Below are 57,671 nucleotides of genomic sequence, written 5' to 3'. Positions count from 1 at the left end.
ATTTGCGGGTGCCGTCGGCGGAAATGTCTTCACTGACCACTTCCGGGGGGCGAATCTCGGCAACGGCCTCGAGCTTTTCGCGCAAGACCTTGCCTACGTTGGTCATGGCCGCAAAGTCGGACACGCCAAAATGGTGAATCCATTTCATCACCTGGCCGGCACGGAAGCGCTTCTCCCCTATCGAGTCGAAGAACTTTTCCATTTCCGGCTGGGTCAGCCCCAACAGGTTGATTTTGCCAGTAGATGTCGTCATGGATTCACCCTCACCCGTAAGCTTTCGCTTAGCGAGTGGTTACCTCGGTAGCAGCGAAGAAGTAAGCGATTTCGCGAGCAGCAGCAGCTTCGGAGTCCGAACCGTGAACGGCGTTGGCGTCGATCGATTCTGCGAAGTCAGCACGGATGGTGCCAGGAGCAGCTTCTTTCGGGTTGGTAGCGCCCATCAGCTCACGGTTCAGAGCGATGGCGTTTTCGCCTTCCAGAACCTGAACAACGACCGGACCGGAAGTCATGAAGGCAACCAGGTCAGCGAAGAAGCCGCGCTCTTTGTGCTCGGCGTAGAAGCCTTCGGCTTCGGCTTTGGACAGTTGCTTGATTTTCGAGGCAACGATTTTCAGGCCAGCTTCTTCGAAGCGGGTAGTGATCTTGCCGATGACGTTCTTGGCAACGGCGTCAGGCTTGATGATCGAGAAAGTACGTTGAACAGCCATGGAAAACTCCAGAATATTGAGTGTTACGAAAAATTAAACCCGCGAATTATACGCGGGTTCCAGGGGATTGCCTAACCTGCAGCGTCACGCTTAGTCGGCTTCTTCGATCCAGGCCGCCTGGATGGCCTCTAGCACTTTCTCACCGCCACGTGACGGATCGTCGCTGAACTCTGGCAGGGCCAGCACCCAGCGGTGCAGATCGACGAAATTCACATATCTAGGATCGACGTCCGGCTTGCTTTCCGCAAGCTGGATGGCGATCTCAAGTACATCAATCCATTTCAGGCTCATCGGGCAAACCTCAGTGCGGCGCTTCGGCAGCGTGGTTGAGCGAATACTTAGGAATCTCGATGGTGAGGTCATCCTCACCGACGATCACCTGGCAGGCCAGGCGCGACTGCGCCTCCAGGCCCCAGGCCTTGTCCAGCATATCCTCTTCCAGCTCGTCGGCTTCCTCGAGCGAGTCGAAGCCTTCGCGCACGATGCAGTGGCAGGTGGTGCAGGCGCACACGCCGCCGCACGCGCTTTCCATCTCGATGTGGTGCTCGTGGGCCAACTCCAGGATGTTGGTTCCTGGCTCTACCTCGACCACCAGCCCGTCCGGGCAGAACTTCTCGTGCGGCAGGAAAATCACCTGGGGCATCGGTTACTCCTCGATCTCATTCAGGTTGCGCCCGGCCAGTGCGGCTTTGACCGTCGAATCAAGGCGGCGGGCGGCAAAGGCATCGGTCACCTGCGACAGACGCTTGGTCTGCTGCTCGATGGCTGCGCCATCGGTGCCGCTGAGCAAATCACGCAATTCTTGCATCTGATACTCGATGGCGACCCGCTCGTCTTCGCTGAGCAGGCGGTCACCGTCGGCATCCAGGGCGCCCTGCACCGCTTCGAGCAGGCGTTCGCCGTCAACCTGATGCTCACGCAGCTGGCGCGCCTGCTTGTCGGAACCGGCGTGCTCGAAGGAATCCTTGAGCATGCGGGCGATCTCGCCGTCGGTCAGGCCGTAGGACGGCTTGACCTGAATGCTGGCCTCCACGCCCGAACCCAGTTCACGGGCAGCAACGCTGAGCAGGCCGTCGGCGTCGACCTGGAAGGTCACGCGTATCTTGGCAGCGCCAGCCACCATGGCCGGAATGCCGCGCAACTCGAAGCGCGCCAGGGAGCGGCAATCGCTGATCAGCTCGCGCTCGCCCTGCAGAACATGGATCATCATGGCCGACTGGCCATCTTTGTACGTGGTGAATTCCTGGGCACGGGCCACCGGAATGGTGGTGTTGCGCGGGATCACCTTCTCCATCAGCCCGCCCATGGTCTCGAGACCCAGGGACAGTGGGATGACATCGAGCAGCAGCAGTTCGCCACCTTCGCGGCGGTTGCCGGCCAGGGTATCAGCCTGAATGGCCGCGCCGATGGCCACTACCTGGTCAGGGTCGATCGAAGTCAGCGGGGTGCGACCAAACAACGCACCGACAGCTTCCCGAACACGCGGAACGCGGGTCGAACCACCGACCATCACCACTGCGCCGACCTCCTCCAGCTCGATGCCACTGTCGCGCACGGCGCGGCGGCAGGCTTTCAGGCTGCGGGCAACCAGGGGCTCGATCATGGCTTCGAAGGCGGCGCGGCTCAGCTCGCCCGCCCAGGCGCCGTGGCTGACACGGACGGTGTCGGCATCGGTCAGGGCTTCCTTGGCTGCGCAGGCAGCCTGCAGCAGCTGACGCTGGGTGGCCGGATCGAGATCGGCGGACAGGCCGGCCTGCGCGATGATCCAGCCAGCAATGGCGTGGTCGAAGTCGTCGCCACCCAGCGCGGTATCGCCACCGGTGGCCAGCACTTCGAACACGCCGGCAGTCAGGCGCAGGATGGAAATATCGAAGGTGCCGCCACCCAGGTCATAGATGGCCACCAGGCCTTCGGCGTTCTGGTCCAGGCCATAGGCCACGGCAGCGGCGGTCGGCTCGTTGAGCAGGCGCAGCACGCTCAGGCCGGCCAGGCGTGCGGCATCCTTGGTAGCCTGGCGCTGGGCGTCGTCGAAATAGGCCGGCACCGTGATCACCGCGCCCACCAACTCGCCACCCAGGGTGGCTTCGGCACGCTCGCGCAGCACCTTGAGGATGTCGGCGGACACTTCCACCGGGCTTTTCGGCCCTTGGACGGTGTCGATGAACGGCATGTGCGACTCACCGCCGATAAAGCGGTACGGCAGTTGCTCACCAAGCTGCTTGACGTCTGCCAGGCCACGGCCCATCAGGCGCTTGACCGACAGCACGGTGTTCAGCGGGTCGCTGGAAGCTGCTTCGCGCGCGGCCAGGCCGACTTCGCTGTGGCCAGCCAGGTATCGCACCGCCGAAGGCAGAATGACGTTGCCCTGCGCATCGGGCAGGGGCTCGCTGCGACCGCTGCGCACGGCAGCGACCAGTGAATTGGTGGTACCCAGGTCGATCCCCACCGCCAGGCGGCGCTGGTGCGGCTGAGGGCTTTGACCGGGTTCGGCGATCTGCAGTAGGGCCATGCTTATCTGAATACCTTAGGCGTCATCACGGGCGACGCCGGGTTAATCGTCGAGGCGCTCTTCCAGTTGGCGCACTTCTTGGGCGAGCTTGTCGAGGAACTGCATGCGGCGCATCAGGCGCTCGGCCTTGTCGCGCTCGGCAGGCAGGTCCCAGCAGGCGGCGAAATCCTCGTTGAGCGTGTCCTGGGCGACCTTCAGGCGCTTCTTGAACACCGCCACGCCATCGAGGTCGGCTTCGTCCTGCAGCTCTTCGAGCTCCTCGCGCCATTGCATCTGCTGCATCAGGAAATCAGGGTCATGGACCGTGACTTCCTGGGGCACTTCGTGGCCACCGATAGCCAGCAGGTAGCGGGCACGGCGCGGCGCACTGCGCAGGGTCTGGTAGGCGTCGTTGAGAGCCGCCGACTTTTCCAGCGCTACCCGCTGCTCGCGCTCGGAGGCGTCGGCAAAGCGGTCCGGATGGACCTCGCGCGCCAGCTCGCGGTAGCGAGTGGCCAGTTTGTCGAGGTCCAGGCGGAAGCTGGGTTGGAGGTCAAACAGAGCGAAATGACAAGGAGTACCCACGGCCAGCCTCAGACGTTGAAGCTTTCGCCGCAGCCACACTCACCGCGCACGTTGGGGTTGTTGAACTTGAAGCCTTCGTTCAACCCTTCCTTGACGAAGTCCAGCTCGGTGCCATCGAGGTAGACCAGGCTCTTGGGATCGATGATCACCTTGACGCCATGGTTCTCGAACACCTGGTCCTCTGCGGCCAGCTCGTCGACGAACTCCAGCACGTAGGCCAGGCCCGAGCAGCCGGTGGTGCGCACGCCCAGGCGAATGCCCTCACCCTTGCCGCGCCCGTCGAGGGAGCGGCGAATGTGGTTGGCGGCGGCTTCTGTCATGCTGATAGCCATCGGAACTCCTTGACTCTTACCTTGCAACGGGCGGCTTAGATCAAGCCTTTCTTCTGCTTGTAGTCGCGAACGGCTGCCTTGATGGCATCTTCGGCGAGTACCGAGCAGTGGATCTTCACTGGCGGCAACGCCAGTTCTTCCGCCAGCTGGGTGTTCTTGATGGTTTCGGCTTCGTCCAGGGTCTTGCCCTTCATCCACTCGGTGGCGAGGGAGCTGGAAGCGATGGCCGAACCGCAGCCGTAAGTCTTGAACTTGGCGTCTTCGATGATGCCTTGCTCGTTGACCTTGATCTGCAGACGCATCACGTCACCGCACGCTGGAGCGCCGACCATGCCGGTACCGACATCCGGGTCCTCGGCGTTCATCTTGCCGACGTTGCGTGGGTTTTCGTAGTGGTCGATGACCTTTTCACTGTATGCCATGGTGCAATTCCTTCCTCATCAGGGAGCCGCTCTTGCCGGCGACTGCTTAGTGGGCGGCCCACTCGATCTTGGAGATGTCAACGCCGTCTTTGTACATGTCCCACAGCGGCGACAGCTCACGCAGTTTGTTGACGGCCATGCAGACTTGCTGCGCGGCGTAGTCGACTTCTTCTTCGGTGGTGAAACGGCCGAAGGAGAAGCGGATCGAGCTGTGCGCCAGCTCGTCGTTGCGGCCCAGAGCGCGCAGTACATACGACGGCTCGAGCGAAGCGGAGGTACAGGCCGAACCGGACGATACGGCGATGTCCTTCAGGGACATCAGCAGCGACTCGCCTTCGACGTAGTTGAAGCTCAGGTTCAGGTTGTGCGGCACGCGGGCAGTCTTGCTGCCGTTGACGTACAGCTCTTCGAGGTCCGAGACCTGCTTGAAGAAGCGGTCGCTCAGGGCCTTGATGCGCACGTTCTCGGCGGCCATTTCCTGCTTGGCGATGGCGAAGGCCTCGCCCATGCCGACGATCTGGTGAGTCGGCAGGGTGCCCGAACGCATGCCGCGCTCATGGCCACCGCCGTGAATGATGGCTTCCAGACGCACGCGCGGCTTGCGGCTGACGTACAGCGCACCGATGCCTTTAGGGCCGTAGACCTTGTGCGCCGAGAACGACATCAGGTCGACCTTCAGCTTCTGCAGGTCGATTTCGACCTTGCCGGCGGACTGGGCGGCATCGACATGGAACAGCACGCCGCGTGAACGGGTCAGCTCACCGATGGCGGCGATGTCGTTGATCGAGCCGACTTCGTTGTTCACATGCATCAGCGAGACCAGGATGGTGTCGTCGCGCAGGGCGGCTTCGACCATGGCCGGGGTGACGATGCCGTCTTCGCCCGGTTCCAGGTAGGTGACTTCGAAACCTTCGCGCTCGAGCTGGCGAGCGGTATCCAGGACCGCCTTGTGCTCGATCTTGGAGGTGATGATGTGCTTGCCCTTGGTCTGATAGAAGTGCGCCACACCTTTCAGGGCGAGGTTGTCGGACTCGGTGGCACCGCTGGTCCAGACGATTTCGCGCGGGTCGGCGTTGATCAGCTCGGCAACCTGGCGGCGGCCGTTCTCGACCGCTTCCTCGGCCTTCCAGCCGAACACGTGGGAACGGGAGGCCGGGTTACCGAAGTTGCCGTCGACCAGCAGGCAGTCGGCCATCTTCTGGGCGACACGTGGGTCGACCGGCGTGGTAGCGGAGTAATCGAGGTAGATCGGCAACTTCATGGGTATCTCCTATCAGGCGGTGGCGTCGCTCGTCACTGTTAAGCGGTCAGTCGACGGCGGACGTCTCAATCTTGTCCAGCAGGGCGGTACGGCCTGCGACACGCCGCAGGTCCTGGCGCTGGGCGACTTCCTGCACCTCACGGCGCATGACAAGGTCAGCCAGGCTGATGCCACTGAGGAATTCGTGAATCTGCTGGCTGAGGTCGCACCACAGGTGGTGGGTCAGGCAGGTGTCACCGGCATGGCAATCCCCGAGGCCCTGGCAACGGGTGGCATCGACCGACTCGTTGACCGCGTCGATGACCTGGGCCACCTGGATGGTTTCCATGCCGCGCGACAGCTGGTAGCCACCGCCCGGACCGCGCACACTGGAAACCAGGCTGCTGCGGCGCAGCTTGGCGAACAGCTGTTCCAGATAAGAGAGGGAAATGCCCTGGCGCTCGGAAATGTCGGCCAAAGACACCGGCCCATGCTGCGCGTGCAATGCCAGGTCGAGCATGGCAGTGACGGCGTATCGGCCTTTGGTAGTCAGTCGCATGGCTAATGGGTACCACGGGAGTTACGGGATGTGTGCGAGTATGCGATTCCCGAGCATTTAAGTCAACTATTAGACCTACTGCTTTAGTCGGGTTTGCATCAGGGAGGCGGGCGCGAGTGTAGCAGCAATGGGGCGCGAGCACACGCCCCATATGTCAGAGTGACTTCACTGCGACGCAATCAATGCGACTGAGTGTCGCGCTGGGCCGCCTGGGTTTCGACCGCGAAGTCATCTTCCGGCAACTTCGGCAGCTCCTTGGCACAATAGTCACTGCCCATCTTGGTCAGCGCTCCACACATACCCTCCAGACGCTCGTCGACCGCCTGCAGATGATCAAGCATCTGGCCGATGGCACGGGCTACCGGGTCCGGCATGTCACCGCTGACGCCGTAGGCATCGAAGCCGATCTTCTCGGCCATGGCCTTGCGCCTGGCCTCGAGTTCGGTGTCCTCGCTGTTCCTGACGATGATCCGCCCCGGGATGCCAACCGCAGTAGCGCCGGCCGGAACCGCCTTGGTCACCACGGCATTGGAGCCGATCTTGGCCCCGGCGCCGACAGTGAACGGGCCAAGCACCTTGGCACCCGCCCCTACCACCACACCGTTTTCCAGGGTCGGGTGGCGCTTGCCTTTGTTCCAGCTGGTGCCGCCCAGGGTCACCCCCTGATAAAGAGTGACATCGTCGCCGATCTCGGCGGTTTCACCGATGACGATACCCATGCCGTGGTCGATGAAGAAGCGCCGACCGATGGTCGCGCCGGGATGGATCTCGATACCGGTCATCCAGCGACCGAAGTTCGACACCAGGCGCGCCAGCCACTTGAAGTCACGCTTCCACAAGGCATTGCCCAGGCGATGCAGCCAGATGGCGTGCATGCCCGGATAGCAGGTCAGCACCTCGAAGGCGTTGCGCGCCGCCGGGTCACGATGGAATACGCTCTGGATATCTTCACGCAGACGTTCGAACATCTGTCAGTCCTTCCGTTTATGCGGCTCACCCCGGGCGACCTTCTGGGTCTCGGTGAGGATGCCGCGCAAAATGCTCATTTCCGAACGATTTACCGAGCTGCGCCCGTACAGCCGGCGCAGGCGCGGCATCAGGTGCTTGGGCTTCTCGGGGTCAAGGAAGCCGATGTCCACCAGGGTTTTCTCCAGGTGTTCGTAGAACAGCTCCATTTCGTCCATGGTCGCCAGCTCGTTGCTGCGCAGCGAGTTGGCGTCGAACTTCTCGACCTTGGTAGGCGCGCCTGCCGCTGCCAGCCAGGCCATGCGCACCTCATAGGAGAGCACCTGGACTGCGGCGGCAAGGTTCAGCGAGCTGAAGTCGGGGTTCGAGGGAATGTGCACGTGGAAGTGACATCGCTGCAGTTCTTCGTTGGTCAGGCCGGCGTGCTCACGCCCGAACACCAGGGCGATCTCTTCACCACCGTTGGCGTGCTCCACGGCCTTGGCCCCGCATTCGCGCGGGTCGATCAATGGCCAGGGGATGCTGCGCTCACGAGCACTGGTGCCCATGACCAGATTGCACCCGACCAGCGCGTCCTCAAGGCTGTCGACCACCTGGGCATTGGCCAGGATATCGTCGGCGCCCGAAGCCCGCGCGGAGGCGTCGCCGGACGGGAACTCTTTTGGCTGCACCAGCACCAGACGCGACAAGCCCATGTTTTTCATGGCACGCGCAGCGCCGCCGATGTTGCCGGGGTGGCTGGTATTGACCAGAACAACACGAATATTTTGCAGCAAGGTGTTGTGCTCTCAGATGCAGGTTTGGGGGAAAACGATCTTACAGAACCGACCAGCGTAACGCCACGAAAGCAAATGTGACACTTCTGCCGCCAAACTTTTCTGCTAGAATGTTCGGCTTTCTTCTTTAACATCTCCAGGTGACCCGCCCATGCAGCCTATGCTGAATATCGCCCTGCGCGCCGCTCGCAGCGCCAGTGAACTGATTTTCCGCTCCATCGAACGCCTGGATAGCATCAAGGTCGACGAGAAAGAGGCCAAGGACTACGTCTCCGAAGTGGATCGTGCCGCCGAGCAGAGCATCGTCAACGCCCTGCGCAAGGCCTACCCGAACCACTCCATTCAAGGTGAAGAAACCGGCCTGCACGCCGGCACCGGCGAAGAAGGCAAGGACTATCTGTGGATCATCGATCCGCTGGACGGCACCACCAACTTCCTGCGTGGCATCCCGCACTTCGCTGTCAGCATCGCCTGCAAATACCGTGGCCGCCTCGAGCATGCCGTGATCGTCGACCCGGTTCGCCAGGAAGAATTCACCGCCAGCCGCGGCCGTGGCGCCCAGCTCAATGGCCGTCGCCTGCGCGTCAGCTCGCGCACCAGCCTGGACGGCGCCCTGCTGGGCACCGGCTTCCCGTTCCGTGACAACCAGATGGCTGACATGGACAACTACCTGGGCATGTTCCGCGCCCTGACTGGCCAGACCGCCGGCATCCGCCGCGCCGGCTCCGCCAGCCTGGACCTCGCCTACGTGGCCGCCGGCCGTTTCGACGCCTTCTGGGAGTCGGGCCTGTCCGAGTGGGACATGGCGGCAGGCGTGCTGCTGATCCAGGAAGCCGGTGGCCTGGTGAGCGACTTCAACGGTGGCCATGACTTCCTCGACAAGGGCCACATCGTTGCAGGCAACATCAAGTGCTTCAAGGCCGTACTGACCGCTATCCAGCCACACCTGCCAGAGAGCATGAAGCGCTAAGCGCGGATTGCAGGCATAAAAAAAGCACCCCTCGGGGTGCTTTTTTGTGCCTGACATTCAGCGCTGAACCCTAAGGCCCTATGCGATCTCTGTGGGAGCGGCCTTGTGTCGCGAAAGGGCTGCAAAGCAGCCCCGGCAATCTCTGCGAGGTCACAGATCCTGGGGGCGCTGCGCACCCCTTTCGCGACGCAAGGCCGCTCCCACAGACAGCAGCAGCCTGCACCTGACTTACTGCCCGGCTTCGCTGAGGATCAGCTTGCCATTCTTGTCCAGCGGAATGGTCGAACCCGGCTCGCGGTCCATCTTCACCTTGCCCACCTGATCACCAATGGAATAGGTCACGTTGTAACCTACCACCTTCTCGCTGATGTCGTTGACCGTGTTGCAGCGGGTTTGCGTGGTGGTGTAGGTGTCACGCTGCTGCATGCCTTCCTGCACCTTGTTACCGGCATAACCACCACCGACCGCACCGGCCACGGTGGCGATCTTCTTGCCGGTGCCGCCGCCAATCTGGTTACCCAGCAGGCCGCCGGCAATGGCACCTACCACGGTACCGGCGATCTGGTGCTGGTCCTTGACCGGCGCCTGACGCGTAACGGCGACATCCTTGCAGACCTCGCGCGGGGTCTTGACCTGTTGCTTGATCGGTTGCACGTCGGTGACCTGAGCGTACTCAGGCCCCTTGTTCACCAAGCTGTAGGTGGCAACAGCACCTCCGGCAGTAACACCGACAGCACCCAGCACAGCGCCTACGAGCATTGATTTGTTCACATGAACCTCCTGTTGTACCTGCAGGACTAACCTGCTTTCTCCCAGCCTTGGAGCGAAAAAAAAGGCGCGAGTTCAACACTCGCGCCTCTTTGGTCGCCGAACGGTGTAGGACTAATCCTTAAGGACGGTCATCCACGCCTTCGTTTTTCGCAGGTGGAATCAGGTCTTCGCTGTTCAGGTTCAGCCAGATCAGTACCACGTTGGCGATGTAGATCGACGAATAGGTACCGGCCATGACACCGATGAACAGTGCCAGCGAGAAGCCGAACAGGTTGTCGCCGCCGAAGAACAGCAGCGCAGCGATCGCCAGCAAGGTCGACACCGAGGTAGCGATGGTGCGCAGCAGGGTCTGGGTGGTCGAGACGTTGATGTTCTCGATCAGCGAGGCCTTGCGCATCACACGGAAGTTCTCACGTACCCGGTCGAAGACGACGATGGTGTCGTTCAGCGAGTAGCCGATGATCGCCAGTACCGCCGCCAGCACCGTGAGGTCGAAGGTGATCTGGAAGAACGACAGGATACCCAGGGTCACCACCACGTCGTGGATCAGCGAGACGATCGCGCCCACAGCGAACTTCCACTGGAAGCGGAAGGCCAGGTAGATGAGGATGCCACCCAGTGCCAGGAGCATGCCGAGGCCGCCCTGGTCGCGCAGCTCTTCACCCACCTGCGGGCCGACGAACTCGACGCGCTTGATAGTGGCCGGGTTGTCGCCACCGACCTTCTGCAGTGCGGCAGCAACCTTGTTGCCCAGCTGCGGGTCATCACCCGGCATGCGCACCAGCAGGTCGGTGGTGGCGCCAAAGCTCTGCACCACGGCCTCGTGGAAGCCGGAGTCGACCAGCTCTGCACGTACCGCCTTGAGGTCGGCCGGGCGCTCGTAGGTCAGCTCGATCAGCGTACCGCCGGTGAAGTCCAGGCCGAAGTTCAGGCCCTTCTGCCACCAGCTGAACAGCGCCAGCACGGTGAGGAGCACGGTGACGGCGAACGCGACATTGCGCACGCCCATGAAGTTGATGGTTTTCATCGCAGCTCCCTCAAACCCACAGCTTCTTGATGTCACGCCCGCCGCAGGTCAGGTTGACCATTGCGCGGGTCACCATGACGGCGGTGAACATCGAGGTGAAAATCCCGAGGGACATGGTGACCGCGAAGCCCTTGACCGGGCCGGTACCCATGGCGAACAGGATGCCGCCGACCAGCAGGCTGGTCAGGTTGGCGTCGATGATCGCGGTATAGGCGCGGTTGAAACCTTCGTGAATGGCGCGCTGCACCGACATACCGGCATTCAGCTCCTCACGGATACGCGAGAAGATCAGTACGTTGGCGTCCACCGCCATACCCATGGTCAACACGATACCGGCGATGCCTGGCAGGGTCAGGGTCGCGCCCAGCAGCGACATCAGCGCCAGCAGCAGGACCATGTTGCCCGCCAGGGCAACGGTGGCGATCACGCCGAAGCCGCGGTAGATGGCGATGATGAACAGCGAGACGAACAGCATGCCCCACAGCGACGCATCGATACCCTTGGTGATGTTGTCGGCACCCAGGCTTGGACCAATGGTACGTTCTTCGGCGAAGTACATCGGCGCAGCCAGACCACCGGCACGCAGCAGCAGGGCCAGTTCCGACGACTCACCCTGGCCGTTCAGGCCGGTGATACGGAACTGGCTACCCAGTGGCGACTGGATGGTCGCCAGGCTGATGATCTTTTTCTCTTCCTGGAAGCTCTGTACGGCAACGTCCTTCTCGACGCCATCGACAGTCTGCTTGACGTAGCGAGTGACCGGCTTCTGCTCGATGAAGATCACCGCCATGCTACGGCCAACGTTGCTGCGGGTGGCGCGGCTCATCAGCTCGCCACCGTGGCCATCCAGGCGAATGTTGACCTGCGGCCGGCCATGCTCGTCGAAGCTGGCCTGGGCATCGGTCACCTGGTCACCCGTGATGATCAGGCCGCGCTCGACAGCAGCGGAACGGTTGCCTTCACGGAACTCGAAGACCTCGGTAGTGGCCTTGGAAGCGCCCGGCTCGGCACCGAAGCGGAACTCCAGGTTGGCGGTTTTACCGAGGATACGCTTGGCTTCGGCGGTGTCCTGCACGCCCGGCAGCTCGACCACGATGCGGTTGGCGCCTTGGCGCTGCACCAGCGGCTCGGCCACGCCCAGCTCGTTCACACGGTTGCGGACGGTGGTCAGGTTCTGCTTGATCGAGTACTCGCGGATCTCGGCGACTTTCGCCTGGGTCAGCGCCAGACGCAGCACGGCGAGCTCGTTGCGCTCGGTGGTGGTCAGGTCGAAGTCATTGAAATTCTTGCGGATCAGGGCGCGTGCCTGCTCGCGGGTAGCATCGTCAGCGAAGCCCAGCATTACGCCGCCATCCTGCTGCGGCAGGCTGCGGTAGCGGATGCGCTCTTTGCGCAGCAAGGTCTTGACCTCGCCTTCGTAGACTTTCATGCGGGCGCTCATCGCCTTGTCCATGTCCACTTCGAGCAGGAAGTGCACACCACCGGACAGGTCCAGGCCCAGCTTCATCGGGCTTGCACCCAGGTTGCGCAGCCATTGCGGGGTAGTCTGGGCCAGGTTCAGGGCCACGACATAATCATCGCCCAGTGCCTTGCGCACGACATCCTTGGCTGGCAGTTGATCTTCCTGGTTGGTCAGGCGAATCAGCCCACTGCCCTTCTCACCCAGGCTCGCGCCCTTGACGGTGATACCGGCATCGACCAGCGCCTTGCTGACGCGATCGAGGTCGGCCTGGTTGACCCGCAGCGCCGAGCTGGCACCGCTGATCTGCACCGCCGGATCATCCGGGTAGAGGTTGGGAGCGGAATAAATGAAACCGATCGCCAGTACCACCAGGATCAGTGCGTATTTCCACAGAGGGTATTTGTTCAGCATCACGCCGCCCGTTCAAGACGCGGGGCGCTTTGCGCGCCCCGACTGGAAAAATGAAACCGGTAACTCAGATAGCCTTGAGCGTACCTTTTGGCAGGGTGGCCGCGATGGCACCCTTCTGGAACTTCAGTTCGACGGTGTCGGAAACTTCCAGGACCACGAAGTCATCGGAAACCTTGACGATCTTGCCGGCGATACCGCCGTTGGTGACAACTTCATCACCTTTCTGCAAGTTGCTCAGCAGGTTCTTCTGCTCTTTGGCGCGCTTGGCCTGCGGGCGCCAGATCATCAAGTAGAAGATGACCAGGAAACCGACCAGGAAAATCCATTCGAAACCGGTGCCGGCTGGGCCAGCGGCGGGTGCTGCAGCGTCCGCGTAAGCGGCGGGGATCAAGAAGCTCATTGGGCACTCCTAATGTAATGTTCTAATAATGGATGCGAACAGTCAGTCCAAAGGCGGCACAGGCAGCCCGCGTTTGGCGTAGAAGGCGTCGACAAAGGCGGCCAATTTACCCTGTTGAATAGCCTCGCGTAAACCGGCCATCAAGCGCTGGTAATGGCGCAAGTTGTGGATGGTATTCAGCATGCTGCTCAGCATTTCGCCACACTTGTCCAGATGATGGAGATAAGCGCGGGAGAAGTTGGTGCAGGTGTAGCAGTCACAGGTCGGATCCAGCGGCGAATCATCATGGCGATGGAACGCGTTGCGGATCTTGATTACCCCTGTATCGACGAACAGATGGCCGTTGCGCGCGTTGCGCGTGGGCATCACGCAGTCGAACATGTCGACGCCGCGGCGCACACCCTCAACCAGATCTTCCGGTTTGCCTACCCCCATAAGGTAACGAGGTTTGTCAGCCGGCATCTGGCCCGGCAGGTAGTCGAGCACCTTGATCATTTCGTGCTTCGGCTCGCCAACCGACAGGCCACCAATGGCCAGGCCGTCGAAGCCGATGTTTTCCAGGGCTTCCAGCGAGCGCATGCGCAGGTCCTGGTACATGCCACCCTGAACGATACCGAACAGTGCCGCCGTGTTGTCGGCGTGGGCATTCTTCGAGCGTTGGGCCCAGCGCAGCGACAGTTCCATGGAGGTGCGCGCCACGTCGTGCTCGGCCGGGTACGGCGTGCACTCGTCGAAGATCATGACGATGTCCGAGCCCAGGTCACGCTGCACCTGCATGGACTCTTCCGGGCCCATGAACACCTTGGAGCCGTCGACGGGCGAGGCGAAGGTCACGCCTTCCTCCTTGATCTTGCGCATGGCGCCCAGGCTGAACACCTGGAAACCACCGGAATCGGTGAGGATAGGGCCTTTCCATTGCATGAAGTCATGCAGGCCGTTGTGCTTCTTGATCACCTCGGTACCCGGGCGCAGCCACAGGTGGAAGGTGTTGCCGAGGATGATTTCGGCGCCGATGGCCTCGATGTCACGCGGCAGCATGCCCTTGACCGTGCCATAGGTGCCCACCGGCATGAACGCCGGGGTCTCGACCGTGCCACGGGGGAAGGTCAGCCGGCCACGACGGGCCTTGCCGTCGGTGGCCAGCAGTTCGAACGACATTCGACAGGTGCGACTCATGCTTGATCCTCTGGGCCGCGTGGCGCCGGATTGCGGGTGATGAACATGGCATCACCGTAACTGAAGAAGCGGTAACCCTGGTCAACCGCCGCCGCGTAGGCAGCCATGGTTTCGGGGTAACCGGCGAAGGCCGAGACCAGCATCAGCAGCGTGGACTCCGGCAGGTGGAAGTTGGTGACCAGGCAATCGACCACATGGAACGGCCGGCCCGGGTAGATGAAGATGTCGGTATCACCGCTGAAGGCCTTGAGCACGCCATCGCGCGCTGCGCTCTCCAGCGAGCGCACGCTGGTGGTACCGACTGCGATCACCCGGCCGCCACGGGCGCGGCAGGCCTCGATGGCGTCGACCACGTCCTGGCTCACTTCGAGCCACTCTTTGTGCATGTGGTGGTCTTCGATCTTGTCGACCCGCACTGGCTGGAAAGTACCAGCACCCACGTGCAAGGTGACGAAGGCACGCTCGACGCCCTTGGCGGCGATCTGCTCCAGCAGCGCCTCGTCGAAGTGCAGGCCGGCAGTCGGCGCGGCCACCGCACCGGCGCGTTCGGCGTACACGGTCTGGTAGCGCTCACGGTCGGCGCCTTCGTCGGGGCGGTCGATATAGGGCGGCAACGGCATGTGCCCGACGCGATCGAGCAGCGGCAGCACCTCTTCGGTGAAGCGCAGTTCGAACAGGGTGTCGTGGCGGGCGACCATCTCGGCCTCGCCACCGCCATCGATGAGGATCACTGCGCCTTCCTTCGGCGCCTTGCTGGCACGTACATGGGCCAGCACGCGGTGGCTGTCGAGTACACGCTCGACCAAGACTTCCAGCTTGCCGCCGGAGGCTTTCTGGCCAAACAACCGCGCCGGAATCACCCGGGTGTTGTTGAACACCATCAGGTCGCCCGGCCGCAGGTAGTCGAGCAGATCGGGGAATTGCTTGTGCGCCAACGCCCCGCTCGGGCCATCGAGGACCAGCAGACGGCTGCCATGGCGCTCGGCCAGAGGGTGGCGGGCGATCAGGGAATCGGGGAGTTCGAAGGAAAAATCGGCGACGCGCATGATGATGTTCGGGTTCGACAGGGCCGGGAAGTTTAGCCCAATGTGTGAAAATTGACCATGAAAGCCGATTGACCGACCACGAGCACCTCTCTATACTGCGCGCCACACGCCCTGATGGCGGAATTGGTAGACGCGGCGGATTCAAAATCCGTTTTCGAAAGGAGTGGGAGTTCGAGTCTCCCTCGGGGCACCAAGATCCGGAAAAAACCGACCTTTTGGTCGGTTTTTTTGTGCCCGGCGTTTCCCCCTGACAGGGCCAGGAGGCAGCGCCCGTCTAGCTCAGCTTCAGTAGTGACGACCAGCATCAATCCATGCCTTCACCTGCTTCATGCCCAACCTGTAACGGGCGCAGTTGTGCAAGGCCAGAATATCCAGTTCGCCGCGTAGCAGTGGTGCAAACTGCCCTTTCTCTTCTTCTGACAGATCCAGCCCAGCCACCACCTGATCCGCAGTCAAGCCCTCGCGCACCACGGCATTGATCGCTTCGTTCAGCAGCTCTCGATAGCGCAGCCGAACAGGGTCCGGCACACCCATGGCTTCGAGTATCACGCCATACTTGCTGATCGAACGGCGATAGACCCAGACAAACAGATCCGCCGCCATGGACATGTCCCGCTGCTCGTAAACCCCCATCATTGCCAGCGCATAATCCTCTGGGTTCACATCCAGGAATGACAAGGGCGAGCAGTTGTAGAGCATCAACGGGATGTTCGCTGCCAACCGGCTTGTGCGTTTGTTTCCATCCTCGAACGGCTGCAGGTAGGCCAGGTTTATCCACAGGAAGAACGCGGCTTCGATCGGATTCTTGATTTGCCTCGCCTTGTCCAATATCTGTTCGAACATTTCCCCCAGCAGGGAGGGCACCTGGGTCGGGAAATAGGTGGTACCACTGATGTTCACTACGGTCTGGCGAACACTGCCCAAGGCAGCACCATCTGCCAGCAGATCCTGCATCAGCAGGGCATGCAGGTTGCTGATAACCGCCGGATTGAGCCCGTATTCAGGCACCGCATCAACCATGAACTCGATGGCAGCCTTGTGGTTGAGCAGCATGACCGCATCCAGATCGCCGCCTGTCACACCACTTTCGAAGAGCCTTTCGGTGTCGAGCAATGTATAGCGGTTGCCTTCCAGGCGCGACGAAGACCAGGAAAGATCTATCAGCAAAGGCTCAAGCACCTTGCGCGCATAAGTGCCCGCCGGCTGCTGCCCTCTCATTCTTCCCTCACGCTCTAGTGCAGCTGCCAGATTCTTGGGCAGCCACGTCGTCTGATTCGGTTGGTAGCTGTCCACCAGATCACGCTGATAGGTGACTACTTCGCGTACTGCCAATGGCCGAAGCAACGATGCACGAAGTACGCGACTTTCCGACGACCAGGGCAATTCGGCGGTGATACTCGGTGCTTGCTCACTGTCGCTGGCAAGAGGAGCAGCAAACTTCAGTCGATATCGCGTGGTACGCCCATCTTTTTCGCGCTCAACCTTGCCTCCCTGCAGCAATACCTCCAGGTGGCGTTTGACAGTTGACCAGCTCGCATCCAGGCGCTCGGCCAGCTCGCGAGAACTGAGTACTTGATTGCCCTGCAAAGCGGCCAGGATCTGGTTTGGCAACGTCATGACATCTCCGGATGTAGCTCAATACAGCTCAATATAGCTCAATATAGCCCAATGCAGCTCAATTCAGCTCAATGCAGCTCAATGCAGCTCAATGCAGCTCAATTAAGCTCAACTCAGCTCATTAAACCTGATAAACCCCGCTTTTTGACGTCACCCCCACAACCACGTGCCCTGCAAGTATCCAACGAATCTATTGGTCGCCAAGACATTGATGGCCATAAGCTGTCATTCGTCGGTTATATGCCAAAAGCATTGATACCGTGATGGCGCTTCGCCATAGTTGCGCGCCCCCTTACCCATTAACACTGCGTGACCCATGAACAAAACCGCGCCCTGTCTGGCAGCAATGATGCTGCTGAGTGGGTGCAATGGAATGCCAACCGCTTACGTTTCAGACCCTGTCTACGACCAGGCTTTTGTCGTCACTTCCGGTGCCCCCCTCCCGATGCTGCTGATGGCCAGCGCCATCCAGTGGAACGAAGACTATGCCGTCACCGCCAAGCACACCCCATTCCTGCGCAACGTGGTGCATGAAGGGCTGGGCGATGTGGTGTTCTTCAAGCACAAGGCCGCCAAGGTGCCGCAGTGGCGCCAGTTCGTGCCCGGCGAGTCGGTGACTGCGGTCGGCTTCAACAGCTTCATGATGCCGGTGCAAGGCAAAGGCCGTACCCTCAACTCGCTGGTACGCCTCGAAGGCACGCCGGGAAGCGTTTTTTACGCAGTGCATGATGGCCCGATCACCAAAGGCATGTCCGGCGGCCCGGTGTTCGCCGATGACGGCAAAGTGGTCGGGATGAACGTTGCCTTTATCGCCAAGGATGGGATCGACGCCCGCAACCGCCCGGACCTGGCCGACAAGGCGAGGGTCAGTGTGTTCATGTCGTACAGCGAAATCGACAAGGAATGGCGGCGCTTCCAGTATCTGGCGCACAAGGGCAAGCCACACAGCGCACCTGCTGCGGTCAAGGGTTATGTAGCGGTTGCTAGCAAGCCCTGATCCACGGTTGCGAACCAACATGATACGGTTGCGGTCGGCCTGATGATGTGGCCGGTACATTCTCGCAAAAGGACCTGCCATGCATCTTGCCCACCGCCCCGTTCAGCCAGCTGACATCCCCGCCATCTGCTGCTTCCCACAAGGCCCGGATGAACTGTTCTACATGTTTCCCAAAGCCACCTACCCGCTCACCCCTGCGCAACTGAGCGACGCCATCGCCCAACGCAGCGGTTCGACCGTGGTCGAAGGCGATGGCCTGGTGCTCGGCTTCGCCAACTTCTACAAGGCCGAGCACGGTGGTATCTGCGCCCTCGGCAACGTGGTGGTCGCCCCCGCCGCTCGGGGCCAGGGTGTGGCGCGTTACCTGGTGCAACGCATGGTCGAGCTGGCCCGCGAGCAGTTCGCGGCGCGGGAGGTCTGGGTGTCGTGCTTCAACCACAACACTGCGGGTTTGCTACTTTATCCACAGCTTGGCTTTGTACCGTTTGGCATTGAGGAGCGGCAGGCTCAGGATGGCAGGCGGGTGGCCTTGGTGCAGATGAAGTTACAGATATTTTGATTATCAGCGTGAGGCAACATGGGGCCGGGCGAAAAGGTCTACTCCAAGGGCACGTATGACCTTCAACACGGTATCAAAGCGAGGCTTTGCTCCTGGGTTGAGCGCTTTGTAGAGGCTCTCTCGCCCCAGCCCGCTTTGTGCCGCAATTTGAGACATGCCCTTAGCACGGGCTATGTGACCAAGCGCACGAATGATCTCAGCGGAATCGCCATCTGACAGCACTTGACTCCGCACTTCGAGCGACAAAATCTCTTGCAACATCCACCGTCGAACCTTCACCCCTCCTCGTCGTCCCATCCTGCATCCCCGGCTTTTCGAGGCACCCCGCGTGAAAGACGTCATCGCCCGCAAGTACCGCCTGATCGTCAAGACCTTCGGCTACATCGGCTGGTCGCTGTTCTGGCTGCTGCTCTGGGACGTGCTGGTCACCATCGACTTCATGCTGTTCTTCAACAGCAAGTTCACCCTGCCGCTGATCCCACTGACCTTGCTGGGTTCGGCGCTGGTGGTGCTGGTGAGCTTTCGCAACAGCAGCGCCTACAACCGCTGGTGGGAAGCGCGGACCTTGTGGGGGGCATTGGTGAACAGTTCGCGCAGCTTCGCCCGGCAGACGCTGACGCTGATCGATGACAGCGAAGAGGGGCCGAACCCGGTCAAGTCGACCTTGCTGCGCCGGCACATCGCCTATGTGAACTGCCTGGCGGCGCACCTGAAGGGTGAGGCCTGCCCGGACGAGCTGATGGCGTTCATCCCGCCGGGGGAGTTCGAGCGGCGTAACCGTTCGAACAACTTCGCCAACGATATTCTCAGCGGCTCGGCGGCGTTGCTGGCACGGGAATACCAGGCCGGGCGGCTGGACAGCATTCGCCTGGCACGGCTGGAGTCGACGCTGGTGGACCTGTCCAACGCCCAGGGTGGCATGGAGCGGATCGCCAATACGCCACTGCCCTACCCCTACGTGTACTTCCCAAGGCTGTTCATCACCCTGTTCTGCCTGATCGTGCCAGTGGGGCTGGTGGAGTCGCTGGGCTGGTTCACACCGCTGGCATCGACAGTGGTCGGGTTCATGCTGCTGGCGATCGAGCGGATCGGGACGGATCTGCAGAGCCCGTTTCGCTTCAGCGAGCATCAGATTCAGATGGACACCATCTGCGAGACCATCGAGCGGAATCTGGAATCGATGCAGCGGGAAGCGCAGTGTGGGGAGTTGGTGCAGTAGGGGCTGCTTTGCAGCCCCGGCTATCGGTCAGGCCCGCACATACCGCTGGCGCAGCAGATCACTGAAGGCATCAACCAACAGCACCAGTACCAGCATCGCCAGGATCACCGTGCTGGCCTGGGCCTCCTGGAACAGGCTCAGGGTGGTATAGAGCATCTGCCCCAGCCCCCCGGCCCCGACAAACCCCAGCACACTGGCCATGCGAATGTTGTTCTCCCAGCGGTACAGGCTGTAAGCGAGCAACTGCGGCCACAGGTTCGGCAAGGTCCCGAAACAGAACGCGGCCACCTGTCCCCCACCCTGCAGGCGAATCGCTGCGGCAGGTTCTGCCGGCGCATTCTCCAGCGCCTCGGCGAACAGGCGCCCCAACACCCCGGACGTGTGCAGCGCCAGGGCCAAGGTTCCAGCATTGGGCCCCAGACCCGCCGCCAGTACCGTCAACGCAGCCCACACCAACTCCGGAATGGCTCGCAAGGCATTGAGCAGCAAGCGCGCCAGCGATTGCAGCGGCCAGCCAAAGCGCCCCGCTGCCGGCAAGGCCAACAGCATGCCAAGGGCCATCGCCAACAACGTACCCAGCCCAGACATGGCCAGGGTCTCCATGGCACCCCGCCCTACCGCCTGTAGATGTTCGCCGGACAAGTCCGGATGCAGGAAGCGGGCTGCATACTCGCCCATCTGCCCCAACCCGCCATCACCCACCAAGGCATGCAGGTCCAGTTGCAGATAACCGAACGACGCCACCACCGCCGCGACGATGGCAACGATCACCAACAGGTTGATCACCCGGTTCATGCCAGCCTCCCGCGCAGGAAGCGGCTGAGCAGGTCAGCCAGCAGCACCAGGCCGAGAAACGCCAGCAGCATGCTCGCCACCTCGCCTCCGGCGAACATGCGCATCGACAGATCGATCTGCTGCCCCAGCCCGCCAGCACCAACAAAGCCCATCACCACCGAGGCACGCACGGCACACTCCCAGCGGTACACGGTATAGGACACCACCTCCGCCGACGCACTGGGCAGGATGCCGTAGAAAAACGCCGTCAACCGGCCACTGCCAGCCTGCAGCAAGGCATGTGCCGGGCGCTGGTCGACCGATTCGAAAATTTCCGCATAGACCTTGCCGAGCATGCCGCTGTAGGTAATCGCGATGGCCAGCACCCCGGCCGTCGGCCCCAGGCCCACGGCCCGCACGAACAGCAACGCCCAGACGATCTCCGGCACGCTACGCAGGAAAATCAGCAAACCGCGCACAGGCAAGCGCAACAGGCGCGACCACGGCCCTGCCCGGCCTCCCCTTGAGGCCGCGCGCAGTGACAGCGCACGGCTGGCCAGCAGGCTGGTCGGGACCGCCAGCAGCAATGCCAAGGCCATGCCGGCTGTCGCCACGGACAAGGTTTGCAAAGTGGAGTCGTACAGCAATTTGAGAAAATCGGCACTGTGGGCCGGCGGCCAGAAAGCGCTGGTGAAACTGGCGATCTGCTGCCGGTTCTCCGCCTGCAGCAAAACGCCAGGGTTCAGTTCGCTCAATTGCAGCCCAGGCCACAGCACGGCCAACGCCAGCAAGGTCAGCAACAGACGCGGCAACGCAGCCGGGTCGCGAGCGTCGGCCTTCAGCATCGTGGAATCTGCACGGTCAGGGTCGGCCCCATGGCTTGCGCTGGCGAGCCCAGTTGCTCGTTGGCGTACAGCGCATCCAGCAATTGCCCGGTCACCGCTTCGACCGGGCAGTCGAACGCCACCTGCCCTTCACGAATACCGATCACCCGCGGAAAGTGTGCCAGCGCCAGGTCTACCGCATGCAGGCTGGCCACCAGGGTCAGGCCATTGGCCACGGCATGGCGATTGAGCAGCGCCAGGCTGTGATCGGCCAGCACCGGGTCCATGGCCGACACCGGCTCGTCGGTCAGCAGCACTTCCGGGCGCTGATACAACGCCCGGGCGATGCCGACCCGTTGCAACTGCCCGCCGGACAATTGCCCGCACTGGACGAACAGCTTGTCGGCCAGGCCCAGCTCGGCCAAGGCCTGGCGCGCCCCCGGCACATCGGTCGGATACACCAGGTTGAGCAGGCCACGCAGCAGGCCCCACTGCCCCAGGCGCCCCGCCAGTACGGCTGTCACCACACGCTGGCGGGGCGGCAGTGGCGGTGCCTGGTGCACCAGGCCAATCCGTGCACGCAGACGCTGCCGCGCCCTGGCAGACAGCGCCCAGGGCTGCTCACCGAACACTTCCAGCTGCCCGCTGCTGGGCTGCACGGCGGTAGCCATCAGGTGCAGCAGGCTGGACTTGCCGGCCCCCGAAGGGCCGATGATTGCCACCCGCTCACCCTTGGCGATGCTCAGGCTGACGGCATCGAGCGCGCGGACCTGGCCATGGCGCAGGCCGGCGCCGTGTACATGAATGGTCACTTGAGCAGGCCGGCCTCACGTGCGGCTTGCTCGGTGCCTGCGTAGTTCTCAGGCTTGGTCTCGATGAAGCGGCTGGCCGCCTGCAGGTCGAGGATCGCCTTGTGCTCCGGGTTGGCCGGGTCGAGGTCGAGGAACGCCTGCTTGATCTTTTCTTTCAGCGCCGGGTCCATGTTGCCGCGCACGGTCCAGTTGTAGTCGTAGTAGGCCGGCGTGGTGGCAAACACCTTGACCTTGCTGGTATCGACCTTGCCGGCATCGACCAGTTTCTGCCAGACGCTGGCGTTGAGCACGCCGCCGTCGACCTTGCCAGCCTGCACCCAGGCCACGGTCGCGTCGTGGGCACCGGAATAGGCCACACGGCTGAAGTAGCTCTCAGGCTTGATGTTGTCTTCCTTGAGCATGAAGTAGCGCGGCATCAGGCTGCCCGAGGTGGACGAGATCGAACCGAAGGCGAACGACTTGCCCTTGAGGTCGGCCAGGCTTTTCACGGCCGGGTTGGCGGTAATGAACTTGGAGGTGAACTGGGCGTCCTGCTCACGCTGCACCAGCGGCGTGGCGGTCGGGTCCTTCAGGTGCACCTGGACGAAGGTGAACCCACCCAGCCAGGCCATGTCCAGACGGTTGCTGGCCAGCGACTCGACCACCGCCGGGTAGTCCGCCACCGGTACGAACTTCACATCCATGCCCAGCTGCTTGGACAGGTACTTGCCCAGTGGCTCGAACTTGCGCAGCAGTTCGGTTGGCGCTTCGTCGGGAATGGCACTGACCCGCAGGGTATCGGCGGCCTGGGCGACTACGGCACAGCAGGACAGCACGAGGCCGGCGGCGAGCGCCAGGGGGCGTTTGAGCATGGGGAGTTCTCCGGTTCAATAGCGGGGAAAGAGCCGGCAACGCGCCGACGTGGGGAATTATAAGAGGCACAGGCGCAAAGGCCAGCTTTGCTACAATCGCGCAACAAATTCCCCTGAGGTGCATATGAGCGAGCCGATTCGCCTGACCCAGTACAGCCACGGTGCCGGCTGTGGCTGCAAGATCTCCCCCAAGGTGCTGGATGTGATCCTCGCCGAAAGCGGCGCCCAGGCCCTGGACCCGAAGCTGTGGGTTGGCAATGCCTCGCGTGATGACGCCGCCGTGTATGCCCTGGACGATGAGCGCGGAGTGGTCTCGACCACCGACTTCTTCATGCCGATCGTCGACGACCCATACGACTTCGGCCGCATCGCCGCGACCAACGCGATCAGCGATATCTACGCCATGGGCGGTGACCCGCTGATGGCCATCGCCATCCTCGGCTGGCCGGTCAATGTACTGCCGCCGGAGGTCGCCCGCGAAGTGATCCGCGGCGGCCGCGCCGTGTGCGCCGAAGCCGGCATCCCGCTGGCCGGCGGCCACTCCATCGACGCGCCGGAGCCGATCTTCGGCCTGGCGGTCACCGGCGTGGTCAGCAAGCGCCACCTCAAGCGCAACGACACCGCCATCGCCGGCTGCCGCCTGTATCTGACCAAGCCACTGGGCATCGGCATCCTCACCACCGCCGAGAAGAAGGCCAAGCTGCGCGAGCAGGACCAGGGCCTGGCGCGCGACTGGATGTGCACGCTGAACACCCCGGGCAGCCGCTTTGGCAAGCTCGATGGGGTCAAGGCGATGACCGACGTCACCGGCTTCGGCCTGCTCGGCCACCTGGTGGAGCTGGCGGAAGGCAGCGGCCTGACGGCGGAGCTGGACTACGCCGCCGTGCCACGCCTGCCAAGCGTCGACCATTACCTGGCCGAGGGCTGCATTCCTGGCGGCACACTGCGCAACTACGACAGCTACGGGCACAAGCTCGGCGCGCTGACCGACGTGCAGAAGCACCTGCTGTGCGACCCGCAGACCAGCGGCGGCCTGCTGGTTGCCGTTACCCCTGAAGGCGAAGCCGAGTTCCTGGCAGTGGCAGGCGAACTGGGGTTGAACCTGTCGCCAATCGGCCTGCTGGTCGAGCGACAGAGCCACGCGGTCGAGGTGAAATGATGCGCCCCGACTGCACCGACTTCCGCCAGCTGTTTCTCGACGACGCGCCGATGATGGACATGCGCGCGCCGATCGAATTCGTCAAAGGTGCCTTCCCCGGCACCGTCAACCTGCCGCTGATGACGGACCAGGAGCGGCAGAAGGTCGGCACCTGCTACAAGCAGCAGGGCCAGGCCGCCGCCATCACCCTCGGCCACCAGCTCGTCAGCGGCGCGACCAAGCGCGAGCGCCTGCATGCCTGGGCCAGCTTTGCCAAGGCCCACCCTGATGGTTACCTGTACTGCGCCCGCGGTGGCCTGCGCTCGCTGATCGTGCAGCAATGGCTGCGCGACGAGGCCGGCATCGACTATCCGCGCATCAAGGGCGGCTACAAGGCCATGCGCACCTTCCTGCTGGAAACCACCCAGCAGGCCGTCGAGCAATGCGATTTCGTGCTGGTAGGCGGCCTCACCGGCACCGGCAAGACCGATGTGCTGCAGCAGCTGAACAACGTGCTCGACCTTGAAGGCCATGCAAACCACCGCGGTTCCAGCTTCGGCAAGCGCGCCACCGCCCAGCCGGCGCAGATCGACTTCGAGAACAAGCTGGCCATCGACGTGCTGAAGAAGCGCGCCCGTGGCATCGAACAGTTCGTGCTCGAAGACGAGGGCCGCATCGTCGGCAGTTGTTCGGTGCCGCTGGAGCTGTACCAGGGCATGCAGCAATACCCGATGGTGTGGCTGGAGGACAGTTTCGAGAATCGCGTGGAGCGCATCCTGCGCGATTACGTGATCAACCTGTGCGCCGAGTTCGTAGCCGTGCATGGCGAGGAAGACGGCCGCCTGAAATTTGCCGGGCGGATGATGCAAAGCATGAGCAACATCCATAAGCGGCTTGGCGGGGAACGCTTCCAGCGATTGTCAGCCATCTTGAGCGAGGCGCTGGACGAGCAGCTGCGCAGTGGCGCGGTGGACCTGCATCGGGGCTGGATCGAAGGGCTGCTCAAGGAATATTACGACCCGATGTACGCCTACCAGCGTGAAGCCAAGGCCGAACGGATCGAGTTTGCCGGGGATGGGGTGGAAGTGCGCGAATACCTCAAGGCCCGTGCCCAGCGTCAACACCGGCAGTGAACCTGACCCTGCGGGAGCGGGCTTGCCCGCGATTGGGCCAGCCCGGGCAACCTCACTGCCCGGGGCTGAGCACCCGCTCCAGCTCCGCCGCCCGCTCGCGGGTCATGTCCAGCACGCACATGCCGCCTTCCAGCTGCGCCATGGTTCCGCCACTGGCTTGCACATGGAACTTGCAGTTGGCGTCTCGATAGGCGATCCACTGGCGCTGCACATCGCGCAGGCTCTTCTGCTGCCCGGCGTCGAGCTTGGTCGCGAGTTGCTTGTAGACCCGGTTCAGGCGCTGGTCCTGCAGTTGGGTTTCCGCCTGAATGCAACTGCTCATGGCCACCGTGCTGGAAGCCTTGTCCATGCATTGGCTGTAGGCCGGCGAGTTGTCGTCGGCCTGCGCCAGCGGCGCCAAACAGGTCATGAGCAGCAGATATCGCGTGTTCATCGCAAATCCCCTCAAAGCGTTTGTACCGGCTCAGGCGGCATCAGCACCTTGCCCGGCTCGAATTGCAGCGCTGGCATCTGGGTGGCCGCATAAGCGGTCACGGCCAGCGCTGCGATCAGGGCGACATCCAGCCAGTTCCACCCGGGCACATCGTCACTGCTGCGCGCCGTGCAGCACTGCCATAGCTGGCCCAGACAAAACACGGTGATCGCTGCCAGCCACAGGTAGAAGCCCGCGCCGAAACCGGTGCGCTGGGTGAATTCATAGCTGATGTTGTCTGGCAGGCGCTCGATGCCAAAGCTGCTGGCCGCCAGGTACAACGCACCCAGCCCAAGCAGCAGCGCCAGCCGACGAAAGCGTCGATGGCAAAGGATGGCCACCGCCAGCAGCGGGTTGGCGAACCACTGGAACATGCCGAAGGGGATGCCCCAGGGGCCATACAGGAACATCTGCAGCGCCGGCATGTGCCGGCCGGCGCTCATATGGGCGCCGTCGAAGGCCAGGCTGAGCAGGTACAGGGCCAGGCTCAGGGCCAGGTAGCAGGCTGGCAACCGGGCGCCCAGGGTCATGCGACTGGTGGTTCCAGCAGCAGGCCGTAGATACCTGAGTCGGTCAGCTCGCCGGCCACGCACCAGCGCGCCCGCAACGTGCCCTCGAGCACGAAGCCCTGGCGTTCGAGGGTGCGGGCCGAGCCCTGGTTACGTGGGTCGATCTCGCCTTCGAGGCGGCGCATGTGCAGGGTATGGGCGATGTAGTCGATGAAGCAGGTCAGCGCTTCGTCCATGTAGCCCCTGCCCTGCACCGCGCTGGCCAGGCAATAGCCGATCTCGCCCCGGCGCGAGACTTCGTCGATGTTGAACAGCTGGACCATGCCAATCAGTTCGCCATTGTCCCGGCGGTACATGCCCAGCTTGAGTTGCTCGCCATTGGTATAGGCTTCGCGGTCGGCGGCCAGCGAGCTTTCGGCTTCGGCCAGGTCCTGCCAGGGGGCATGGTGCCAGTAACGCATGACCTCGGGGTCGGCCATGATCTTCAGCCATTGCTCAGCGTCGGCATGGCGCATCGGCCGCAGCTGCAGGCGCGGGCTGTCGAGGCAGAGGTCAGTCGGGAAACTGCGGGGTGGGGTCACGCCGGATCTCCTGTCCATTGCTGGGGAGATGACAGTTTAACGTTATGTGGGGGGCTGCGGGTGTATGTCTTGGAATGTGTGGTGGGGCGGCGCTCGACCTCAAGAGCGCTGCAACTCTATCGGCGAACCCCCTTCAATCAGACGGCATCCGACAGAGGCCTGAGGATGAATCGCTCCCCCGCCCTGTTGAAGTATTTGGTTTCGGATTCAGAATTTTCTTACAGCTGATAGCACTTTCGCGGGCATGCCCGCTCCCACAGGGAACTGCTCAGTCTTCGATGCCTGCGCCGTATCTATGGGAGCGGGCGTGCCCGCAAAAGGGCCGGCACAGGCTGCCAAAAAGGCTCAGGCCACCTCCGCCCCATCATCCGGCCAATGCGGTTCGTTGGCCCCAGGCGGAGTCAGCGGCGGCAGCCCATAGGCCGCCCGCGCATCGTCACAGCTGGGGTTATGCACCCCACCCTCCCACGACGCTTCGAATTCGCGGCACGGGCTGGAACGGTTGGCGTAGATGGTGCACGCCACCTGTTGGCCAATCTCACCCTGCAGGCTCACGCAGCGGCAAGGCTTGGCGTCGGTGCCGATCATCGCAACACGGGTGGGGTTGATCTGTACCACCAGATCATCCGGCACAACACCGCCGGCAGACTGGCATTCGCCCCAGAAGAAGGACACACGGAAGTACCCGCAGCAGGCGCCGCAGTCAAGGCAAGGGTTATATTCGGACATGATGGCACGGAAGGAAGGTTGTTGTTATCGGGGCTGGGCCCGCGCGCCATTTGTAATCGAAGCCAGGTCGGCTGAGAAGAGGGGCACTGCAAAAATAGTTTGCCGTTGATCCGGCAGGCCCGAGCCCGCCGAAGCGGGCCCGGGTGGCGCGTTACTTCTGGGTCAATCCGTCAGCTCGGAACATCTGGCGGATGCCGCGGATCGCCTGGCGAATGCGGTCCTGGTTCTCGATCAGGGCGAAGCGCACATGGTCGTCACCATAGTCACCAAAACCGATGCCCGGCGACACACAGACCTTGGCTTCAGCCAGCAGCTTCTTGGCGAACTCCAGCGAACCCAGGTGCGCATACTGCTCTGGAATCTTCGCCCACACGTACATCGACGCCTTGGGATTCTCGACCATCCAGCCCAGTTCGTGCAGGCCCTTGACCAGCAGGTTGCGGCGCTGGCGGTATTGCTCGGCGATATCGCGCACACACTGTTGGTCACCTTCCAGGGCGGCGATGGCCGCCACCTGCAGCGGGGTGAAGGTGCCGTAGTCGTGGTAGCTCTTGATTCGCGCCAGGGCGCTGACCAGCTCGGGATTACCGACCATGAAACCGATCCGCCAGCCGGCCATGTTGTAGCTCTTGGACAGCGTGAAGAACTCCACCGCGATGTCCTTGGCGCCCGGCACTTGCATGATCGACGGCGCTTTCCAGCCGTCATAGACGATGTCGGCGTAGGCCAGGTCGTGCACCACCAGCACGTCGTACTGCTTGGCCAGGGCCACCACGCGTTCGAAGAAGTCCAGTTCCACGCACTGGGCAGTGGGGTTGGACGGGAAGCCGAGGATCATCATCTTCGGCTTGGGGATCGACTCGCGAATCGCCCGCTCCAGTTCGTTGAAGAAATCCACTCCCGGCACCAGTGGCACCGAACGCACCTGGGCACCGGCGATCACGGCGCCGTAGATGTGGATCGGGTAGCTCGGGTTAGGCACCAGCACCGTGTCACCATGATCAAGGGTGCCGAGCATCAGGTGCGCCAGGCCCTCTTTCGAGCCGATGGTGACGATGGCTTCGCTTTCCGGATCGATATCGACCTCGTAGCGCTCCTTGTACCAGTTGGAGATAGCCCGGCGCAGGCGTGGAATGCCGCGGGAGGTGGAATAACCATGGGTGTCATCACGCTGGGCGACCTGTACCAGCTTCTCGACGATGTGCGGCGGGGTCGCACCGTCGGGGTTGCCCATGCTCAGGTCGATGATGTCCTCGCCACGGCGGCGGGCGGCCATCTTGAGTTCGGCAGTGATGTTGAAGACGTAAGGGGGGAGACGATCGATGCGCGCGAAACGGCGCGGCGAACCTGGATTGGCCATGGTTTCCTCGGGAGACGTAAGCGCCCGGAACCGTCCGAGCGACGCTGGCCGCTGCGGCGGCCTGGATCAGAAGATAGTGCCGAAACAGGATCGCTGTAAAGGATAAATTCCTCTTTTTTTTGAGATTTTCAGATTTATTGTTTGAAAATTAGAGATTTATGTTTTCAGACCAGACCTCTTCGCGGGCACGCCAGCTCACACAGATACCGCGCTATCCCACGGCATGTGCATAACCCTGTGGGAGCGGGCGTGCCCGCGAAGAAGCCAACACAAAAATCACAGGCATAAAAAAACCCGGCACAGTGGCCGGGTTTTCGGTGAAGCACTCGCCTCGATCAGCGCGCGTAGGTCATCAGCACGTCCGCAGCGGTCTGGCTGTCCAGACCCATCATCACGCTCAATGCAGTAACGGTGAGGATGGAGAAACCGAACACCTTGCGGGCCCACTTGCTGTCGTCCTCGGCCTTGTAGCCACCCCAGGCCATGTACAGCCAGTACAGGCCCATGGCTGCCGCCACGGCCAGGTAGCCGAGGCCGGCGTAACCGCCGAGGGTGAGCATCAAGGTGGCAAGCAGGAAAGCCAGCACGTACAGCACGATCTGCTTCTTCGCCGCGAGGATGCCACGTGCCACCGGCAGGACCGGGATGTTGGCAGCGCTGTAATCCTTGAAGCGGAAGATCGCGATGGCAAAGCTGTGTGGCATCTGCCACAGGCTGAACATCACCAGCAAGGTCACTGCAGCCAGGTCGAAGCTGTTGCTCACGGCGCAGTAGCCGATCACCGGAGGCATGGCACCGGACAGGCTGCCGACCAAGGTGCCGTGCACCGATTTGCGCTTCAGCCAGAGGCTGTAGAAACCAACGTAGACGACGAAGCCGATCAGCGCGCAGAACGCCGACAGCGGGTTGGCCTGCACATACAGCAGGCTGAAGCCCGCCACCCCGAGCAGGGTGGCGTAGACCAGCGCGAGGGTCAGCGACATGCCGCCCTGCACCATGACGCGGTTCTTGGTACGTTCCATCTTATGGTCGATGTCACGATCGATGCAGTTGTTGAACACGCATCCGGACGCAACCACCAGCGAAGTACCGATCACCACCGCCAGGAACAGGGCGAAGTCCACATGGCCCTTCGAGGCAAGGAAGAAACCGCCTGCCACGGAAAGCACGTTACCGAAAATGATCCCCGGTTTGGTGATTTGGATAAAGTGCTTAACGGACATGCAGTCTTACCTCACTTGGCCATCATTTCGAAGTGGATGCTGAACATGATCCACAGCGACAGGCCGACCAGCAGAGCGATTACCAGGGTGGTGAACAGGAACGTCGACACGTTGGAACGTTGCTCTTTCGAGCGGTCCATGTGCAGGAAGTACACCAGGTGTACCACTACCTGAATCACAGCCATGGCCACGATGATCAGAACGGTCAGGTTCTTCGGCAGGCTTGGCGACATGGCCAGGCCAAACGGGATCGCGGTCAGGATGATCGACAGGATGAAGCCGATCATGTACGACTTGACGCTGCCGTGGTTACCTTCGTGATGAGTGTCGTGTGCGTTAGCCATTACAGAACTCCCAGCAGGTAGACGACGGTGAATACGCAGATCCAGACCACGTCCAGGAAGTGCCAGAACAGGCTCAGGCAGCTCATGCGGGTCTTGGCGGTCGGCGTGATGCCGTGCTTGTTGATCTGGTACATCATGATTGCCATCCAGATCAGGCCGGCGGTCACGTGCAGACCGTGGGTGCCTACCAGGGCGAAGAAGCCCGACAGGAAACCACTGCGGGTCGGGCCGAAGCCCTCGCCGATCAGGTGATGGAACTCATAGATTTCCATCGCGATGAAGCCTGCACCGAACAGGAAGGTCACAGCCAACCAGCCCAGTACGCCAGCTTTCTTGCCGTCGAACATCTTCAGCATGGCGAAGCCGAAGGTGATCGAGGACAGCAGCAGGAACAGCGTTTCTACAGCTACGAAGTCGAGCTGGAAGATGTCGTGACCCGACGGGCCGCCGGCAAAACTGCCGGACAGCACCGCGTAGGTGGCGAAGAGCGACGCAAACAGGATGCAGTCGGTCATCAGGTACAGCCAGAAACCGAGGACGGTCATCTGGCCCGAGTCGTGGTGGTGGTCATCGTGAGCATGGTCATGACCATGCGCGCCACCGTGGATTACTTGACTGGACATTGATTACACCCGTTCAAACGATTCGACACGTGCGCCGGCAGGCAGAGCACCTGCTTTGGCCAGCGCTTTGAGACGCTCGCCTTCGATGCGCGCCACTTCTTCGGCCGGAACCATGTAGCCCTGGTCATCACGCGCAGCGTGGCGAACGAAGACCGCGATGGTTGCCAGCAGGCTCGCGCCAACCAGCCACCAGATGTGCCAGATGAAAGCGAAGCCGAAGACAGTCAGGAACAGACCCATGAACAGACCGGTAGCGGTGTTGTTCGGCATGTGGATCGCTTCGTACTTGCCTGGCACCTTGTAGGCGACACCGGCTTCCTTGGCTTCGTTCCAGCAGTCCAGGCCAACTTTCTCTGGCATGTGGGCGAAGTTGTAGAACGGAGGTGGCGACGAAGTCGACCATTCCAGGGTACGGCCGCCCCATGGGTCGCCGGTCACGTCCAGGTTCTGCTCGCGATCGCGGATCGAAACGACGATCTGGATCAGCTGGCAGGCGATACCGAACAGGATCAGCACGGCGCCGACAACGGCTACGTACAGGTAGGGTTCCCACAGTGGGTTGTCGGAGTGGTTCAGACGACGGGTCATGCCCATGAAGCCCAGGGCGTACAGCGGCATGAACGCAACGTAGAAACCGGAGATCCAGAACCAGAATGCAGCCTTGCCCCACTTCTCGTTCAGCTTGAAGCCGAACGCTTTTGGCCACCAGTAGGCGAAGCCGGCGATGTAGCCGAATACCGCACCACCAATGATCACGTTGTGGAAGTGAGCGATAACGAACAGGCTGTTGTGCAGCACGAAGTCAGCACCTGGAACAGCCAGCAGAACGCCAGTCATACCACCGATCGAGAAGGTGATCATGAAGCCCAGGGTCCACAGCATCGGTGCGGTGAAGCGCACACGGCCCTGGTACATGGTGAACAGCCAGTTGAACAGCTTCACACCGGTCGGAATGGAGATCAGCATCGTCGCCAGGCCGAAGAAGGTGTTGACGCTGGCGCCGGCACCCATGGTGAAGAAGTGGTGCAGCCATACAGCGAAGCCCAGCACGGCGATGGCGCCCGATGCGTAGATCATCGAGTGGTGGCCGAACAGACGCTTGCCGGAGAAGGTCGAAGTCACTTCCGAGAACACGCCGAAGGCCGGCAGGATCAGGATGTAAACCTCAGGGTGACCCCACGCCCAGAACAGGTTGACGTACATCATCGGGTTCCCACCAAGCTCGTTGGTGAAGATGTGGAAGTCCAGATAACGGTCAACGGTCAGCAGAGCGAGTGCAGCGGTCAGGATCGGGAACGAAGCCACGATCAGCACGTTGGCCCAGGTGCAGGTCCAGGTGAAGATCGGCATGTCCATCAGCTTCATGCCAGGTGCGCGCATCTTCATCACGGTGACGAGGAAGTTCACGCCGGTCAGTGTCGTACCCAGGCCTGAGAGCTGTAGCGCCCAGATGTAGTAGTCGACACCCACCCCAGGGCTGTACTGAATGCCCGCGAGCGGCGGATAGGCAACCCAGCCGGTCTTGGCGAATTCACCAACGCCCAGCGAGATGTTGACCAGCAGCACGCCTGCCAGCAGCAGGTAGAAGCTCAGGGAGTTCAGGAACGGGAAGGCAACGTCACGTGCACCGATCTGCAGAGGAACCGCCAGGTTCATCAGGCCGGTGAAGAACGGCATCGCCATGAAGATGATCATGATCACACCGTGAGCGGTGAAGATCTGGTCATAGTGTTCAGGCGGCAGGTAGCCTTCGGAGCCACCGGTAGCGGCAGCCAGCTGGGTACGCATCATGATGGCGTCGGCAAAGCCGCGCAGCAGCATGACCATCGCGACGACGATGTACATCACCCCGATTTTCTTGTGGTCGACGGTGGTCAACCACTCGGTCCACAAGTAGGTCCACTTGCGGAAATAGGTGATAGCACCAACGACAGCAATACCCCCGAGCGCGATCATGGCAAGCGTCACCATGACTATCGGCTCGTGGAAGGGTATCGCCTCCAGGGTTAATTTACCGAACATCTCTTACTCCTCTGCACCGGCAGCTGGTTGCATACTCGATTCCACACCCTTGGTTGTGGCCAGATCTTTGCTGCCTGCTTCTTCGTGGCTCGGACGACCGCGGTTCATGCCTTCGTACTTGTCGACGATGATCTGGAACTGGTCAGGCGAGGCCTCGCTGTACAGCGCGACTGGGTTGTTTTCGCTTGGTTTGGCCAAGGCGTCGTATTCGGCCTTGTCCAGCTTCTTCGGCGACTGCTTGACCTCGGCGACCCACTTGTCGAAGTCCTCCTGGGAGGTGGCAGTGGCCTTGAATTTCATGCCGGTGAAGCCAGCGCCGCTGTAGTTGGCACTGATACCGTCGAACTCGCCATTTTCGTTGGCGATCAGGTGCAGCTTGGTGGTCATGCCGGCCATGGCGTAGATCTGGCCGCCCAGGCCCGGGATGAAGAACGAGTTCATCACGGCGTCGGAAGTGACGCGGAAGTTGACCGGGGTGTTAGCCGGGAAGACGATCTTGTTGACCGTGGCGATGCCCTGTTCCGGGTAGATGAACAGCCATTTCCAGTCCAGCGCGACCACATCGATCTGAATCGGCTTCACGTCCGAATCAAGCGGACGGTAAGGGTCCAGCTTGTGGGTCGACTTGTAGGTGACGTAACCCAGGGCGATGATGATGATGATCGGGATGATCCACACCGCAGCTTCGATCTTGGTCGAGTGCGACCAGTCGGGGGTGTAGGTGGCAGCCTTGTTCGAAGCACGGTACTTCCAGGCGAATGCCACGGTCATGATGATGACCGGAATCACCACCAGCAGCATCAGGCCGGTTGCGATCAGGATCAGGTTCTTTTGCTCAATGCCGACCTGACCTTTCGGGTCGAGCAGGGTCCAGTTGCACCCACTGAGTAAAAGCATGCCTAAAAAGGGCAATATGCCAAACAGTCTGGGGTAACGCTTTTTACTCATCTCACGACCTCTAGATCAGCTTGCTTCAATGCAATTTGTGTTTTGGTAGCCAACACTTCGTCCTGCCAAGTGCGGCATTTCGCGCCCGTACTCGCTCCTGCCCGGGTCCGACTGCAGGACCTTGGCGCAAAGCGTGTTAGCGGTGCTTATGGTTTCGTAGGCAACAGGCCTGTACTTCAGACCAAGTCCATTTGGTGCGGGAAAACGCGGAGGGGGGTCCGCCCGGTATCGCCGTTGGGCGAAACTTGACGAAGTCAGCAAAAAGGAGCGCTGGGGCTTCCTTCAATCCTGCGACTCGCAAGCAGTGCCGAACGGAAATTGGGGGCGATTGTAGATAGGTCGCCAACCCTTGACTATGACTTATTGAGCAACAGTCTTTTACAGAATCTGCAACAATCCGCCCCGAAAAATCAACTTCGCGACAGTTTGTCGCACCCCGCTTGATAGCCCTCAAACCCGCGTTTCACAAGGCTTAGAGATTGATCTGGATCAAGCGGGAGAGAACATTTCGCTGTTCTCATCCGGTGCAAAAGACCACACCGAAATCGTGACTTATGTCTAAGACTGGCGCCGGTTGCGGTAGATGCCGAACGGAACCAGGATGGCCGTCAGCACGAATGCCACCAATGCCCACTGCGCCAGCGACAAACCGAGGATCGGCGGGTACGGCGTGCTGCAGAAGCCGTCGACCTGGAATGCCAGCGGCCAGAGCTTGGCCAGGGGCAGGTCGTCGACGATCGGCTGCAGGGTATCGATGCCGCAACTGACCATGGGGTTGGCGAGTATATACACATGGTTGCCAGCCGCAACGATTCCGCCAACGGCACTGAGCACCACCAGGCCCTCGAACAGGGTCAGGCTGCGGCGCCCGGGCATGGCGGCGGCAATGAACGCGAAGATGGCAATAAACAGCAAGGCATAGCGTTGCAGGATGCACAGCGGGCAAGGGGCCTCGCCCAGCACCACCTGCATGTACAGCGCACCGCCGATCAGGGCGAGGCAGATCACCCCCAGCAGTACCAGAAAGCGCCGTTCGCGATTCAGGCGCGATGTTTGTTCGTTCATTGCCGATTCCTTCGATGGATAGGGGGCAGCGTGGTCCGCCCGCCTGGCGCAATTCTACACGCAGGCAGGGCCTTTGGCGTGTCGAGGAGGCGGCAAGACAGCACTGCGCAGGGCTATCCGGAGATGCTCAGACCGGTTGCAGCAAGGTCGGTTCAACGTTGGCCGGTAAAAAAAGCGGCTGCCCGGGTGCCTTGCAGGGGGAAGCCCCTCGACACCCGGGAGTGAAGGATACAGTGATTAAAGGAGGATTAAAGATGAAAGGTGCCCGAGGCACCGTTCATCTTTCCTTATATATAGGCAGGAAGTATTGATCGGCCCTTTCGCGGGCACGCCCGCTCACAAAGTGACTGCGCAGATGCTGAAAGCTGCGAGTAACCTGTGGGAGCGGGCGTGCCCGCGAAGAGGCCGGTACAGTCAGTACATCACTCCAGGGCCGACGCAGGCCCGAAGAACTCGTAGCGGCTTTGCTGCTCCGGTACCCCCAGGCTCTTGAGCTGGCGCCTGACCGCCGCCATGAAGCCCTTGGGCCCGAGGAAATACGCATCCACATCACGCCCGTGCGGCAGCCACTCGGCCAGCAGCTCCTCGCTCAGCAAGCCCACGGCATCGGCGGCAGCGCCGCCTTCCGGTTCGGCATAGCAGTAGAAGCGTTTGAGCTGCGGATGACGCTCGGCCAGGCCGTCGACCCAGTCGCGGAAGGCATGCACGGCACCGTTGCGCACGCAGTGGATGAAATGCACCTCACGCGGTGTCTTCAGCGCCGCCTCAAGCATCGCCAACGTCGGAGTGATGCCCACCCCACCGCTGATCAGCACCAGCGGCCTGGCGCTGGCCGCCAGGGTGAAATCCCCTGCTGGCGGGAACAGCTGCAAGGTGTCGCCCACCGCCAGTACATCATGCAGATGGTTGGAGACCTTGCCGCCTTCCTCGCGCTTGACGCTGATGCGGTATTGCTGGCCGTCGCACAGGGCAGACAACGAATAATTGCGCCGCTGCTCGACACCGTCGATGAACAGTTGCAGGCCAATGTACTGGCCGGGTTCGGCCTTCAGTACCGGCTTGCCATCTACCGGGGCGAAGTAGAACGAGGTGATTTCGCTGCTTTCCTGCTCACGACGGACCAGGCGGAATTCGCGGCTGCCGCGCCAGCCGCCGGCAGCCTCTTCCTTCTGTTTGTAGAGGGTTTCCTCGGCACCCATCAGGATGTCGGCCAGCTGGCCGTAGGCAGCAGCCCAGGCCGCGATGACTTCAGGCGTGGCGATGTCCTTGCCCAGCACTTCTTCGATGGCGCGCAGCAGGCAGCTGCCGACGATCGGGTAGTGCTCCGGCAAAATCTGCAGGGCAACGTGTTTGTTGATGATCTGGCCAACCAGGCCACCGAGCTGCTCCAACTGGTCGATGTGACGGGCATACATCAGCACGCCATTGGCCAGAGCGCGTGGCTGGTCGCCGCTGGCCTGGTGGGCCTGGTTGAACAGCGGGCGCACCTCTGGGTACTCGCTGAGCATCATTTTGTAAAAATGGGTGGTCAGCGCTTCACCACCGGTTTCCAGCAGAGGGACAGTGGCTTTGATGATTGCACGTTGTTCGGCATTGAGCATTTAGACGACTCCTGAGCCTGAGGCTTCACATGGTTGCCTTTGCTGTTACAGCAATCGTGCCAACCTTTTCCGCCAATGAAATCAGGGCACTGGCAGCAATCATGTCAAAATGACCCGGTGTCACGTATAGTCAAATTGACTTACAGGAGTCCATATGACTACCAAGCCTTTGCTCACCACCTTGCTGCCCCTGGTCAGTGACCTGTCCCGCGACTTGCCCGACCAGGAGCGCTACCGCCGCCTGCTGCAGGCCATGCGCGGGCTGTTGCCCTGCGATGCTGCCGCGCTGTTACGCCTGGACGGCGAGTGGCTGGTGCCACTGGCCGTCGATGGACTGTCGCCCGATACCTTGGGCCGACGCTTCAAGGTCAGCGAGCACCCGCGTTTCCAGATCCTGCTCAGCCGACCGGAACCGACACGCTTTGCCAGCGACTCCGAGTTGCCCGACCCTTACGATGGCCTGGTCAACGCACCCCACGCCGACCTTGAAGTGCACGACTGCATGGGCTGCCCGCTGATGGTCGACGAGCGCCCCTGGGGCCTGGTGACCCTCGACGCGCTCACGCCTGGCCAGTTCCAGAGCCTGGAACTCGATGCCCTGCAGGCGTTCGCCAGCCTGGCCGCCGCCACGGTGACCGTGGCCGAACGCATCGAGCACCTGGCCCTGCGCGCCGAAGATGAGCACCATCGCGCCGAGATCTACCGCCAGGCCAGCGGCCAGGACAAGGAACTGATCGGTCAGAGCCCGGCGCACAAGCGCCTGCTGGAAGAAATCCGACTGGTGGGTGGCAGCGAACTGACCGTGCTGATCACCGGCGAAACCGGTGTGGGCAAGGAACTGGTCGCCATGGCCCTGCACCAGGCCAGCAACCGCGCCGACAAACCCTTGGTGAGCCTCAATTGTGCAGCCCTTCCTGACACGCTGGTGGAAAGCGAACTGTTCGGCCATGTGCGCGGTGCCTTCACCGGCGCCCACGGCGAGCGTCGTGGCAAGTTCGAACTGGCCAACGGCGGGACGCTGTTTCTCGATGAAGTGGGTGAGTTGCCGCTGACCGTGCAAGCCAAGCTGCTCCGCGTGCTGCAAAGCGGCCAACTGCAACGCCTGGGCTCGGACCGTGAACACCGCGTAGACGTACGCCTGATCGCTGCGACCAACCGCGACCTGGCCGCGGAGGTGCGCGCAGGCAACTACCGCGCCGACTTCTACCATCGCCTCAGCGTCTACCCGCTTCAGGTGCCGCCACTGCGTGAGCGCGGGCGCGATGTGCTGCTTCTTGCCGGCTACTTCCTCGAACAGAACCGATCACGCCTGGGTTTGAACAGTCTGCGCCTCAGCAGTGAAGCGCAAGCAGCGTTGCTGGCGTATGACTGGCCGGGCAACGTGCGCGAACTCGAACACCTGATCGGCCGCTCGGCCCTGAAGGCCATGGGCCAACACCCGAAGCGCCCGCGCATTCTCACGCTCGAGGCCAGCGACCTCGACCTGCGCAGCGCCCAGCCGGCCACGGCCGGCACCCTTCCCCACGGCACGCCCACTGCCCTGCCCCTCCCCGTCTGGGGCCTGCGCGAAGCTCTCGACGATTACCAGCGCCAGCTCATCGAGGCCTGCCTGCAACGGCATCAGGACAACTGGGCCGCTGCAGCCCGCGAGCTTGGCCTGGACCGTGCCAACCTGAGTCGCCTGGCCCGTCGGCTGGGGCTTCGCTGAGCCAACACACACTAAAGGACTATCCGCAAAGCCATCTGGTGGCAATCCGCTGGGCTGCTATATCTCCCTAATCGCCGGTTACGCGGCCGCTATTCGGCCAGGTTGTGCCAACCAAGGATCGCGAAGACGGTCCTGCGTACCGAAAACCAGCAGGGAGCACTCATGGACAACATCGTCGTCGCCGACAAGCAATCTGCCGTCGCCACCCAGAATGCCTGGGGCAATATCACCCTCAACAGCCCAGGCGTCGTGCAGATGCCCGTTGCTCCCGACCAGGTGGCGACCGTCACCCGGCGTGGCCAGGACCTGATCGTCACGCTCAAGAACGGAGAAAAGGTCACCATTGGCAACTTCTTCGCCGTGGACCAGGCAGGGGTTGGCAGTGACATGGTGTTCGTCGGCGAAGACGGCACCCTGTGGCACGCCAATTATGACGCGACCGCCTTCAGCGGCTTCACGTTCGATGAAGTTAACTCACTCGACGAACTGGTGGCCGGCATCGGCACCGCCGGTAACGAAACCTCGACCTTTGCGATTGCCGGGCTGAGCTTGCTTGGCGTCGGCGGGGTGGCAGCAGCGGCGAATGGTGGCGGCGGCGGCGGTGGCGGCGGTGGCAGCACGCCGGGCGACACTACGGCACCGGCAACCCCCATCGACCTGCTGGTTTCGCCCGATGGCCTGCGCCTGAGCGGGCGTGGTGAAGCGGGCGCCACGGTGAATGTATTCGATGCTGCCGGCAATCTGATTGGCAGCGGCACGGTGAATGCCGATGGCAGTTTCGATATCGCCCTGAACACCCCGCAGGCCAACGGCGAAAATCTGGCTGTCTCGCAGACCGATGCCGCAGGCAACACCTCGCAGGCTGGTACGGTGACAGCCCCGGACACCACCCCGCCTTCCGCACCGACGCAACTGACGATCGACCCGCAAGGCAATACCGTCACCGGCCGCGCCGAGCCAGGTTCGACCGTTCAGGTACGCGGTGCCGACGGCTCTGTGCTGGGAACTGCCGTGGCCGGCGCCGACGGCCAGTTCAGCGTCACCTTGCAACCGCCGCAGACCGATGGCCAGCCTTTGCAAGTCACGGTCACCGACCCTGCCGGCAATGTGTCCAGCGGCACCACCATCACCGCACCGAACGACGGCGTCGGCAACCCGCCCGATACCACGCCGCCAAATGCCCCCACCGACTTGGCCATCGGCCAGGCCGGCCGCCAGCTCTCAGGCCGCGGTGAACCCGGCACCACCGTGCAAGTGCGCGACGCTGCGGGCAATTTGATCGGCAGCGGCGTGGTCGATGCCGCTGGCAACTTCAACGTCACCCTCAGCCCGGTCCAAGCCAATGGTGAAGTGCTGGAGGTTCGCCTGGTTGATGGCGCTGGCAACGTCTCCACATCGCTGCAGCTAACCGCACCCGACATTACGCCTCCGGCCGTTCCGTCCAGTCTTGCCGTCAGCCCCGACGGTACCGTGCTCACCGGCCGTGCCGAACCTGGCAGCACCGTGCGCGTGCTGGCTGCCGATGGCACCACGGTGCTTGGCAGCGTTGTGGTGGCAAGCGACGGTACGTTCAGCGTGACCCTTGACCCGCCTCAGGTCGATGGTGAACAACTTCAGGTCACCGCCACCGATGCGGCAGGCAACGCCTCCCCGCCAGCCAGCGTCACGGCGCCCGACATCGTCGGTGGTGGCGACACCACACCACCCGCGCCGGCCAGCGATGTGATCATCAGCGCCGACGGGCGCATCGTGTCGGGCCGTGGCGAAGTCGGTGCCACCGTCAACGTGCTGAACGACCAGGGTCAACTGATCGGCACCGGCACTGTGCAGCCCGATGGCAGCTTCACCCTGCAACTGGCCTCGCCAGTGGTCGATGGCTCATCGTTGCAGGTCACCCTTACCGATGCCGCTGGCAACGTTTCGACGCCAAGCCCCCTGACTGCCCCGGACCTGTTGTCGCCAGCGCAACCCAGCGGGCTCGGCCTGGTCAACGGCGTAACCCTGACCGGCAGCGCCGAAGCGGGCGCACGGGTAGAGGTTCGCGATGCCAATGGCAACCTGATCGGCAGCGCCATCGTCCAGCCAGACGGCAGTTTCACCCTCACCCTCGCCCCTGCCCAGGCCAATGGTGAGCACCTGGCCATCACCGTCACCGATGCCGCGGGCAACAGCTCCGCGCCGCTTGATTACGCCGCACCTGACATCACCCCACCGGCAATCATCAGTAACGTGATCGTGGGTGCCGGCAGCCTGGTCATCAGTGGCCGCGGCGAACCGGGCGCCACGGTGGAAGTGCGTGATGCCAACGGCGCCGTGATCGGCAGCGGTGTCGTCGCGGCCAACGGCACCTTCCTGGTCGACCTCAACGGCCCGGTCAGTGCCAATGACAGCATCGTGCTGGTGCAGACCGACGCCGCCGGCAACCCTTCGGTCGCGCTCAACGTTATCGTCCCCGCCACTGCAGTGCCGGAGAGCCCTGCCGGGCTGGTACTGGCCGCCGACGGCTCGTCGATCAGCGGCACCGCCCCGGTGGGCAGCCTGGTGGAAGTGCGCGATGCCAATGGCGCGGTGATCGGCAGCGTTCAGGTGGGTAACGATGGCACCTTCACCATCCCCCTCGCCCCGGCCCAAGCCAATGGCGAACTGCTCGACGTGGTGGCCATCGACGCTGACGGCAACAGTTCGTTGCCGAGCCAGATCAACGCCCCGGACATCACCCCGCCCAACCAGGCCAGTGACCTGAACCTGGCGGCCGACGGCATCACCCTCACCGGCCGCGGCGAGGTCGGCGCCACCGTGCAGGTCACCAATGCCCAGGGTACGGTGCTGGGCACCTCAACAGTCGGAGCCAACGGTTACTTCACCGTCACCCTGTCGCCCGCCCAGGTCAACGGCCAGGAGCTCGACGTGGTGCTGCGCGACGCCGCCGGCAACAGCTCCACCGTCTCCCTCACCGCGCCCGACCTGGATGGCCCGCTGCAACCCTCGGCGCTGGCCGTCGACGTCACCGGCCTGCATCTCACCGGTGCCGGCCAAGCGGGTTCGATCGTCACCGTGCGCGCCGCCGACGGTAGCGTGCTGGGCACGGCGGTCGTCGCCGCCAACGGGCAATTCGACGTCACCCTAAACGCACCCCAGCGCAATGGTGAACAACTGAGCGTCGAAGCCACCGACACGCAGGGCAATAGCGCCGGCCCGGTCAGCTTCACCGCTCCCGACACCACGCCACCGCAAGCCGTGAGCAACCCCAGCATCGACGGCACCGGCAGCAGCGTCTCCGGCACTGGCGAGCCCGGCGCCACCGTTACCGTACGCGGCCCGAACGGCACTGTACTGGGCACTGCCCTGGTCAACGGCGACGGCAGTTTCCAGGTTACCCTGAGCCCCACCCAGACCAATGGCCAGGCCCTGACCGTCGAGCAACGCGACCCGACCGGCAACGTCTCGGCCGCCGTCGACCTGACGGCGCCGGACAGCCAGGCGCCGGCCATCACCACAGGCCTTGCGCTGTCGACCGACGGCACGGTGCTCACCGGCAGCGGCGAACCCGGCGCCCAGGTACGGGTGACCGGCGCTGGCGGCGCAGTGCTGGGCACCGCTACGGTCGAAGCCGACGGCAGCTTCCGTGTGGCCATCGACCCACCCCAACTCAATGGCCAGGTGCTGACGGTGATCCAGACCGATGGCGCTGGCAACCCCTCCCCCGCCGACACCTTGACCGCCAGTGACCGCGAAGCGCCTCTGCCCGCCCAAGGCCTCGGCCTCAGCGCCGATGGCATCACCCTCACTGGTCAGGGCGAAGCGGGCGCCACCGTAGAAGTCCGCGACGCCGGTGGGCAGGTGCTCGGTAGCGGCGTGGTCGACAACGACGGTACCTTCAGCGTTACCCTGACACCTGCGCAAACCAGCGGTGAAACCGTGTCGGTGGTGCTCATCGACGCCGCTGGCAACGCCTCGCCGTCGGCGCCGCTCACCGCCGACGACAGCAGCGCCCCCGCAGCCCCGGGCGGGCTGCTGGTCAGCGCCGACGGCAGCCTTGTTCAAGGCACCGGTGAGCCCGGCGCCACCGTTGAAGTGCGCAACACCGCCGGGCAGTTATTGGGCAGCGTGGTGGTATCCGCCAATGGCAGCTTCAGCGTTGCACTGAGCCCATTGCAGCTGGACGGCCAGACCCTCAACGTTACCCAGACCGACCCACAAGGCCATGCCTCCAGCGCCGCACAAGCGACTGCGCCAGACCTCACCCCGCCCGCACAACCCACGGACCTGGCGATCAGCGCCGATGGCCTGGCCCTGACCGGCAATGCGCCCGGCGCGGCTTCGGTCACCGTGATCAGCCCGACCGGCGTCGAAACCACAGTACTGGTCGACGCCGACGGCAGCTTCAGCGTGCCGTTGTTCCCGGCCTTGATCAACGGCGAGACGGTGACCGTGGTGGTCGCCGATGTCGCCGGCAACAGCACGGAGCCGACCAGCGTCACGGCCGCCGACACCTCACCACCGGCTCCCGCCACCGATATCGCGGTCAGCCCGGATGGCAGCATCATCAGCGGCACCGCCGAACCCGGTACCACGGTCATCGTGCGCAACGGCAGCACCGAATTGGGCACCGCCACGGTCAACCCGGATGGCACCTTCCAGGTTCAGGTCAATCCACCGCTGGTTGCCGGCGACAGCGTGCAACTCGTGGTCCACGACGCCGGCAACAATGAAACCTCGATCACCGTCAACGGACCGGACGGCAGCGAAGTCGCAGCGCCCACCAACCTGGCCATCAGCGCCGATGGCTTCCTGCTCACCGGCCAGGGCACGGTCGGCTCGCTGATCACCGTCACCTCCGCCGGCACCACCCTGGGCACCGGCACGGTAGGCAGCGACGGCATCTTCCGCATCTTCTTCGCCAATGCCCAGCTCAATGCCCAGACCCTGCATGTCAGCGCCCGCGCATCGGCCAGCGGCGCCCCATCGTTGCCGGCGACCATCGTCGCAGCCGACACCACCCCGCCCGATGCGCCGACCCAGGTCGCCATCAACCGCAGCGGCACAACCTTGACCGGCCATGGTGAAGTCGGCGCGAGCGTGAGCGTGACCGACGCCAGCGGCACCGTGGTCGGCACCGGCACCGTCGGCAGCAATGGCCTGTTCTATATCAACCTGGTGCCGGCGCAGGTGAACGCGCAAAACCTCACCATCACCCAGGCCGACGCTGCGGGCAACGTGTCGCTAGCCGCCACACAGCAGGCACCTGACCTGCAAGCCCCGGACGTCGCCACCGGCCTCAGCCTGAACAGCGCCGCTACCGTGGTCAGCGGCCAGGGCGAAGCCGGTGCACTGGTGACCGTGCGCGACGCCAGCGGCGCCGTGCTCGCCACCGGTACGGTGAACCAGAGCGGCCAGTTCCAGATCACCCTGCCCAGCGCACAGACCACCGGCAGCGCACTGCAGGTCACCCTCAGCGATGCCGCTGGCAACGTGTCCGGCCCGGCCAGCCTGGCGACCCCTGACCGCACGCCACCGGCGGCCGTTACCAACGCAACGCTCAGCAACGATGGCCGGCAGCTTTCCGGCAGCGGTGAAGTAGGCGCCACGGTACAGGTACGCGATGCCAGCGGTGCCGTGCTTGGCACTGCCATCGTGGGCGCCGACGGGCGCTTCACCGTTAACTTCGCCACCTCGCAGGCCACTGGCCAGGCACTCGGCGTGACCCAGCTGGATGCTGCGGGCAACACTTCGCCAGCGGTCACTGTCGTCACTACCGACCTGAGCGCCCCGGCAGCGTTGACCAACGTGGTGCTCAACAACAACGGCCTGACCCTCACCGGCCTGGGTGAAGCCGGCGCCTCGGTGACCGTGCGTGGCCCGGACGGCACCATCATCGGCACCGGTGTGGTGGCCGCCAACGGCAGCTTCACCCTCACCCTCACCAGCGCGCAGCTCAACGCCGAGCGCCTGAGCGTGACCCAGACCGACGCTGGCAACAACAGCTCTGCCGCCGTGACGGTGACAGCCCCCGACCATACTCCGCCTGCGGCGCCCACCGCCCTGGCCTTGGCTGGCAGCGGCCTGCAACTGAGCGGCAGTGCCGAATCCGGCAGCACGGTCACCGTGCGCGATGCGGCGGGCAATGTGCTGGGCACCACGGTGGCCGCCGCCAACGGCACCTTCCAGGTCACCCTGAGCAGCCCGCAGACCAACGGTCAGGCCCTCCAGGTGACCGCTACCGATGCCGCCGGCAACGTCTCGCCCGTGGCCGCCTACACCGCAGCCGACACAACGCCTCCAGCCGCTGTCGCCCATTTGGCCGTCTCGGCCGATGGTGCCACCCTGACCGGCACCGGCGAGGCCGGCGCCACGGTCACCGTGCGCGCACCGGACGGCACTGCGCTGGGCACGGCCCAGGTCGGCAGCGACGGCCGCTTCTCGGTCACCCTCGCCCCGGCGGCAACGGTGGGTGAGAACCTCGCGGTGGTGCAGGTTGACGCCGCCAACAACACCTCGCCGGTACAAAACGTCACGGCGCCGGGCGACACCGCACCCGATGTTCCCGGCAGCCTGGTGCTCTCCGCGGACGGCCTGGTGGTCACCGGTATCGCCACACCGGGCAGCACGGTCAGCGTGGTGGGCCCCAACGGTGTGCTGCTGGGCAGCGCCCCGGTCAACAACGACGGCACCTTCAGCGTCACCCTCGGCAGCGCCCAGGCCAACGGCGAGATCCTCCAGGTCAGCGCTACCGGCACGGCCGGCAGCACGTCGCTGCCGGCCGAGTTGCAGGCGCCGGACACCACTGCGCCGCAACCGCTGAGCAACCTGGCGCTGTCCAACAACGGCCTGGTGCTCACTGGCCACGGTGAGCCAGGTGCCACCGTGACCGTGCTCGGTATCGGCGGGGTCGGCCTGGGCACTGCCGTAGTGGGCGCCGACGGCAACTTCAGCGTCAACCTCTCCGCCGCCCAGCTCAACGGCGAACAACTCAGCGCCGCGCAGACTGACGTTGCCGGCAACGAGTCCAACAGCGTCAGCCTCACCGCACCGGACATCACTGCGCCGGCGGCGCCGGCCAATCTGGCATTCGCCAGTGGCGGCAGCCTGCTCAATGGTACCGGTGAAGCCAATACCGCAGTGAAAGTCATCGCGGCCGACGGCACTGTGCTGGGCACCGCCACGGTGATGAGCAACGGCAGCTTCCAGGTCACCCTCAACCCGCCGCAGGCCAACGGCCAGGCCGTGCAGGTGGTGCTGACCGACGCCGCCGGCAACCAGTCCAGCGCCAGCCCCATCACCGCACCCGATAGCACACCGCCGACTGCGCCCAGCGAACTGGCCATCTCCAGCGACGGCGTGACCATCACCGGGCGTGGCGAAGCCGGGGCCACGGTGATCGTGACCAACCCGGCCGGCCAGCAGATCGGCACGGCCCTGGTCGACGCCAGCGGCCATTTCACCCTGACCCTCAACCCGGCCCTGGGCAACGCCGAGGTGCTCAGCTTCACCCAGACCGACGGCGCCGGTAACCTGTCGCCGGTCGCCACCTTGCAGACCCCGGACTTCACGCCGCCAGACGTGCTGACCAATGTGGTCATCAATGCCGACGGCAGCGTGGTCATTGGCCGCGGTGAGCCTGGCGCGACGGTCACCGTGAACAACGCAGCCGGCGTGCTGCTCGGCACTACCACGGTGCTCGCCGACGGCAGCTTCCGGGTCGAACTCAGCCCTGCACAGATCAACCAGCAGGTGCTGTCGGTACAGCAGGCCGACCCACCCGGCAACATCAGCGAGCCAGTCACGATCAACGCCCCGGACCTGACGCCGCCAGCCGCGGCGCTCGACCTGCGGCTCAACGCCGCTGGCGACCAGCTCGGCGGTACCGGTGAAGCGGGCAGCACCGTGCGTGTCTATGCCGGCACCACCGAAATCGGCACTGCCACGGTCGGGCCCAACGGCACCTTCGTGGTCAACCTCAGCACGCCCCAGCTCAACGGCCAGACCCTGCAGGTCACCCTGGCAGACGCCAGCGGCAACGTCTCACCGATCAGCACCGTGATTGCGCTCGATAGCACGCCCCCGGCCACCGTGGTGGCGAGCCTCAACGGCAGCGGCACCCAGCTGGTCGGTACCGGTGAGGCCGGGGCACGGGTCAGCGTGATGGACGGCCAGGGCAATATGCTCGGCCAGGGCACCATCGACCCCGACGGCACCTTCGTGCTCAACCTGACGTCAGCGCAAATCAACGGCCAGGTGCTCAGCGTCATTGCCCAGGATGCCACCGGCAATCCTTCCGCACCGCTGCAACTGACCGCACCTGACCTGACCCCACCAGCTCAGCCCGCCAACCTCACCCTGACCGGCAACGGTACGTTGCTCAGCGGCACCGCAGAGGTGGGCAGCGTCATCAGCGTGCGCGATCCGTCCGGCACGGTGGTCGGTACCGTCACCGTGCCGGTTGGCGGCAACTTCACCGTGACCCTGAATTCGGCGCAGAACAACGGCCAGCTGCTGACGGTGATCGCCACTGACAGCGCCGGCAACACGTCGACGCCCGCCCAGTACCAGACCGCCGACACCTCACCGCCTGCGGTCGTGACCAACCTCGCCATCAGCAACAACTACGACATCCTCACCGGGCGTGGCGAAGCCGGCGCCCGCGTGAGCGTCAGCTTTGGTGGCGTGGTCATTGGTACCGGCCTGGTCGACGCCGGCGGCAACTTCTCGATCAACCTGCAACCGGCCCCGGGTTCGGTAGCGTCCCTGGCCGTCACCCAGACCGACGCAGCCAACAACACCTCGGCCGTGGCGACCTTTGTGACCCCGCTGGTGCCGCCACCGGAGCCACCCGTCAGCGCGACACTGGCCGCCGACGGCCTGACCCTCACCGGGACGGCCGCCACCGGCACCTCGATCCGTGTCTACGACGCCGCCGGCAACCTCATCGGCAGCGGTCTGGCCAACATCGGCAACGGTGGTTTCTCCATCACCCTGAGCGCCGCCCAGCTCAACGGGCAGCATTTGTCGGTGACGTCGGTATCGCTGCTGGGGGGTGAGTCGCAACCGGTGTTCGTCACCGCGGCCGACATCACCGCGCCGGCCAACCCGGTGGTCAGCGCGCTGTCGGCCAACGGCCTGGTGCTGACCGGTACCGGTGAAGCCGGCGCCACGGTGACGGTGCGCGATGCTGCCGGCAACGTGCTCGGCAGTGGCCTGGTCAACGGCGCGGGAGCGTTCAGCATCAACCTCAGCAGCGCCCAGCTCAACGGCCAGGTACTGAGCCTGACCCAGGCAGACGCCGCGCTGAACGTCTCCGGCGCTACCAGCTACACCGCGCCGGATACACAGGCGCCGCTGGCACCCACCAACCTGGCGATCAATGGCGCAGGTACCGTGCTCACCGGTAACGGCGAGCCGGGCGCGACCGTCACCGTGCAAGGCCCCAGTGGCACCGTCGGTACCGCCATCGTGCAGGGCGATGGCACCTTCAGCGTCACCCTGACCAGCACCCAGAACAACGGCCAGGCCTTGGTCGTGCGGCAGACGGACGCCGGCAACAACGTATCCGGCAGCGCCGCCATCACCGCGCCCGACACCACTGCGCCGACCGCTCCAGTGGCGGCCATCAACGCCAACGGCACCTCGGTCAGCGGCTCCGGCGAAATCGGCAGCACAGTGACGGTTCGCAACAGCGCCGGTACCGTGCTCGGCACCGCCACGGTGGGCAGCAACGGCCTGTACGTGGTCAGCCTGAACACGGCGCAGGTCAACTTCCAGGCGCTCACCGTCACCCTCACCGATGCTGCGGGCAACACCTCCACCGCCACAGCGCTGACCGCCCCGGACCTGACCCCACCGGCCAACGCCAGCAACCTGGTGATCAGTGCCGACGGCACCACCCTCACCGGTACCGGCGAGGTCGGCGCCACGGTCACTGTACGCAGCGCCAGCGGCACCGTGCTGCAAACCGCGACAGTGCAACCCAACGGCACCTTCACCGTCACCCTGAGCCCGGCCCAGGACAACGGCCAGGTGCTGTCGGTGACCTTGACCGACCCGCGCAGCAACGTCTCCGGCAACGTCAACATCACCGCGCCCGACGTTGATGCCAACGCCCCGGTCATCGCCAGCAACAACCTGGCCACCGCCACCGTCAACCTGGCACCGGTCACCGCCACCACCACCTACACCGACAGCTTCACCACCCTGTTGTCGGGCTTCAGCAAGACCTACACCTGGACGGTGGCACCTGGCACCACGGTCGACCCGACCCTGACGCTGACCACCAACAGCGTGCTGGCGCTGCTCAACAACTCCACCTTCACCCTGCAGGTGAAGGACGCCAGCGGCGCCTGGGTGACCATCGCCACCGGCAACACCCAGGGGCTGCTCGACCTGATCGTGCTGCCGCTGGGGCTGCAGGTCGACATCGGCAAGCTGCAGGCCGGCGACTACCGGCTGACCGTGGCCAGCGGCGGCATCGGCCTGGTGACCCAGGTCACCACCAGCCTGGACATCGACGCCACCAGCCTGACCCAGTTCACCGGCACCGGCACCGCCACCTCGGGCAACGTCATCACCGACCCGGGCACCAATGGCGCGGTCGACTCCCTCGGCCCGGACAGCGGCGCCGTGCTGAAGATCCTGGTCAACGGCAGCTACGTGACCGCCGCCAGTGGCGCAGGCACCACGGTGCAGGGCCAGTACGGCACCTTGGTGATCCATGCCGACGGCAGCTACACCTACACCCCCAACGGCAGCCCGGCGAGCGTCGGCAAGGTGGACGTGTTCAGCTACGAGCTGGTGCACCCGAACGGGCTGACCTCCGCGGCCAACCTCTACGTGCGCATCGACAGCCCGCAGGCCACGGAAACCTGGAACGACAGCAACCTCAGCGCGCCGGCCACGGTGGTGGATGCGGTCAATGACGTCGACAGCAGCAACATCACGCTGGCCAACCGGGTTGACAGCAGCAGCGCCACCCTTGGCTCGCTGACCCTGCCGCTGATCGGCTCGCGCTCGGCCACCTACACCACAACGGTGGCCGCCGACACCACGGCCAACCTGCAAGTGGTGGTCAACTCCGCCAACCTGTTGAGCCTGCTCAACGGCACCACCATCCAACTGCTCAAGCTCAACACCACCACCGGCCAGTATGTGGTGGTGCAGACGGTTGGCGGCAGTTCGCTGGTCAGCCTGCTTGGCGGCGGCGCAGGCTATACCTTCCAGAACCAGGGCGCCGGTACCTACCATATCGTGGTCAGTGCCGGCGGCATCGGCCTGGCCAGTTCGATCACCACCAGCCTCAATACCACCACCACGCACCTCACCGAGTTCGTGGTCAGCAGCGCCACGGTGGCCAGCGGCAACCTGATCACCGACCCGGCCGGTACCGACAACCTGGGTTCGGCATTGACCGTGCTGAGCGTACTGACGGCCGCCGGCACCTATGCCATTCCCGGCTACAACGGCGTCAGCGTCGCCGGTACCTACGGCACGCTGCTGGTACATGCAGACGGCAGCTACACCTACACCCTCACCAGCGGGCTGACCTCGGCAGTGATCGGCCAGCACGACACCTTCACCTATGAACTGACCCACCCTAACGGCACCACCGATACCGCCACGCTGACCGTCAACCTGGACAACGCCGCCAGCGTCACCACCTTCTCGGCACTGGTGGCCGACACCAGCGACGGCAGCGGCGCGGTGGCCAGCGTTGCGGCCGCTGCATCCAGTGAAGTGCTCGCTGGCACCGATGGCAACGACCACCTGGTCGGCAGCCAGGGCGGGCACATCAGCCTGGAAGGCGGCGCAGGCAACGACACCCTCGAAGTGGTCGACCAGAACTTCGCCAGCGTCGATGGCGGCAGCGGTACCGACACCCTGCTGTGGGGCGGCGGCGACGCCAGCATCGACCTCGGCAACCTGGCCAGCCGTATCCACAACATCGAGGTGATCGACCTCAACGACACCAGTGCAGTGGCGCTGACCCTCAACCTGGCGGACGTGGTGGCAATCACCGAAGCCGGCAACAACACGCTGATCATCAAGGGGGATGACAAGGATTCGGTGCACATGACGGACAACTGGACCCTGGTCGGGAACCAGACCGCCGACGGCATCGACTATAACCAATACACGGCCCAGGAAGATCCGAGCCATCACCTGTGGGTGCAGAACAGCATCCATGTCGTTTGAGGCCGCTGCAATCCGCCGGGCACATCGCCCGGCGGCAAGGACGAACAGCAGTAAGGGAATTTCGTGAAGCGACGCAGTCCGCTGTCACCGCTGTGGCTGGGGGCCTTCGGGCTCCTGGCGTTGAACCTGAATCCGGTTGCCCGGGCAGCCGACGACATAGACCCCAGACTGCGCACCATCGGGCCGTCACTGATGCGCGATGCGCCCGATGCCATCCCCGCCCGCCCGCCTTCCGGCCAGGCCGCCAGCAACGGCGACCGCCTGGGGCTGGCCGAGGCCGTGCTGACCGCGGCGCAGTGGCACCCGAGCATCGCCGAAGCGGTCGGTAACCTGTACAAGCAGGGCGAAGGCATCAACGTCGCCCGTGCCGGTTACTACCCGCAAATCTCCGGTGGCCTGCGCACCGGCTATGACACTGGCTACGGCGGCGACCGCAACAGCCAGGCATTGAACCTGTCGTTGAAGCAGATGCTTTATGACTTCGGCAAGGTCGACAATGCCGTCAGCGCCGCCCAGGCTGCCGCCACCCGGGCCCAGGCCAATATCCTGCTGGTGGTCGACGACCTCGCCCGCGACACCGCCTACGCCTGGATCGAAACCCGCCGCTACGAACAATTGATGGCCATCGCCCGTGACCAGATCCGCGGCGTCGGCGACATTGCCGGCATGGCCCGCCAGCGCAGCGACATGGGCGCCAGCACCCGCTCCGATGTGGTCCAGGCCGAGTCGCGGGTCGAGGGCGCCCGCGCCACCCTCGAGGAATACCAGTCGCAGTACGAACGCTGGCGTTCGACCCTGGCCGAACTGCTCGGCCGCGTAGCACCACCGGCCCTGGCCGAGCAAACGCCACCGGAGCTGAACCAGGCGTGCAAGCGTTCTTCAGGCAGTAGTGATCGGCTGCCAGCCGTACTGATGGCCCTGGCCTTGCGCGCCCAGTCCCAGGCCGAACTGGCCCAGGCCAAGGCCGAAGCCTACCCCACGCTGTCGCTGCAACCGCAGGTCAACCACTACCTGGACAACGACTACAACCGCGACAACCGAAGCCTCGACCGCACCCAGGCGGGCATCTACCTGAACGTCGAGGTGCCCATCTACCAGGGGGGCGCGATCAGCGCCCGCAGCCGCGCCGCCGGCCATGCCCTGAGCGCCGCCGACTCCGCCGAAGACGCGGCGCGCCTGCAGGCCCGCCGCGGCCTGGCCGAGGCCATGGCGCAGACCTCTGGCCTGAGCCGGCGCCTGACTTCGCTGGAGGCCCGCCAGGCCAGCATCCAGGAAGCCCGCGAACTGTATGGCAGGCAGTACCTGGACCTGGGCACCCGCCCCCTGCTCGACCTGCTCAACGCCGAGCAGGAGATCTACCAGTCACGCTTCGAACTCGCCGGCACCCGCTCCGACCTGCTGCGCCTGGATGTCGACTGCCTGTACAACTCCGGCGCCCTGCGTACCGCCTTCGGGCTGGAAGGGCGCAACCTGCAAGGGGTGGAAATCGAGCCATGAACGACACCGTCAAGCTGACCCAGGCCGGTCAGGCGCAGAATCCGCAAGCGGCTGCGCCGCATCGCCCTGATCTCGGCCCGTGGCTGGAAGTGATGCTGCAGGTTGCTCATCACTATCGCCTGGACGTCTCGCCCCAGCGCATCCGCCTGGCGGCGGCCGAGGATGCGCGCCCGCTGGATGAAATTCTCCGGCACATGGCGCGCCAGGCCGGGCTGACCTTGCGCTTCGTGCGCTACGACGCCAGGGCCCTGCGCCAGTGGCGCACGCCGCTGGTGCTGGAGCTGGACGATGGCCAGTTGGCCACGGTCGAGGCAGTGACCGAGGAAAACGAGCTGGCGGTGGTGTTCGCCGGCGACCAGCGCCTGACTTCGCGCCTGCCCCGGGAAGCGCTCGACGGGCGCATCAACCGCGTGGCCTTGATGCGCCCGGCACGGCCGCTGCGCGATGTGCGCACCGACGACTACACCGCGCCCTACGATCGGCACTGGTTCACCCGCATCGTGCTGCGCGACCTGCGCCCGTACGGCCAGGTGATGGTCGCCTCGTTGGTGGCCAACGTGCTGGCCCTGGCCGGCGTGCTGTTTTCGATGCAAGTGTACGACCGGGTGATCCCCGCCGAGTCCCTGCCAACCCTGTACGTGCTGTTCGGCGGCGTAGTGCTGGCGCTGGTGTTCGACTTCAGCATGCGCCTGCTGCGGCTGAAGGTCACCGACCTGCTGGGCAAGCGTGCCGACCTGCGGGTATCCGACCTGGTCTACGGCCATGCGCTGCGCCTGCGCAATTCGGCACGGCCGAAATCCACCGGCTCGTTCATCTCGCAGCTGCGCGAGCTGGAGTCGATCCGTGACCTGATCACCTCGAGCACCGCCACCGCGTTGGCCGACCTGCCGTTCTTCCTGCTGTTCCTGCTGGTGTTCTGGCTGATCGGCGGAGTGCTGGTGTTCATCCCGCTGGTGGCGCTGCTGGCCATGGTCATCCCGGGGCTGCTGGCGCAGCGGCGCCTGGCGGCACTGGCCAATGCTTCGATGCGCGAGTCGTCGCTGCGCAACGCCATGCTGGTGGAAAGCATCCAGGGCCTGGACGAAATCAAGGCGCTACAGGCCGAGGCGCGCTTCGAGCGCCAGTGGAACCAGTACAACGCCGCCTGCGCGCACACCAGCCTGCACCTGCGCACCCTGACCAACGGCCTGGTCACCTGGACCCAGAACGTCCAGGGCGCGGTGTTTGCCGTGGTCATCGTGATCGGTGCGCCGATGGTGATCGCCGGCGACCTCACCACCGGTAGCCTGGTGGCCGCCTCGATGCTGTCGTCACGGATGATGGCGCCGCTGGCGCAGCTGACCCATGTGCTGACCCGCTGGCAACAGGCCAAGGTGGCCTTGCAGGGCCTGGACAAGCTGATGCAGTCGCCGGTCGACCATCCGGAAGGCGAGGCTCGCGTGCACCTGCCGGCGATCCGTGGCGAATATGTGCTGCGCCAGGCCACCTTCCGCTACAGCCCGGAAGCACCACCGGTTCTGAGCATCGGCCAGCTCGACATCCAGCCTGGCGAACGCATCGCCGTGCTCGGGCGCAACGGCGCCGGCAAATCGACCCTGTTGCAGGCGCTGGGCGGCGCCATGGACCTGAGCCAGGGCGAAGTCAGCCTCGATGGCATCGCCATGGCGCACCTCGACCCGGCCGACCTGCGCCGTGACGTCGGCCTGCTGGCCCAGTATGCCCGGCTGTTCCACGGCACCCTGCGGGAAAACCTCACCCTCGGCGCCGGCCAGGCCAGCGACCAGGAGTTGGTCGCCGCGCTGGCGGCCACCGGTGCGCTGGAGTTCGTCCGCCACCTGCCCAAGGGCCTCGACCACCTGATCCTCGAAGGCGGCCAAGGCCTGTCCGGAGGGCAGCGCCAAGCCCTGGTGCTGGCGCGCTTGCTGGTTCGCCAACCGCAGGTACTGCTGCTCGACGAGCCCACCGCTTCGCTCGACGACGTCACCGAACGCAAGTTGCTGGATAACCTCGACCGCTTCTGCCAGGGCCGCACCCTGGTGATCGCCACCCATCGCCTCAGCGTGCTGCAGCGTGTGGAGCGCATCATCGTGCTCGACGGCGGGCGCATCGTCATCGACGACAAACGCGACGCCGCCCTGGCCAAGCTACAAGGAGCGCAGGCATGAGCAACCACCCACTCCCCGCCTCGTACCTGGACGGCCAAGACGACCAGGCGGTGCTGCGCGCCGGGCGTATCATCACAATCTGCGCACTTATGCTCGCTGCGTTCCTGGCCTGGGCGGCCTGGTTCGAGGTGACCGAAGTGTCCACTGGCACCGGCAAGGTTATCCCCAGTTCACGCGAACAGGTGATCCAGTCGTTCGAAGGCGGCATCGTCGCCGAGATGAACGTGGCCGAAGGCGACCTGGTGGAACGCGGCCAGGTGCTCGCCCAGCTCGACCCGACCAAGACCGCCTCCAGTGTTGGCGAAAGCGAAGCCAAGTACCGTGCCGCCAAGGCCAGCGTGGCGCGCTTGCGTGCCGAGGTCACCGGCAAGCCACTGAGCTTCCCGGAAAGCCTGCGCGATTCGCCCGACCTGATCGACGCCGAGACGGCGCTGTACGAAACCCGCCGCCGTGGCCTGGAGCAGACCCTGGCCGGCATCGAAGATTCGCTGCGGTTGGTGCGCGCGGAGCTGAAGATCACCGAGAACCTGGCCAAGATGGGCGCCTCCAGCCGGGTCGAGGTGATCCGCCTGAACCGCCAGCGCTCGGAACTGGAACTCAAGGCCAACGAGGCCCGCTCCGAGTACCTGGTGCGCGCCCGCGAGGAGCTGGCCAAGGCCAGTGCCGAGGCCGACAGCCTGTCGGAAGTGATCCGCGGGCGCAGCGATTCGCTGACGCGCCTGACCTTGCGTTCGCCGGTGCGCGGCATCGTCAAGGATATCGAGGTCAACACCCTGGGCGGCGTGGTACAACCTGGCGGGCAGGTGATGAAGATCGTGCCGATGGATGAGCGCTTGCTGATCGAAACCCGCATCGCGCCACGGGACATCGCCTTCATCCACCCCGACCAGGCGGCCAAGGTCAAGATCAGTGCCTACGACTACTCGGTGTATGGCGGGCTGGACGGCAAGGTCGTGGGGATATCGCCGGATACCCTGCAGGACGAGGTGAAACCGGAAATCTATTACTACCGGGTATTCATCCGCACCGAACAGGACAGCCTGACCAACAAGGCCGGCAAGCACTTCGCGATCGTGCCGGGGATGATCGCCACGGTGGATATCCGCACTGGCGAGAAGACCATCCTCGATTACCTGATCAAACCGCTGAACCGCGCCCGCGAAGCCCTGCGCGAACGCTGACCTCAACAGCAGCAAAGCCCCCTGTGGGAGCGGACAAGCCCGCGAACACCGGCGCAGCCGGTGCCATGCACCGCGGTGCCTGCTTCGCGGGCGCGCCCGCTCCCACAGGATCCTGCAGCCTTGGCAATTGGGCACTAAAGAGCCGCGAGATCAGGCCGATAACCCGGCATCCCCCGTTTCCCACGAAGGTCACCATGGCCACGCAAAATGCCCGCGCAGACTCGCTGTCGCTGCTGCTGTTCACCCTGCGCAGCGGCAAGCTGATGGCAATCAACCTGCTCAAGGTCAGCGAGATCATTCCCTGCCCGCCACTGACCAAGCTGCCCGAATCGCACCCGCACGTGAAGGGCGTGGCGACCCTGCGCGGCAACTCGCTGTCGGTGATCGACCTGTCCCGGGCCATCGGCGAACGGCCACTGGAAGACCCTCAGGGCGGCTGCCTGATCGTCACCGAGATCAGCCGCTCGCGCCAAGGTCTGCACGTGCAAGCGGTAAGCCGCATCGTCCATTGCCTGAGCACCGACATCAAGCCGCCACCCTTTGGCTCGGGCAACCGGTCGTTCATCACGGGCGTGACCCGGGTCGACAACACCCTGGTGCAGGTGCTGGACATCGAGAAGGTCATCCACGGCATCGCCCCGCCCGAGCCGGAGCCACAGCCGGGCGAGCTGAGCGAGGAAGACGCCAGCCTGTTGGCCGCCGCCAACATCCTGGTGGTCGACGACAGCCAGGTGGCGCTGCAGCAGTCGCTGCACACCTTGCGCAACCTCGGCATCGACTGCCATACCGCGCGCAGTGCCAAGGATGCGATGAACGTGCTGCTGGAGCTGCAGGGCACCGCGCAAGAGATCAATATCATCGTCTCGGACATCGAAATGTCCGAGATGGACGGCTACGCCTTCACCCGTACCCTGCGCGAGACCCCGGACTTCCAGCACCTCTACGTGCTGCTGCACACCTCGCTGGACAGCGCCATGAGCAGCGAGAAAGCCAAGCTGGCCGGGGCCAATGCCATCCTCACCAAGTTCTCCTCGCCCGACCTGACCGACTGCCTGGTGACGGCGGCGCGGACTGTGGTGTTTGCCGAGCGCTGAAGCTCGTGTTGTCATATTCAGCGACAAACTCCCTGGCTTGCCGCCAGGGATGACTCGGGCATAATTCGCGCCCCTCGGACCCATTGCCGGAATCGCGTATGAAGTTTTTCAACTCTCTTCTGATCGCCTGCGCCCTGTTCAGCGGTGTCGCCCAGGCCTCCAGCAGCCAGGCCTGGAACGACCAGCGCCAGCAGATGCTCAAGGCCTGCCTGAAGGCCAGCCAGTTCAAGGATGCCCACGCTCGCGGCAAGCCAGCCGAGTTCGATGACCAGGTCGGTTTCAGCGCCCTGCTGATCGAAGGGGTCTATCCACAGAAGCACATGCAGCAACGCACCGGCACCGAGCTGTGCCTGTACGACCGCAAGCAGCAGCAGGCCTACGTCAGCGAATGGAACCCGGACGCCAAGTGAACGACGGCCTGCGTTTTGCCTGTACCGGTTGTGGCAAGTGCTGCACCGGCCACCATGTGCCATTGACCCTGGACGAAGCGGGCCAGTGGGCTGCTGCGGGTGGCCAGGTGATCGTCTTGATCGAAGGCTTTGTTACCGATGGGCCGGGTATGCCGGCGGACCAGCGCGAGCATGTGCTGCGTCGCTCGTATCCGGTGCCCTGCGGCGGCAGTGAGGTGCGCGTTTCGGTAACTTTTGCTGCATTCAACCCGGGGCGCTGTCGCAACCTCGACGACAACGACCTGTGCAGCATCTATGAAAGCCGACCGCTGGTCTGCCGCATCTACCCGGTGGAAATCAATCCGCATATTCCACTGCGGCCGGAGAACAAGGACTGCCCGCCCGAGGCTTGGCAGCAAGGGCCCGAGCTGATTCACGGTTCACTGCCGGTGGACCCGACGCTGCTGGCGCTGGTGCAGGCTTCGCGGCAGGCGGATCGTGATGATATCGCGGCCAAGGTGGCTATCTGCGAGGCACTGGGGATGACCACCAGCGCGCTCAAGGGCAATGGGTTTACTGCTTATTTGCCGGACATGAGCGCGTTTGCCGCTGCTCTCGCGCAGGCGTCATCAGGGAGCGGGGCTGAGTGGATGCTGCATGTGGAGCAGCCTGAGCTGGTGAATGACTTGCAGGTTCGGGGGTTGCGGACCACTGC

The 57,671-nt window shown here is 63.8% G+C and carries 49 protein-coding genes, 1 tRNA gene and 1 pseudogene (2 of these 51 cut by a window edge); 15 read left to right on the top strand and 36 right to left on the bottom strand.

Annotation, left to right across the window (positions count from 1 at the left end):
* The 12 genes from rlmN to trmJ all read right to left on the bottom strand — a co-directional run.
* A protein-coding gene (rlmN, locus tag CQW31_RS08460) for a 23S rRNA (adenine(2503)-C(2))-methyltransferase RlmN (protein WP_054887568.1) crosses the window boundary here: on the bottom strand, nt 1-253 show its start. Its footprint begins 893 nt before the window's first position; the window shows 253 of its 1,146 coding nt (coding positions 1-253); its start codon is at nt 251-253; the stop codon falls past the left edge of the window.
* 28 nt (nt 254-281) lie between these two features.
* Nucleotides 282-707: a nucleoside-diphosphate kinase gene (gene ndk, locus CQW31_RS08455; protein ID WP_054887567.1), complete on the bottom strand. Its 426-nt coding sequence runs from the start codon at nt 705-707 to the stop codon at nt 282-284.
* Between the two features lie 90 nt (nt 708-797).
* Nucleotides 798-998 carry a Fe-S cluster assembly protein IscX gene (iscX, locus tag CQW31_RS08450; RefSeq protein ID WP_023382209.1) on the bottom strand — a complete coding sequence of 67 codons (201 nt, stop codon included), beginning with the start codon at nt 996-998 and terminating at the stop codon, nt 798-800.
* 10 nt (nt 999-1,008) lie between these two features.
* The gene (gene fdx / locus CQW31_RS08445; RefSeq protein ID WP_054887566.1) at nt 1,009-1,350 is read right to left on the bottom strand and encodes an ISC system 2Fe-2S type ferredoxin; all 342 of its coding nucleotides are present in this window, start codon (nt 1,348-1,350) and stop codon (nt 1,009-1,011) included.
* Nucleotides 1,351-1,353: 3 nt separating this feature from the next.
* Nucleotides 1,354-3,216: a Fe-S protein assembly chaperone HscA gene (hscA, locus tag CQW31_RS08440; RefSeq protein ID WP_099814288.1), complete on the bottom strand. Its 1,863-nt coding sequence runs from the start codon at nt 3,214-3,216 to the stop codon at nt 1,354-1,356.
* A 42-nt stretch (nt 3,217-3,258) separates the two neighbouring features.
* Complete coding sequence (gene hscB / locus CQW31_RS08435) at nt 3,259-3,780, bottom strand: co-chaperone HscB (protein ID WP_054887564.1); 522 nt, start codon at nt 3,778-3,780, stop codon at nt 3,259-3,261.
* A gap of 8 nt (nt 3,781-3,788) precedes the next feature.
* Entirely contained in the window at nt 3,789-4,112 is a 324-nt protein-coding gene (gene iscA / locus CQW31_RS08430) for an iron-sulfur cluster assembly protein IscA (RefSeq protein ID WP_023630636.1), read from the bottom strand.
* Nucleotides 4,113-4,147: 35 nt separating this feature from the next.
* A complete protein-coding gene (iscU, locus tag CQW31_RS08425; protein ID WP_007929523.1) occupies nt 4,148-4,534 on the bottom strand; it encodes a Fe-S cluster assembly scaffold IscU in 387 nt (128 codons plus the stop codon).
* 46 nt (nt 4,535-4,580) lie between these two features.
* Complete coding sequence (locus CQW31_RS08420; RefSeq protein WP_027920282.1) at nt 4,581-5,795, bottom strand: IscS subfamily cysteine desulfurase; 1,215 nt, start codon at nt 5,793-5,795, stop codon at nt 4,581-4,583.
* A gap of 46 nt (nt 5,796-5,841) precedes the next feature.
* Nucleotides 5,842-6,333, bottom strand: coding sequence for a Fe-S cluster assembly transcriptional regulator IscR (iscR, locus tag CQW31_RS08415; protein ID WP_054887562.1), 492 nt, complete (start codon nt 6,331-6,333; stop codon nt 5,842-5,844).
* A gap of 179 nt (nt 6,334-6,512) precedes the next feature.
* Nucleotides 6,513-7,301 (bottom strand): serine O-acetyltransferase, encoded by a 789-nt coding sequence (gene cysE / locus CQW31_RS08410; protein WP_054887561.1) that lies wholly within the window; start codon nt 7,299-7,301, stop codon nt 6,513-6,515.
* A gap of 3 nt (nt 7,302-7,304) precedes the next feature.
* Complete coding sequence (trmJ, locus tag CQW31_RS08405; protein WP_054887560.1) at nt 7,305-8,075, bottom strand: tRNA (cytosine(32)/uridine(32)-2'-O)-methyltransferase TrmJ; 771 nt, start codon at nt 8,073-8,075, stop codon at nt 7,305-7,307.
* Nucleotides 8,076-8,226: 151 nt separating this feature from the next.
* On the opposite strand from trmJ, the gene suhB reads away from it, so the two are divergent.
* Nucleotides 8,227-9,045, top strand: a complete 819-nt coding sequence (gene suhB / locus CQW31_RS08400) for an inositol-phosphate phosphatase (RefSeq protein ID WP_054887559.1) — start codon at nt 8,227-8,229, stop codon at nt 9,043-9,045.
* A 228-nt stretch (nt 9,046-9,273) separates the two neighbouring features.
* Here the strand turns inward: suhB and CQW31_RS08395 are convergent, their stop codons facing one another.
* The 6 genes from CQW31_RS08395 to queA form a co-directional block, all read right to left on the bottom strand.
* On the bottom strand, nt 9,274-9,816 hold the full coding sequence (locus CQW31_RS08395) for a glycine zipper 2TM domain-containing protein (RefSeq protein ID WP_054887558.1): 543 nt from the start codon (nt 9,814-9,816) through the stop codon (nt 9,274-9,276).
* Nucleotides 9,817-9,934: 118 nt separating this feature from the next.
* The gene (gene secF / locus CQW31_RS08390) at nt 9,935-10,843 is read right to left on the bottom strand and encodes a protein translocase subunit SecF (protein ID WP_054887557.1); all 909 of its coding nucleotides are present in this window, start codon (nt 10,841-10,843) and stop codon (nt 9,935-9,937) included.
* A gap of 10 nt (nt 10,844-10,853) precedes the next feature.
* Entirely contained in the window at nt 10,854-12,716 is a 1,863-nt protein-coding gene (gene secD, locus CQW31_RS08385; protein WP_099814287.1) for a protein translocase subunit SecD, read from the bottom strand.
* 64 nt (nt 12,717-12,780) lie between these two features.
* Nucleotides 12,781-13,116 (bottom strand): preprotein translocase subunit YajC, encoded by a 336-nt coding sequence (yajC, locus tag CQW31_RS08380; RefSeq protein ID WP_008092587.1) that lies wholly within the window; start codon nt 13,114-13,116, stop codon nt 12,781-12,783.
* Between the two features lie 42 nt (nt 13,117-13,158).
* Entirely contained in the window at nt 13,159-14,274 is a 1,116-nt protein-coding gene (gene tgt, locus CQW31_RS08375) for a tRNA guanosine(34) transglycosylase Tgt (protein WP_176510082.1), read from the bottom strand.
* A gap of 14 nt (nt 14,275-14,288) precedes the next feature.
* Nucleotides 14,289-15,338, bottom strand: coding sequence for a tRNA preQ1(34) S-adenosylmethionine ribosyltransferase-isomerase QueA (gene queA / locus CQW31_RS08370; RefSeq protein ID WP_099814285.1), 1,050 nt, complete (start codon nt 15,336-15,338; stop codon nt 14,289-14,291).
* A gap of 108 nt (nt 15,339-15,446) precedes the next feature.
* Between queA and CQW31_RS08365 the strand changes: the two genes are divergently transcribed.
* Nucleotides 15,447-15,531, top strand: a tRNA-Leu gene (locus tag CQW31_RS08365).
* A gap of 92 nt (nt 15,532-15,623) precedes the next feature.
* On the opposite strand, the gene CQW31_RS08360 is transcribed toward CQW31_RS08365, so the two are convergent.
* Nucleotides 15,624-16,955, bottom strand: a complete 1,332-nt coding sequence (locus CQW31_RS08360) for a Fic family protein (RefSeq protein ID WP_054887553.1) — start codon at nt 16,953-16,955, stop codon at nt 15,624-15,626.
* Between the two features lie 349 nt (nt 16,956-17,304).
* Here CQW31_RS08360 and CQW31_RS08355 point away from each other — a divergent pair, with 349 nt between their 5' ends.
* Nucleotides 17,305-17,952: a trypsin-like peptidase domain-containing protein gene (locus tag CQW31_RS08355; protein ID WP_054887593.1), complete on the top strand. Its 648-nt coding sequence runs from the start codon at nt 17,305-17,307 to the stop codon at nt 17,950-17,952.
* Between the two features lie 79 nt (nt 17,953-18,031).
* Nucleotides 18,032-18,511, top strand: a complete 480-nt coding sequence (locus tag CQW31_RS08350; protein ID WP_099814284.1) for a GNAT family N-acetyltransferase — start codon at nt 18,032-18,034, stop codon at nt 18,509-18,511.
* 3 nt (nt 18,512-18,514) lie between these two features.
* Here the strand turns inward: CQW31_RS08350 and CQW31_RS08345 are convergent.
* Nucleotides 18,515-18,748: pseudogene (locus tag CQW31_RS08345) on the bottom strand (addiction module antidote protein); the annotation flags it as partial.
* Between the two features lie 91 nt (nt 18,749-18,839).
* Here CQW31_RS08345 and CQW31_RS08340 point away from each other — a divergent pair.
* Complete coding sequence (locus CQW31_RS08340) at nt 18,840-19,730, top strand: bestrophin family protein (RefSeq protein ID WP_099814283.1); 891 nt, start codon at nt 18,840-18,842, stop codon at nt 19,728-19,730.
* Between the two features lie 27 nt (nt 19,731-19,757).
* Here CQW31_RS08340 and phnE read toward each other — a convergent pair whose 3' ends face one another.
* The 4 genes from phnE to CQW31_RS08320 are packed head-to-tail and all read right to left on the bottom strand — an operon-like array spanning nt 19,758 to nt 22,991.
* A complete protein-coding gene (phnE, locus tag CQW31_RS08335) occupies nt 19,758-20,525 on the bottom strand; it encodes a phosphonate ABC transporter, permease protein PhnE (RefSeq protein WP_099814282.1) in 768 nt (255 codons plus the stop codon).
* The gene (locus tag CQW31_RS08330; RefSeq protein ID WP_099814281.1) at nt 20,522-21,349 is read right to left on the bottom strand and encodes an ABC transporter permease; all 828 of its coding nucleotides are present in this window, start codon (nt 21,347-21,349) and stop codon (nt 20,522-20,524) included. The genes phnE and CQW31_RS08330 overlap by 4 nt, the downstream gene beginning before the upstream one ends.
* A complete protein-coding gene (locus CQW31_RS08325; protein WP_099814280.1) occupies nt 21,343-22,140 on the bottom strand; it encodes a phosphonate ABC transporter ATP-binding protein in 798 nt (265 codons plus the stop codon). The genes CQW31_RS08330 and CQW31_RS08325 overlap by 7 nt, the downstream gene beginning before the upstream one ends.
* Nucleotides 22,137-22,991, bottom strand: coding sequence for a putative selenate ABC transporter substrate-binding protein (locus tag CQW31_RS08320; protein WP_054887546.1), 855 nt, complete (start codon nt 22,989-22,991; stop codon nt 22,137-22,139). Before CQW31_RS08320 ends, CQW31_RS08325 begins: the two co-directional genes overlap by 4 nt.
* A gap of 124 nt (nt 22,992-23,115) precedes the next feature.
* Here CQW31_RS08320 and selD point away from each other — a divergent pair, with 124 nt between their 5' ends.
* Together selD and mnmH are read left to right on the top strand one after the other, a co-directional pair.
* Nucleotides 23,116-24,150 carry a selenide, water dikinase SelD gene (selD, locus tag CQW31_RS08315; RefSeq protein WP_099814279.1) on the top strand — a complete coding sequence of 345 codons (1,035 nt, stop codon included), beginning with the start codon at nt 23,116-23,118 and terminating at the stop codon, nt 24,148-24,150.
* Nucleotides 24,150-25,262: a tRNA 2-selenouridine(34) synthase MnmH gene (gene mnmH / locus CQW31_RS08310; protein WP_099814278.1), complete on the top strand. Its 1,113-nt coding sequence runs from the start codon at nt 24,150-24,152 to the stop codon at nt 25,260-25,262. The genes selD and mnmH overlap by 1 nt, the downstream gene beginning before the upstream one ends.
* 52 nt (nt 25,263-25,314) lie before the next feature.
* On the opposite strand, the gene CQW31_RS08305 is transcribed toward mnmH, so the two are convergent.
* The 12 genes from CQW31_RS08305 to hmpA all read right to left on the bottom strand — a co-directional run bounded on the left by CQW31_RS08305 (nt 25,315) and on the right by hmpA (nt 36,739).
* On the bottom strand, nt 25,315-25,695 hold the full coding sequence (locus CQW31_RS08305; protein WP_054887543.1) for a lysozyme inhibitor LprI family protein: 381 nt from the start codon (nt 25,693-25,695) through the stop codon (nt 25,315-25,317).
* Between the two features lie 11 nt (nt 25,696-25,706).
* Complete coding sequence (locus CQW31_RS08300) at nt 25,707-26,246, bottom strand: hypothetical protein (protein WP_054887592.1); 540 nt, start codon at nt 26,244-26,246, stop codon at nt 25,707-25,709.
* Nucleotides 26,247-26,260: 14 nt separating this feature from the next.
* A complete protein-coding gene (locus CQW31_RS08295; RefSeq protein ID WP_099814277.1) occupies nt 26,261-26,824 on the bottom strand; it encodes a GNAT family N-acetyltransferase in 564 nt (187 codons plus the stop codon).
* A gap of 345 nt (nt 26,825-27,169) precedes the next feature.
* The gene (locus CQW31_RS08290) at nt 27,170-27,553 is read right to left on the bottom strand and encodes a YkgJ family cysteine cluster protein (protein WP_054887541.1); all 384 of its coding nucleotides are present in this window, start codon (nt 27,551-27,553) and stop codon (nt 27,170-27,172) included.
* Nucleotides 27,554-27,704: 151 nt separating this feature from the next.
* Nucleotides 27,705-28,913 (bottom strand): alanine transaminase, encoded by a 1,209-nt coding sequence (alaC, locus tag CQW31_RS08285; RefSeq protein WP_054887540.1) that lies wholly within the window; start codon nt 28,911-28,913, stop codon nt 27,705-27,707.
* A gap of 335 nt (nt 28,914-29,248) precedes the next feature.
* Nucleotides 29,249-30,136 (bottom strand): heme o synthase, encoded by an 888-nt coding sequence (cyoE, locus tag CQW31_RS08280; RefSeq protein WP_099814276.1) that lies wholly within the window; start codon nt 30,134-30,136, stop codon nt 29,249-29,251.
* An 11-nt stretch (nt 30,137-30,147) separates the two neighbouring features.
* Nucleotides 30,148-30,480, bottom strand: a complete 333-nt coding sequence (gene cyoD / locus CQW31_RS08275) for a cytochrome o ubiquinol oxidase subunit IV (RefSeq protein ID WP_054887538.1) — start codon at nt 30,478-30,480, stop codon at nt 30,148-30,150.
* Nucleotides 30,480-31,103: a cytochrome o ubiquinol oxidase subunit III gene (gene cyoC / locus CQW31_RS08270; RefSeq protein WP_027920308.1), complete on the bottom strand. Its 624-nt coding sequence runs from the start codon at nt 31,101-31,103 to the stop codon at nt 30,480-30,482. The genes cyoD and cyoC overlap by 1 nt, the downstream gene beginning before the upstream one ends.
* A 3-nt stretch (nt 31,104-31,106) precedes the next feature.
* Entirely contained in the window at nt 31,107-33,125 is a 2,019-nt protein-coding gene (cyoB, locus tag CQW31_RS08265) for a cytochrome o ubiquinol oxidase subunit I (RefSeq protein WP_054887537.1), read from the bottom strand.
* A 3-nt stretch (nt 33,126-33,128) separates the two neighbouring features.
* Nucleotides 33,129-34,073: a ubiquinol oxidase subunit II gene (gene cyoA / locus CQW31_RS08260; protein WP_054887536.1), complete on the bottom strand. Its 945-nt coding sequence runs from the start codon at nt 34,071-34,073 to the stop codon at nt 33,129-33,131.
* A 558-nt stretch (nt 34,074-34,631) separates the two neighbouring features.
* Nucleotides 34,632-35,138, bottom strand: a complete 507-nt coding sequence (locus CQW31_RS08250) for a disulfide bond formation protein B (RefSeq protein WP_054887535.1) — start codon at nt 35,136-35,138, stop codon at nt 34,632-34,634.
* A 422-nt stretch (nt 35,139-35,560) separates the two neighbouring features.
* Complete coding sequence (gene hmpA / locus CQW31_RS08245; protein ID WP_054887534.1) at nt 35,561-36,739, bottom strand: NO-inducible flavohemoprotein; 1,179 nt, start codon at nt 36,737-36,739, stop codon at nt 35,561-35,563.
* 154 nt (nt 36,740-36,893) lie between these two features.
* Here hmpA and norR point away from each other — a divergent pair, with 154 nt between their 5' ends.
* The 8 genes from norR to CQW31_RS08200 form a co-directional block, all read left to right on the top strand.
* Nucleotides 36,894-38,447 (top strand): nitric oxide reductase transcriptional regulator NorR, encoded by a 1,554-nt coding sequence (gene norR, locus CQW31_RS08240; RefSeq protein WP_099814275.1) that lies wholly within the window; start codon nt 36,894-36,896, stop codon nt 38,445-38,447.
* Between the two features lie 162 nt (nt 38,448-38,609).
* Entirely contained in the window at nt 38,610-50,630 is a 12,021-nt protein-coding gene (locus CQW31_RS08235) for a BapA/Bap/LapF family large adhesin (protein ID WP_099814274.1), read from the top strand.
* 63 nt (nt 50,631-50,693) lie between these two features.
* Entirely contained in the window at nt 50,694-52,127 is a 1,434-nt protein-coding gene (locus CQW31_RS08230) for a TolC family outer membrane protein (RefSeq protein ID WP_054887531.1), read from the top strand.
* A complete protein-coding gene (locus tag CQW31_RS08225) occupies nt 52,124-54,292 on the top strand; it encodes a type I secretion system permease/ATPase (RefSeq protein WP_099814273.1) in 2,169 nt (722 codons plus the stop codon). The genes CQW31_RS08230 and CQW31_RS08225 overlap by 4 nt, the downstream gene beginning before the upstream one ends.
* Entirely contained in the window at nt 54,289-55,473 is a 1,185-nt protein-coding gene (locus CQW31_RS08220) for an HlyD family type I secretion periplasmic adaptor subunit (RefSeq protein WP_054887529.1), read from the top strand. Before CQW31_RS08225 ends, CQW31_RS08220 begins: the two co-directional genes overlap by 4 nt.
* A gap of 194 nt (nt 55,474-55,667) precedes the next feature.
* The gene (locus CQW31_RS08210; protein ID WP_099814271.1) at nt 55,668-56,567 is read left to right on the top strand and encodes a chemotaxis protein; all 900 of its coding nucleotides are present in this window, start codon (nt 55,668-55,670) and stop codon (nt 56,565-56,567) included.
* Nucleotides 56,568-56,665: 98 nt separating this feature from the next.
* Nucleotides 56,666-56,977, top strand: coding sequence for a hypothetical protein (locus tag CQW31_RS08205; RefSeq protein ID WP_054887527.1), 312 nt, complete (start codon nt 56,666-56,668; stop codon nt 56,975-56,977).
* On the top strand, nt 56,974-57,671 hold the 5' portion of the coding sequence (locus CQW31_RS08200) for a YkgJ family cysteine cluster protein (protein ID WP_099814270.1). The gene runs 37 nt beyond the window's last position; the window shows 698 of its 735 coding nt (coding positions 1-698); its start codon is at nt 56,974-56,976; its stop codon lies off the right edge, out of view. The genes CQW31_RS08205 and CQW31_RS08200 overlap by 4 nt, the downstream gene beginning before the upstream one ends.

Origin of the sequence: Pseudomonas sp. 382 (genome assembly GCF_002759075.1) — a bacterium.
Lineage (GTDB): Bacteria > Pseudomonadota > Gammaproteobacteria > Pseudomonadales > Pseudomonadaceae > Aquipseudomonas > Aquipseudomonas vlassakiae.
The sequence above is the reverse complement of the archived record's forward strand: the minus strand, read 5'-3'. Positions and strand labels throughout refer to the sequence as shown.

Excerpts from the sequence above, each read along its gene's own strand:
- ndk (WP_054887567.1), bottom strand. The coding sequence starts at position 707 with ATGGCTGTTCAACGTACTTTCTCGATCATCAAGCCTGACGCCGTTGCC.
- iscX (WP_023382209.1), bottom strand. The coding sequence starts at position 998 with ATGAGCCTGAAATGGATTGATGTACTTGAGATCGCCATCCAGCTTGCG.
- fdx (WP_054887566.1), bottom strand. The coding sequence starts at position 1,350 with ATGCCCCAGGTGATTTTCCTGCCGCACGAGAAGTTCTGCCCGGACGGG.
- hscA (WP_099814288.1), bottom strand. The coding sequence starts at position 3,216 with ATGGCCCTACTGCAGATCGCCGAACCCGGTCAAAGCCCTCAGCCGCAC.
- iscA (WP_023630636.1), bottom strand. The coding sequence starts at position 4,112 with ATGGCTATCAGCATGACAGAAGCCGCCGCCAACCACATTCGCCGCTCC.
- iscU (WP_007929523.1), bottom strand. The coding sequence starts at position 4,534 with ATGGCATACAGTGAAAAGGTCATCGACCACTACGAAAACCCACGCAAC.
- CQW31_RS08420 (WP_027920282.1), bottom strand. The coding sequence starts at position 5,795 with ATGAAGTTGCCGATCTACCTCGATTACTCCGCTACCACGCCGGTCGAC.
- iscR (WP_054887562.1), bottom strand. The coding sequence starts at position 6,333 with ATGCGACTGACTACCAAAGGCCGATACGCCGTCACTGCCATGCTCGAC.
- cysE (WP_054887561.1), bottom strand. The coding sequence starts at position 7,301 with ATGTTCGAACGTCTGCGTGAAGATATCCAGAGCGTATTCCATCGTGAC.
- suhB (WP_054887559.1), top strand. The coding sequence starts at position 8,227 with ATGCAGCCTATGCTGAATATCGCCCTGCGCGCCGCTCGCAGCGCCAGT.
- secF (WP_054887557.1), bottom strand. The coding sequence starts at position 10,843 with ATGAAAACCATCAACTTCATGGGCGTGCGCAATGTCGCGTTCGCCGTC.
- secD (WP_099814287.1), bottom strand. The coding sequence starts at position 12,716 with ATGCTGAACAAATACCCTCTGTGGAAATACGCACTGATCCTGGTGGTA.
- yajC (WP_008092587.1), bottom strand. The coding sequence starts at position 13,116 with ATGAGCTTCTTGATCCCCGCCGCTTACGCGGACGCTGCAGCACCCGCC.
- tgt (WP_176510082.1), bottom strand. The coding sequence starts at position 14,274 with ATGTCGTTCGAACTGCTGGCCACCGACGGCAAGGCCCGTCGTGGCCGG.
- queA (WP_099814285.1), bottom strand. The coding sequence starts at position 15,338 with ATGCGCGTCGCCGATTTTTCCTTCGAACTCCCCGATTCCCTGATCGCC.
- CQW31_RS08360 (WP_054887553.1), bottom strand. The coding sequence starts at position 16,955 with ATGACGTTGCCAAACCAGATCCTGGCCGCTTTGCAGGGCAATCAAGTA.
- CQW31_RS08355 (WP_054887593.1), top strand. The coding sequence starts at position 17,305 with ATGCTGCTGAGTGGGTGCAATGGAATGCCAACCGCTTACGTTTCAGAC.
- CQW31_RS08350 (WP_099814284.1), top strand. The coding sequence starts at position 18,032 with ATGCATCTTGCCCACCGCCCCGTTCAGCCAGCTGACATCCCCGCCATC.
- phnE (WP_099814282.1), bottom strand. The coding sequence starts at position 20,525 with ATGAACCGGGTGATCAACCTGTTGGTGATCGTTGCCATCGTCGCGGCG.
- CQW31_RS08330 (WP_099814281.1), bottom strand. The coding sequence starts at position 21,349 with ATGCTGAAGGCCGACGCTCGCGACCCGGCTGCGTTGCCGCGTCTGTTG.
- CQW31_RS08320 (WP_054887546.1), bottom strand. The coding sequence starts at position 22,991 with ATGCTCAAACGCCCCCTGGCGCTCGCCGCCGGCCTCGTGCTGTCCTGC.
- selD (WP_099814279.1), top strand. The coding sequence starts at position 23,116 with ATGAGCGAGCCGATTCGCCTGACCCAGTACAGCCACGGTGCCGGCTGT.
- mnmH (WP_099814278.1), top strand. The coding sequence starts at position 24,150 with ATGCGCCCCGACTGCACCGACTTCCGCCAGCTGTTTCTCGACGACGCG.
- CQW31_RS08305 (WP_054887543.1), bottom strand. The coding sequence starts at position 25,695 with ATGAACACGCGATATCTGCTGCTCATGACCTGTTTGGCGCCGCTGGCG.
- CQW31_RS08290 (WP_054887541.1), bottom strand. The coding sequence starts at position 27,553 with ATGTCCGAATATAACCCTTGCCTTGACTGCGGCGCCTGCTGCGGGTAC.
- alaC (WP_054887540.1), bottom strand. The coding sequence starts at position 28,913 with ATGGCCAATCCAGGTTCGCCGCGCCGTTTCGCGCGCATCGATCGTCTC.
- cyoE (WP_099814276.1), bottom strand. The coding sequence starts at position 30,136 with ATGTCCGTTAAGCACTTTATCCAAATCACCAAACCGGGGATCATTTTC.
- cyoD (WP_054887538.1), bottom strand. The coding sequence starts at position 30,480 with ATGGCTAACGCACACGACACTCATCACGAAGGTAACCACGGCAGCGTC.
- cyoC (WP_027920308.1), bottom strand. The coding sequence starts at position 31,103 with ATGTCCAGTCAAGTAATCCACGGTGGCGCGCATGGTCATGACCATGCT.
- cyoB (WP_054887537.1), bottom strand. The coding sequence starts at position 33,125 with ATGTTCGGTAAATTAACCCTGGAGGCGATACCCTTCCACGAGCCGATA.
- cyoA (WP_054887536.1), bottom strand. The coding sequence starts at position 34,073 with ATGAGTAAAAAGCGTTACCCCAGACTGTTTGGCATATTGCCCTTTTTA.
- CQW31_RS08250 (WP_054887535.1), bottom strand. The coding sequence starts at position 35,138 with ATGAACGAACAAACATCGCGCCTGAATCGCGAACGGCGCTTTCTGGTA.
- hmpA (WP_054887534.1), bottom strand. The coding sequence starts at position 36,739 with ATGCTCAATGCCGAACAACGTGCAATCATCAAAGCCACTGTCCCTCTG.
- norR (WP_099814275.1), top strand. The coding sequence starts at position 36,894 with ATGACTACCAAGCCTTTGCTCACCACCTTGCTGCCCCTGGTCAGTGAC.
- CQW31_RS08235 (WP_099814274.1), top strand. The coding sequence starts at position 38,610 with ATGGACAACATCGTCGTCGCCGACAAGCAATCTGCCGTCGCCACCCAG.
- CQW31_RS08225 (WP_099814273.1), top strand. The coding sequence starts at position 52,124 with ATGAACGACACCGTCAAGCTGACCCAGGCCGGTCAGGCGCAGAATCCG.
- CQW31_RS08220 (WP_054887529.1), top strand. The coding sequence starts at position 54,289 with ATGAGCAACCACCCACTCCCCGCCTCGTACCTGGACGGCCAAGACGAC.
- CQW31_RS08210 (WP_099814271.1), top strand. The coding sequence starts at position 55,668 with ATGGCCACGCAAAATGCCCGCGCAGACTCGCTGTCGCTGCTGCTGTTC.
- CQW31_RS08205 (WP_054887527.1), top strand. The coding sequence starts at position 56,666 with ATGAAGTTTTTCAACTCTCTTCTGATCGCCTGCGCCCTGTTCAGCGGT.